42 protein-coding genes and 1 pseudogene are annotated in these 57,671 nt (G+C 57.3%); 29 read left to right on the top strand and 14 right to left on the bottom strand.

Annotated elements, in window-relative coordinates; translation table 11 throughout:
• Nucleotides 1-62 precede the first annotated feature (62 nt).
• The 3 genes from AK821_RS12300 to AK821_RS12290 form a co-directional block, all read right to left on the bottom strand.
• Nucleotides 63-1,484 (bottom strand): aminotransferase-like domain-containing protein, encoded by a 1,422-nt coding sequence (locus AK821_RS12300; RefSeq protein ID WP_064389889.1) that lies wholly within the window; start codon nucleotides 1,482-1,484, stop codon nucleotides 63-65.
• Nucleotides 1,485-1,533: 49 nt separating this feature from the next.
• Nucleotides 1,534-3,000 carry a hypothetical protein gene (locus AK821_RS12295; RefSeq protein WP_064389888.1) on the bottom strand — a complete coding sequence of 489 codons (1,467 nt, stop codon included), beginning with the start codon at nucleotides 2,998-3,000 and terminating at the stop codon, nucleotides 1,534-1,536.
• A 546-nt stretch (nucleotides 3,001-3,546) separates the two neighbouring features.
• Complete coding sequence (locus AK821_RS12290; protein WP_064389887.1) at nucleotides 3,547-4,569, bottom strand: zinc-dependent alcohol dehydrogenase family protein; 1,023 nt, start codon at nucleotides 4,567-4,569, stop codon at nucleotides 3,547-3,549.
• 269 nt (nucleotides 4,570-4,838) lie between these two features.
• Here AK821_RS12290 and AK821_RS12285 point away from each other — a divergent pair, with 269 nt between their 5' ends.
• The 7 genes and pseudogenes from AK821_RS12285 to AK821_RS12245 all read left to right on the top strand — a co-directional run bounded on the left by AK821_RS12285 (nucleotide 4,839) and on the right by AK821_RS12245 (nucleotide 16,097).
• Nucleotides 4,839-5,753, top strand: a complete 915-nt coding sequence (locus AK821_RS12285) for a LysR family transcriptional regulator (RefSeq protein WP_034154182.1) — start codon at nucleotides 4,839-4,841, stop codon at nucleotides 5,751-5,753.
• 370 nt (nucleotides 5,754-6,123) lie between these two features.
• Complete coding sequence (locus tag AK821_RS12280) at nucleotides 6,124-7,740, top strand: HamA C-terminal domain-containing protein (RefSeq protein WP_064389886.1); 1,617 nt, start codon at nucleotides 6,124-6,126, stop codon at nucleotides 7,738-7,740.
• Between the two features lies 1 nt (nucleotide 7,741).
• Nucleotides 7,742-9,886: a DEAD/DEAH box helicase gene (locus AK821_RS12275; protein WP_064389885.1), complete on the top strand. Its 2,145-nt coding sequence runs from the start codon at nucleotides 7,742-7,744 to the stop codon at nucleotides 9,884-9,886.
• Nucleotides 9,887-10,137: 251 nt separating this feature from the next.
• Nucleotides 10,138-12,339, top strand: a complete 2,202-nt coding sequence (locus tag AK821_RS12270; protein ID WP_064389884.1) for an AAA family ATPase — start codon at nucleotides 10,138-10,140, stop codon at nucleotides 12,337-12,339.
• Nucleotides 12,336-13,232 carry a hypothetical protein gene (locus AK821_RS12265; RefSeq protein ID WP_064389883.1) on the top strand — a complete coding sequence of 299 codons (897 nt, stop codon included), beginning with the start codon at nucleotides 12,336-12,338 and terminating at the stop codon, nucleotides 13,230-13,232. Before AK821_RS12270 ends, AK821_RS12265 begins: the two co-directional genes overlap by 4 nt.
• 437 nt (nucleotides 13,233-13,669) lie before the next feature.
• A pseudogene (locus AK821_RS12255) lies at nucleotides 13,670-14,832 on the top strand (IS3 family transposase).
• A gap of 791 nt (nucleotides 14,833-15,623) precedes the next feature.
• Nucleotides 15,624-16,097, top strand: a complete 474-nt coding sequence (locus tag AK821_RS12245) for a LysR substrate-binding domain-containing protein (protein WP_236708307.1) — start codon at nucleotides 15,624-15,626, stop codon at nucleotides 16,095-16,097.
• A gap of 22 nt (nucleotides 16,098-16,119) precedes the next feature.
• Here the strand turns inward: AK821_RS12245 and AK821_RS12240 are convergent, their stop codons facing one another.
• Nucleotides 16,120-17,448: a hypothetical protein gene (locus AK821_RS12240; RefSeq protein ID WP_064389880.1), complete on the bottom strand. Its 1,329-nt coding sequence runs from the start codon at nucleotides 17,446-17,448 to the stop codon at nucleotides 16,120-16,122.
• 2 nt (nucleotides 17,449-17,450) lie between these two features.
• Entirely contained in the window at nucleotides 17,451-18,857 is a 1,407-nt protein-coding gene (locus AK821_RS12235) for an McrB family protein (RefSeq protein ID WP_064389879.1), read from the bottom strand.
• Nucleotides 18,858-19,217: 360 nt separating this feature from the next.
• Between AK821_RS12235 and AK821_RS12230 the strand changes: the two genes are divergently transcribed.
• The 5 genes from AK821_RS12230 (at nucleotide 19,218) to AK821_RS12210 (ending at nucleotide 26,179) form a co-directional block, all read left to right on the top strand.
• A complete protein-coding gene (locus AK821_RS12230; protein WP_064389878.1) occupies nucleotides 19,218-19,565 on the top strand; it encodes a DUF4190 domain-containing protein in 348 nt (115 codons plus the stop codon).
• 15 nt (nucleotides 19,566-19,580) lie between these two features.
• Nucleotides 19,581-20,033 carry a DUF805 domain-containing protein gene (locus AK821_RS12225; RefSeq protein ID WP_064389877.1) on the top strand — a complete coding sequence of 151 codons (453 nt, stop codon included), beginning with the start codon at nucleotides 19,581-19,583 and terminating at the stop codon, nucleotides 20,031-20,033.
• A 267-nt stretch (nucleotides 20,034-20,300) separates the two neighbouring features.
• Complete coding sequence (gene mexE / locus AK821_RS12220) at nucleotides 20,301-21,554, top strand: multidrug efflux RND transporter periplasmic adaptor subunit MexE (RefSeq protein ID WP_064389876.1); 1,254 nt, start codon at nucleotides 20,301-20,303, stop codon at nucleotides 21,552-21,554.
• A gap of 15 nt (nucleotides 21,555-21,569) precedes the next feature.
• Complete coding sequence (locus AK821_RS12215) at nucleotides 21,570-24,761, top strand: efflux RND transporter permease subunit (RefSeq protein WP_064389875.1); 3,192 nt, start codon at nucleotides 21,570-21,572, stop codon at nucleotides 24,759-24,761.
• Nucleotides 24,758-26,179: an efflux transporter outer membrane subunit gene (locus tag AK821_RS12210; RefSeq protein WP_064389874.1), complete on the top strand. Its 1,422-nt coding sequence runs from the start codon at nucleotides 24,758-24,760 to the stop codon at nucleotides 26,177-26,179. Before AK821_RS12215 ends, AK821_RS12210 begins: the two co-directional genes overlap by 4 nt.
• A gap of 141 nt (nucleotides 26,180-26,320) precedes the next feature.
• Here the strand turns inward: AK821_RS12210 and AK821_RS12205 are convergent, their stop codons facing one another.
• The 3 genes from AK821_RS12205 to AK821_RS12195 are packed head-to-tail and all read right to left on the bottom strand — an operon-like array spanning nucleotide 26,321 to nucleotide 29,595.
• Nucleotides 26,321-27,265, bottom strand: coding sequence for an HlyD family efflux transporter periplasmic adaptor subunit (locus tag AK821_RS12205; protein ID WP_064389873.1), 945 nt, complete (start codon nucleotides 27,263-27,265; stop codon nucleotides 26,321-26,323).
• A 4-nt stretch (nucleotides 27,266-27,269) separates the two neighbouring features.
• Nucleotides 27,270-27,470 (bottom strand): DUF1656 domain-containing protein, encoded by a 201-nt coding sequence (locus AK821_RS12200; RefSeq protein ID WP_064389872.1) that lies wholly within the window; start codon nucleotides 27,468-27,470, stop codon nucleotides 27,270-27,272.
• Nucleotides 27,460-29,595: an FUSC family protein gene (locus AK821_RS12195; protein WP_064390697.1), complete on the bottom strand. Its 2,136-nt coding sequence runs from the start codon at nucleotides 29,593-29,595 to the stop codon at nucleotides 27,460-27,462. Before AK821_RS12195 ends, AK821_RS12200 begins: the two co-directional genes overlap by 11 nt.
• Before the next feature lie 172 nt (nucleotides 29,596-29,767).
• Here AK821_RS12195 and AK821_RS12190 point away from each other — a divergent pair, with 172 nt between their 5' ends.
• From AK821_RS12190 to AK821_RS12180, 3 genes are all read left to right on the top strand, one after another.
• Nucleotides 29,768-30,823: a tetratricopeptide repeat protein gene (locus tag AK821_RS12190; protein WP_064389871.1), complete on the top strand. Its 1,056-nt coding sequence runs from the start codon at nucleotides 29,768-29,770 to the stop codon at nucleotides 30,821-30,823.
• A gap of 134 nt (nucleotides 30,824-30,957) precedes the next feature.
• The gene (locus AK821_RS12185; RefSeq protein WP_064389870.1) at nucleotides 30,958-32,460 is read left to right on the top strand and encodes an ATPase domain-containing protein; all 1,503 of its coding nucleotides are present in this window, start codon (nucleotides 30,958-30,960) and stop codon (nucleotides 32,458-32,460) included.
• A complete protein-coding gene (locus AK821_RS12180; RefSeq protein ID WP_064389869.1) occupies nucleotides 32,457-34,127 on the top strand; it encodes an ATP-binding protein in 1,671 nt (556 codons plus the stop codon). Before AK821_RS12185 ends, AK821_RS12180 begins: the two co-directional genes overlap by 4 nt.
• A 103-nt stretch (nucleotides 34,128-34,230) precedes the next feature.
• On the opposite strand, the gene AK821_RS12175 is transcribed toward AK821_RS12180, so the two are convergent.
• Genes AK821_RS12175 through AK821_RS12155 form a run of 5 tightly spaced genes read right to left on the bottom strand, consistent with a single transcriptional unit; the run spans nucleotide 34,231 to nucleotide 40,775 of the window.
• The gene (locus AK821_RS12175) at nucleotides 34,231-34,608 is read right to left on the bottom strand and encodes a response regulator (RefSeq protein ID WP_064389868.1); all 378 of its coding nucleotides are present in this window, start codon (nucleotides 34,606-34,608) and stop codon (nucleotides 34,231-34,233) included.
• 44 nt (nucleotides 34,609-34,652) lie between these two features.
• Nucleotides 34,653-35,867 carry a hybrid sensor histidine kinase/response regulator gene (locus tag AK821_RS12170; RefSeq protein ID WP_064389867.1) on the bottom strand — a complete coding sequence of 405 codons (1,215 nt, stop codon included), beginning with the start codon at nucleotides 35,865-35,867 and terminating at the stop codon, nucleotides 34,653-34,655.
• Nucleotides 35,861-36,454, bottom strand: coding sequence for a chemotaxis protein CheB (locus tag AK821_RS12165; RefSeq protein WP_064389866.1), 594 nt, complete (start codon nucleotides 36,452-36,454; stop codon nucleotides 35,861-35,863). Before AK821_RS12165 ends, AK821_RS12170 begins: the two co-directional genes overlap by 7 nt.
• Nucleotides 36,451-37,284: a CheR family methyltransferase gene (locus tag AK821_RS12160; RefSeq protein ID WP_064389865.1), complete on the bottom strand. Its 834-nt coding sequence runs from the start codon at nucleotides 37,282-37,284 to the stop codon at nucleotides 36,451-36,453. The genes AK821_RS12165 and AK821_RS12160 overlap by 4 nt, the downstream gene beginning before the upstream one ends.
• Nucleotides 37,284-40,775 carry a response regulator gene (locus tag AK821_RS12155; RefSeq protein WP_064389864.1) on the bottom strand — a complete coding sequence of 1,164 codons (3,492 nt, stop codon included), beginning with the start codon at nucleotides 40,773-40,775 and terminating at the stop codon, nucleotides 37,284-37,286. Before AK821_RS12155 ends, AK821_RS12160 begins: the two co-directional genes overlap by 1 nt.
• Nucleotides 40,776-41,039: 264 nt before the next feature.
• On the opposite strand from AK821_RS12155, the gene AK821_RS12150 reads away from it, so the two are divergent.
• From AK821_RS12150 to AK821_RS12090, 13 genes are all read left to right on the top strand, one after another.
• Complete coding sequence (locus AK821_RS12150; RefSeq protein WP_064389863.1) at nucleotides 41,040-41,402, top strand: response regulator; 363 nt, start codon at nucleotides 41,040-41,042, stop codon at nucleotides 41,400-41,402.
• 143 nt (nucleotides 41,403-41,545) lie between these two features.
• Nucleotides 41,546-42,850 (top strand): glycosyltransferase, encoded by a 1,305-nt coding sequence (locus AK821_RS12145; protein ID WP_064389862.1) that lies wholly within the window; start codon nucleotides 41,546-41,548, stop codon nucleotides 42,848-42,850.
• 137 nt (nucleotides 42,851-42,987) lie between these two features.
• Nucleotides 42,988-43,854 carry a phospholipase gene (locus tag AK821_RS12140; protein WP_064389861.1) on the top strand — a complete coding sequence of 289 codons (867 nt, stop codon included), beginning with the start codon at nucleotides 42,988-42,990 and terminating at the stop codon, nucleotides 43,852-43,854.
• A 194-nt stretch (nucleotides 43,855-44,048) separates the two neighbouring features.
• A complete protein-coding gene (locus AK821_RS12135; protein WP_064389860.1) occupies nucleotides 44,049-44,927 on the top strand; it encodes a phospholipase in 879 nt (292 codons plus the stop codon).
• Between the two features lie 43 nt (nucleotides 44,928-44,970).
• Nucleotides 44,971-45,876 carry an AraC family transcriptional regulator gene (locus AK821_RS12130; RefSeq protein ID WP_064389859.1) on the top strand — a complete coding sequence of 302 codons (906 nt, stop codon included), beginning with the start codon at nucleotides 44,971-44,973 and terminating at the stop codon, nucleotides 45,874-45,876.
• Between the two features lie 343 nt (nucleotides 45,877-46,219).
• Complete coding sequence (locus AK821_RS12125) at nucleotides 46,220-47,530, top strand: ABC transporter substrate-binding protein (RefSeq protein ID WP_064389858.1); 1,311 nt, start codon at nucleotides 46,220-46,222, stop codon at nucleotides 47,528-47,530.
• A 154-nt stretch (nucleotides 47,531-47,684) separates the two neighbouring features.
• Complete coding sequence (locus tag AK821_RS12120; RefSeq protein WP_064390696.1) at nucleotides 47,685-48,611, top strand: carbohydrate ABC transporter permease; 927 nt, start codon at nucleotides 47,685-47,687, stop codon at nucleotides 48,609-48,611.
• Between the two features lie 8 nt (nucleotides 48,612-48,619).
• Complete coding sequence (locus AK821_RS12115; RefSeq protein ID WP_034154211.1) at nucleotides 48,620-49,450, top strand: carbohydrate ABC transporter permease; 831 nt, start codon at nucleotides 48,620-48,622, stop codon at nucleotides 49,448-49,450.
• 126 nt (nucleotides 49,451-49,576) lie between these two features.
• Complete coding sequence (locus AK821_RS12110) at nucleotides 49,577-50,680, top strand: ABC transporter ATP-binding protein (protein ID WP_064389857.1); 1,104 nt, start codon at nucleotides 49,577-49,579, stop codon at nucleotides 50,678-50,680.
• Nucleotides 50,681-50,695: 15 nt separating this feature from the next.
• On the top strand, nucleotides 50,696-52,168 hold the full coding sequence (locus AK821_RS12105; protein WP_064389856.1) for a mannitol dehydrogenase family protein: 1,473 nt from the start codon (nucleotides 50,696-50,698) through the stop codon (nucleotides 52,166-52,168).
• 320 nt (nucleotides 52,169-52,488) lie between these two features.
• Complete coding sequence (gene xylB, locus AK821_RS12100) at nucleotides 52,489-53,985, top strand: xylulokinase (RefSeq protein ID WP_064389855.1); 1,497 nt, start codon at nucleotides 52,489-52,491, stop codon at nucleotides 53,983-53,985.
• Nucleotides 53,986-53,998: 13 nt separating this feature from the next.
• Entirely contained in the window at nucleotides 53,999-54,937 is a 939-nt protein-coding gene (locus tag AK821_RS12095) for a carbohydrate kinase family protein (protein WP_064389854.1), read from the top strand.
• 44 nt (nucleotides 54,938-54,981) lie between these two features.
• Nucleotides 54,982-55,602, top strand: a complete 621-nt coding sequence (locus tag AK821_RS12090; protein ID WP_064389853.1) for a transglycosylase SLT domain-containing protein — start codon at nucleotides 54,982-54,984, stop codon at nucleotides 55,600-55,602.
• Between the two features lie 143 nt (nucleotides 55,603-55,745).
• Here AK821_RS12090 and AK821_RS12085 read toward each other — a convergent pair whose 3' ends face one another.
• Nucleotides 55,746-57,047 carry an OprD family porin gene (locus tag AK821_RS12085; protein ID WP_064389852.1) on the bottom strand — a complete coding sequence of 434 codons (1,302 nt, stop codon included), beginning with the start codon at nucleotides 57,045-57,047 and terminating at the stop codon, nucleotides 55,746-55,748.
• Nucleotides 57,048-57,421: 374 nt separating this feature from the next.
• Between AK821_RS12085 and AK821_RS12080 the strand changes: the two genes are divergently transcribed.
• On the top strand, nucleotides 57,422-57,671 hold a 250-nt coding region (locus AK821_RS12080; protein ID WP_329626412.1), incomplete at its 3' end, for a contractile injection system protein, VgrG/Pvc8 family.

Here is a 57,671-nt window from a genome sequence, read left to right as displayed (position 1 = left end):
GTTCAGGAAATACAGCGCAGTTTACTGGCAGTTTGACCGCAGTGCGATGGGATGTATCCGGATCAACTCAGATGTTTTTTAACGTCAGTCGCCGAGGCCAGTCGCAGTGCATCGGCGACCCGTCCTACCACATCTGGCAGATCGTGATCACTGTGACTGATCGGGCTCAAGCGCAGGTGATGTGGATAATGGCCGTTGAGGCTGAACAGTTCACCGGGGGCGATAACGATCTGCTGTCTGAGCAGGCGCTGGAACACTTCGTTCATGTCGACCCGACGTATCGAACGTAGCCATAGGGTTGCGCCACCTTGCGGTTCGACAATCTGCAGCGCATCGCCCAGACGCTCACGCAGCAAGTGGATCAATTGCGTTCGACGCTCCTTGAGCAAACGTCGCAGCACCTGCAAATGCTGGTCGATGCGGCCACTCGCAAACAATCGTGCGAGGGCTTTCTGGCGAGTCGCCGACAATCGAAACGAGCGCAGCAGGAAATGCCGTTGCAACTCGGTGCGCCACTGCCGTGACAAGACAAAACCGTAGGGCGCTTCGACCCCGATAAGTTTGTCGAAAGCACTAAACACCAGCAACCGATCAGGATCCAGCCAGTCGCGCAGGCGCTGGGCGCATGGCTCGTCGGCCAATTCGCTGCTGCAGTCGTTCTCCAGCACCCAGGTGCCATGGTTGGCGAGCAGTTGGGCAATCAACTGCCGATTGGCGTCCGGCCCGAGACTGCCGTGCGGCAAACTCAATGACGAAGACAGCAGGATCAACCCGACTCGTTCGGACTGAAGCAGCATCACCAGTTGCTGCGGATCAAGCTGACCGTCAGCCTGCAACGGCAATTCGATTACCCTCACCTGCGCGGCTTCCAACAGTCGCAGGATCACCCAGTCGCAGGGTGACTCCACTAGCACCGTCACGTCTCGCAACTGCAGTACGCAGATCAGAATTTCCAGTACCGAACGCAGGTCGGCGCCTATGTACACGTCATCCGCGTGCCAGCAGTTAACCGGGGAAACGGTATATCGCGCGGCCAGAACCGTGCGCAGCTCCAGTTCACCACAGGGCTGCGCCAATGATTGTGGCTGGCGAGGGTACTGGCGCAGCAACTCGCGTTCGAGCATCAACAGCGGACTGTCCAGAGACTGCAATGAAGCCGGCTCATCTGCACTCAGTACGCACATTCCTGGGAGGCGCGCATTGCCATACACCGCTTCAAGCACGTCGCTACCGTTGGCAGCTGGTGCCATCAGCGCGGACGCCTGGGCGTAATAGCCGGACTTGGCAACCGAATAGACCCGCCCTTCTTTCTCCAGCAACGAATAGGCGTACTGAATGGTCGAGATCGAGACATTCAAACGCTCCGCCAACTGCCTTAATGAAGGTAAACGCAGCGCACAGCCACTGACGGAGGCGTTGATCAACACGGTCAGATATCGATAAACCGCCTGATACGCGAAATCATTTTCCCGCCGGGATTTCATGGCTGCGGATCCGCGAGCCATTGCACTGCGACTCTCGCAGAAATCACGTTCAACCTTCCGCCGACCGCTCATTTGCGGCCGTTTGCGTGACAGCTGTCGCCGGTTTTTGCGAGCTCTGCTGCTCTGGCGACTCAGGAATCTGGATTGCGCTCATGGCGTACAAACGGGCAATCAATTTCACCGGTAGCCCGCTGACCTCGGTCATCCACTTCATCACTTGTTCCGGGGCATGCAAGCCTTGCATGGCACGGTGTAAATCCGGCAATGCCACGAGCATGCCCGGATGACATTTGCGCAGAAATATTTCCAGCCCCGCGCCACTGTCGATAAAGGGCGCAAACAGCAGACACGTCAGCTGGTTTTCACTGAGATTGAAGGTTTCCTGCAAGTGACTGGCAGCGTGTATTCGCCGCTGTTCAAGATCGAGCAGGTTGCCGTAGGTTGCCAGCAAATGCTCACAAACCGGCTCGGGCACCTGATTGCGGCGCAATGTTGCGAGGGTGTCTTGCAGATAGACGGCGACACCGCTCTCATAGGTCTGGTCTTCGATGACACTCGCGTGCAATCCATGCAGGTGCGCGGCCACCAATGGCTCAACGAACTCGTGATCACCTTGATGCAGCGTCAGGTCGTCGGCCTGAAATCCGAGGAAGTCACTGAGCAAAGGCCAGCGCTCTTCGAGCTTGCCGACAATCATGTCGTTGATGTCGATGAAGCTGGAGCGACGACACGCCTCGAACTGCCCTTCCGGACGCCACGGCAATTGCTCGCCCTCCGTGTAAAAATGCCGGTAGTAGTCGCTACCCAGCCCGTCAAGCATCGGAAATAACGCCTCGAAACCGCGATGATTCGCCGGTAATCCGCCAATCCCGGCTTTGAGTGCCGCCCGATTGAGTCCTTCCAGAAACAGTGTCTGCCGACGAGGAGGCTCAGCGCCGATCATCGCGTCGACACCGTTGTTCCAGCGAGCGATCTGGCTGTAGAACTCCGCTGTAGCCAGGTAGGCGTCATCCCATAATTCGAGGATTTCGTTCGAGGTTCGGCGATGCCCCGACATCAGCAGATTGACGCGATTAGCCTCGCGACTGGCTTCACTGACCACCGACTGGAAATCGAAGGGAGCAACCTGTCGCTGATCCACCATCAATAACTCGACCCGAGGATCGTCGTAGAGAAACAGCGCGCCGTAGCTGCGATGCATGTTCTGCAGTGCGCCATGGCTGTTGCCATTCAAGCGCAAAGAGGCAACGCGCAATTGAAAGGTCGCCGGCGCCCGACCTGCAAGGCTCAGTTGCGCGGCTCGCAGCAATGCCAACGTGTAGCAACTGTCCCGTGAGCCTGACTGGATCACCAGCACCTTGAAGGATCCGATGTGTTCCATGCCGCCGGCCGCCACCAGCAGGCGCTGGATCAACAGCTGCAAAGCCGTCCGCTCTGCACGGGAGAAGAAGCTCAATAACCGTTGCAGAACTTGCTGGTAGACGTAATTCATTGCCTGATCATGGATCGTAGTCATCGGTATTTACCCGGTATCAATAGTTTCATGCCGCGCGCACTGAAAGGTCAGTCGCACAACAATTCATCAATAAGTAATAGACGCTTGAATGCTAACACTTACGCGATCGTAGTTATTTGAAACACATGAGCAATCAAAGACTGGTCAGTGCACAATCAGCGCCATTAACACATTGTTATAGAAGGATATTTTTTGCATAAAAAATACCCTAGGAAACTTCCGACAACGTCCCACGACAATTGAGTACAAGAAAAAAAGACGCTGCCTCGGAAACGCCCTACAACAATTAAACAGAAATTATCGAAGCGCACAGAAGTAGCCGTTTGATATTGCACAGGACAAATAGAATGCACAGACATGGCTCATTCCTTGAGATGAAAGTAATCATTCAATTATCAGGGCTTATATGACGATTAGAAGATACAGATCGAAAGCAAAAACCAGTTCAGTTGCTGAACGGCCGCACAGGCGAAACCAGGCAGGCTTTCATTTGGGGAGGGATAAACACAGAAGAGTCCGTGGGGTCACGGACTCTGTTCAGCAGGGTCACGCAGGTTCGATTTGCAGTGCGACCCGCTCGCGGCATGGGCATTCGTCCATGTAGCGATGAGCTTCGACGAACTCGTTGAACGGGAACACCCGGGTCTTCAACGGCTCCAGCACTCGATCGGCTGTCAGCTGGTTGATGTCACGCAGGGCACGTTGCAGCGCGACATGATCCTGAGTGATGCCCAGTTCCGGCTTGCCGGTGAAGTTGCCGATGCAGTGGACGAAGAACTGAATGTTCTTCTGGAACGCTGCACACGCCGGGAATGGCGTCTGGTTACCACCTTGCAGGCCATACAGGACAAGACTGCCGCGCGGTGCCAGGACGTCGCCGAGCAGCGACATCTGCGGGCCACCCAGACCGTCGAACACCACGTCAACACCACGGTTGTCAGTGATCTTGTTGACGCGCATCAGCAGATCTTCTTCCTCGGTGACGATGACTTTCTCGGCGCCCAGGGACAGCAAATATTCACGTTCTTGCGCTGACTTCGTCGCGGCAATCACCCGTACACCCATGGCCTTGCCCAGTTGGACAAAGGACGGACCGGCGCAATGGCTGGCGTCAGTGACCAGAGCAAACTGCCCCGGCTTGACCCGTGCGAGATCGGCGTAGGCAAAGTAGGCAATCAGCAGCGGCGTGTAATGCACGCTGGCTTCGATCGGGCTGAGCACGTCCGGATAGCGGGTCAGCGCAGTGCGTGGCAATACGATCTGCTCGCCGTAGACAGGGTAGTCGTTCGGGCTTTCAGCCGGAAAACTGGCGACCTTGTCACCTACGGACAGGTCCTCGACATTGGCACCGACTGCGGTGACGACACCGGCCATCTCATGGCCAAGGCCCGAAGGCAGGCGAGCCTGAGACGAGGCCAGGTTCTGACGCCAGAGCGTGTCATACCAGCTGATGCCGATCGCTTCGACACGCACCTGCACTTCGCCAGGACCTGGCTGAGCGGCCGCATGCTCTTCGCATTTGAGCACCTCGGCGGGACCAAACTTGTGAAAACGGATCGTGCGGGACATCGCAAACCTCGTCAAAGTAACCTCTAATGCCATGAACTCTATCTGGGCTTTCGACCCAAGACTATCAGTGGCTATTAATAGTCGACATGCCTGTCATTGATTCCGCAGTATGGGCGGCATTGGCAAAACCCATGAAAAACTGCTGCCACCGTCTCAGTAAAGCTGAATTTTCCGGTGCAGAGTACCAGCCTTTCACCGTAATATTCATGCCGGCCATTGTTCTCATATGGCCGCTCTCGTCAAGCTTGATGACTCTGCCAGGACTCCAGATGAATCGTAATGACCTGCGTCGTGTCGACCTGAACCTGTTGATCGTATTCGAAACATTGATGCACGAACGCAGCGTGACCCGGGCGGCGGAAAAGCTGTTTCTCGGTCAACCTGCGATCAGTGCGGCGCTCTCGCGCCTGCGTAGCCTGTTCGATGACCCGCTATTTGTACGCACCGGGCGCAGCATGGAACCGTCTGCCCGCGCGGTGGAAATCTTCGCCCTGCTCTCGCCGGCCCTCGATTCGATTTCGACCGCCGTCAGCCGCGCGGCCGAATTCGACCCGGCGACCAGCACATCGGTATTTCGGATCGGTTTGTCCGATGACGTCGAATTCGCCCTGCTGCCGATGCTGCTCAAACGCCTGCGTGCTGAATCGCCGGGAATCGTATTGGTGATCCGTCGCGTCAATTACATATTGATGCCGGGCCTGCTGGCCTCCGGCGAGATATCCATTGGTGTCAGCTACACCACCGACCTGCCGGCCAACGCCAAGCGCAAGGTCTTGCGTCGCAGCGCGCCTAAACTGCTGCGCGCCGATACCGTGCCGGGGCCCCTGAGTCTTGATGACTATTGCGCGCGGCCACATGCGCTGGTCTCGTTTGCCGGCGACCTCAGTGGGTTTATTGATGAAGAGCTGGAGAAACTGGGTCGCAAACGGCATGTGGTGCTGGCCGTGCCGCAGTTCAACGGGTTAAGTACGCTTTTGGCGGGTACCGATATCGTTGCGACCGTGCCGGATTACACGGCGGATGCGCTGACAGCGGCTGGCGGTGTGCGAGCGGAGGATCCGCCGTTGCCGACGCGTACGTTTGAGCTGCACATGGCGTGGCGTGGGTCGCAGGATAATGATCCGGGGGAGAGATGGTTGCGGTCGCGGATTCAGATGTTTTTTGGGGATCCGGATAGTCTTTAGGCGTTGTCGGGCAGGCTGTTTAGCTGATCATTTCTGGCTTTTCTAGGCCATGGAGATCCATTTAATTCCAGTGGATGAGGCGCCCGGGGGCATATCTGAGGGCATGCTATGGATGGTTTGAAAAGGATGCCCCCAGCCTGAGGTCCAACAGCCCCCTTCTCGAAAAAGTCACCCTTTGCTGTTCCCAGCCGCCGTCGAGCGCTGTCCGATCACCTCAGTTAATGGCTGAACCTCCGTACGAGAACAAGTGGGGATAGTCGAGTGATCGCCAATAATGGTAGCGTGGAGCCATCAATGGATGTGTCCGTAAGCTTGCGCTTGCTCTTCACAAAGCCCGGCCGCCAACCTTCTTCATCGATACAAGGACGTCATGGTGAGTATTCCAAGCCCTTCAAATAAGGGTGGGCCAGCAGCTCGACAGGGTTTCAAATACCAGGATCACGTCGCCGTTGCGTTTATTTTGAAGATGCTGCGTGACAGTACCTATCTCCAGGTGGAATGCGAAACTGCTGATGACATCGTTGCGGTTTCTGAGAATGCTGGGGAGACTGTCAATGAGTACATTCAGGTCAAGACCACAGAAAATGATAAGAAGTGGAACCTGACTGAATGCATCACCTTGGAGAAGCAAAAAGCTGACTCCTCCCTGTTTCAGAAATCATTAAAATGCGATGTGCGGCCGGGCATAGCCTGCTTCAGAATCGTGTCCAAACGCGATATCGCAAAGGCTCTGGAGTATTTCGCCAAGGAGCTGAGCAGACGGGTTACTCCCGATCTAGCCACCCAGCGGGGGCTGACGCTGGCCAAGCAGCTAAAGACCGTATCTGCCAGAGGGCGTGACTTTTCCTATTGGGCAGACAACTTCGTCTGGCAGGTTTGCGGTGATGTTTCGTCGCTGGAGGCAACGAATCTGCGTGTTCTTGCAGAGGTTATCGATCTGTACGGAGAGACCCCTTCTCATCGCCAGCAAAAGGATATCTACGATGCCTTCCTGGCTTGGGCCGACGATGCTGCAACTGCTGATGTAAAAACCGTGCCCGAGAAGAAAATAATCAGTCGTATGGCGGCCCTCTCGCGACTGAAAGCTCTACTTGGTGCAGCTGCCCAGCACTCTGCCGCCTTTGCTAAACCCTACAAGACCAAGCCTGATCCGTTCTTGGTGGAGTTTCACACGACCACGGAGGACGGTTTGCTACGTACTCTTTCTGGCTTTGACGTTGATTACGATTTCGAGGAATGGCGATCCCAACAACTAGCGGAGCACTTGCTGCAGTGGCTGCCTGAATTCTGTTTACGTGCGAGCGAAATCGCCAATTTCCAGATACACCACACGCCAACGGCGTTGGCGCGATCAATCAACACGTTGACCCAAGCCGCCGTACCTCGAGATCGATTGATTGCAGAGTTGATATTGCATGCCATCCTGCGAAGTCGGGAACACAGCGAGCCAATCGCATGTAAGGTCTTTTACGCGGTCAACGGCAAGCTTTCCGAGTTCGGCAATGCGCACATCGTCCAGAAACCGGGTGAAGCAGACCAGCTATGGCTTGGTTTGTCGCGGATGATTTCCAACGGAACGATGGATCAGACACTGAAAGAAATTTGCGATGTGCTCGATGCCACCATCTCCAGAGCAGCGCTAACTGAGGAGCGAGAGATCATTATCACGCTCCGCGAGCCTCATCACCACCTACCCACGGCCGAAGCCTTCAACAAGGCCTTGCACCGCAATGCTCCTGCGCAGGAAATGCTAAGTGTGTTGTGCTTCCCGATCCTGCTCGCCTACGACAGCGACGCGTTGTCCGAGGGGTACCTGTCTGATTATCTGGCCAACCTCAAGACAGAGGTTACCCAGCACTACAATGCGCTGGCCAATACATTACCGTCAAAGATCAAACAAGTCCGGGTAGTGGTCTTCTTGGTGCCGATCGAGAGCATCCACCAGCTCGTTCAGAAATTTAATGTGCTCTGCAAGGCTGCTAGCTGATATGAAATACGATCTCATCAAACAGCAGCTAGAGGACCTTTACGATCTCAAAGGTGACAAATCCGGCCTGCTCATGGGGATGAGCTCTATCGTGAACAAGGGTCATCCCGAATGGGAGGGCCGTGACCTGGTCATTCGGGCGCTTGACAAGTTCGAGCTGTTCGATGAAGTCGAACAGTCGTTGCTGCTCAGCCTAGTTCGTACCGTTGGACTGTTCCCCTACATTACCCCACATGTGGAGAGCGTTTCGTTCCCCGACCGGTTGGCCTATGAGGTTCATCGAGTGGAAGGGATTGAGAAAGGCATGGTTTTTCATCGCCTGCAGGCACATGTTTTCCATTTGTTGATGCAAGGCAGAAACGTCGTACTAAGTGCCTCGACCAGCGTCGGTAAGAGCCTTGTGATTGATGCTGTCCTCGCACAGGGCAAGTTCCGAAAGGTTGTAGTGATCGTGCCTACGATAGCGCTCATTGATGAAACTCGTCGGCGGCTGGTCAGGCGCTTTCGTCAGCAGTGCAACATCATCACGCACCCTAGCCAAGCGGCAACAGATGCCCCTATCAATGTGTACTTGCTGACCCAGGAGAGGGTGCTTCAGCGTGATGACCTAGGTGATGTTGATTTCTTTGTCATTGACGAGTTCTACAAGCTCGACCTTGCCAGCGATTCTGACGAAAAGAATCGATCTATTGATCTCAGCCTTGCTTTTCACAAGCTTGCGAAGCTGAATGCTCAGTTTTATCTACTCGGCCCACACATTCAAAACATCCAAGGCCTGGATGGGTATGAGTACAATTTCATTCCCTCGAACTTCTCGACCGTGGCAGTCGACGTGACGCACTACAACCTGCGAACGCGCGGCGACACGCGAAAGGATAAGCTTCTTGCGCTGTGCTCGCAGATCACCTCCCCGACCCTGATCTACTGCCAGTCACCGGCAAGCGCAAATCGGGTCGCGCAATATTTAATCGATGAGGGGGACTTCTCTGCGCTTGATGGCACCCGTGAAATTTCAGAATGGATCGCGGATAACTACCATCCTGCCTGGAACGTAGCGAAGGCGATTTCGCTAGGCATCGGCATTCACCACGGTGGCGTACCAAGGGCCATCCAGCAATATTTTGTGAAGTTGTTCAACGAGCGAACCATTCGCTACATCATCTGCACGTCCACCATGATCGAGGGGGTGAACACGTCGGCAGAGAACGTCATCATCTATGACCGAAGAATCAACAACAGTCCCTTTGATTTTTTCACCTTCAAGAATATTTCCGGACGCGCCGGGCGAATGAATCAATACTTCATCGGTAAGGTTCATATGCTGGAAGAGCCACCAGAGGAGAAGAGCCTCATAGTCGAGTACCCAATCGGCTTGCAAGACGGGGCGTCCCCTATGGGACTGCTCATGAAACTCGAACCCGAATACCTCACCGACCAGTCGCGGCAGCGTCTTGAGGCTGCCTATGCGACTCCTCAGCTGTCCGTCGCGACGCTGATCGAAAACAGGCACATTCCAGTCGAACGTCAGGTCGAATTGGCCGACCGCATTCTGCGAGAGCTCGCGCTGGGTCGCGTATGGCTCACGTGGAAAGGTAACCCAGAGCAAAAGCAACTTGAGTATCTCTGTACTCTGATCTATGAGCACCTTCCTCATCGGCTGCCGGAGTATGGTATCCATTCAGGGCTGCAACTCGCTTGGCATATCAATGCCCTCAGAGCCCAGAAAGACTTCAAGGCCTATCTCCAGCAGGCGATTGATGAGGATGGCTCCGACCGGACTCCCAGCGAGTCGATAGGGCAACGGCTCAAGCTCATACGCAACGTCATTTCATACCGCCTTCCCCGAGACATCATGGCGCTGAGCAAGATCCAAGCGGACGTTTTGACCCGCAGGGGCATCGAGCCAGGGGACTTTGGCTTTTTCGCCGAACAGCTTGAAAACCTGTTCCATGATCCGCTGCTCACCGCGCTGGATGAGTACGGTGTGCCGACGCAGATCTCCTCGAAATTCAAAGGGGCGATCTTACCTTCAGAAAACCTTACCCAACTACTCGACAAGTTACGCGCATGGGCACCTAGAATCGAATCAGCGCCGTTGACACACTTCGAAAAAAGCATCGTAAGGTGGGCTGTAGACGAAATCTAACAGGGAGTATTGCGGCCACTCACCCGCACCCTGACGCCCTCTAGAGTCGTAGCGCGTGCTCTGAAGGATAAGAGATCTATTTCCCAAATTGCGTCGGCAAGCTCATATCACTTGGGCATGACAGATACCGTCACCTAACAACGACTTCACTTATTATCAACCGCTCTCAAGCGGGCACAAAATCACTTGCCAACCGACTCGTTAGGGTTAACCGCCAACCACGGTGCGCAAGGAAAGGAGACACCACACCCATGATGAGAGTCTTACGCAAACGCGCTTCACTCCCTAGGCCACTGACCGACGAGCAGGTACGCAGAGCCAAGGAACGACTGGCTGACCATTACCGCCTACCTCCTGAAGAGCGCGCGCGTCGACGCCCACCACTTGAGCCCGACATTTGGAAATCTGCACTTGTCCAAGAGGCGCTGTACAGGGTTTTCCTCAGCAAATGTGCATATTGTGAGACCGCCCTCCATGGGAAGAACCCCACAGAGATTGTGCATCACAGACCGTTAAGTAATGCATTACAAAACGATCGGCGTGAAAGCGAGAGCCATAGTTCTGACCATTACAGTTGGTTCGCTTATGAGTGGGAGAACTTATTTCATTCCTGTGTCGAATGTAACCGCAGCAAACGCAACATATTTCCCGTGGAAGGCCCTCGCGCCAGAATCCGCAGCACTTGGTCGGAAACAGAGACTTTTGAGCAGGCGCTGTTAATCAACCCCTGCAACACAGAACCCAATAAACACCTTCGCTTCGAGTTCAATGGAACGGCTATCGGCGTGGGCCCTGTAGGTCGAGGCACCATTGACACGCTTGCACTCAATCGAAGTGAACTGGTTTACGCCAGAGCAAAAAAACTTCAACGCTGCTTAGACCTGCTACAAATAGGAAGAGGCAGAGATTATCAAGGGGACTACGAAGAGTTCCGCACGGAACTGGAGGATAGTAGTGAATTCTCTGGCGTAGCCCGTATCTTTTTCTTTAATCTCATGTCTCGCTATGCCCAGTCAGCCAAGCTTGCCAAGCCAAAGTTAAAAAGCATCGAGGAGGATGCCATCGAGTTAGTTTATGGCGCTGACGATCAACAATGGCAAGAGCTTCTGGACTCGGCGACGTCCCAAACCCTGTACGCACATGACGAGCCACTCGAGCTAGTTTCCGAGTTGCGCACGCTGCCGCTGCGCCCCGAGCCACGAACCTCACTCCTGCGCCGCATTAGCATCCGCAATTTCAAGGGTATTCCCCAGCTAGACCTCGATATTCCTGCCACATCCCCAGATGAAGCGGGCGCGCCGTGTGCCACGTTGCTAGGGGAGAACTCCACCGGAAAAAGTACGACCCTCCAGGCTGTGGCGCTCAGCCTAATGGGCGATACCATGCGCACTCGGTTAGGAGTGTCTGCTGAAGACTTTCTTCCCCGTGAAGTGGAAGGATGGTATTTGAACGATACCGTTACCCCGGAGGTGGTTCTCGAGTTTGACACTGGCGAGCCGATTCGCTTCCACATCGACCCTTTGACCAAGCGCTTCGTCGGTGAAGAACAACCCGCGCTAGTGTTATTCGCCTTCGGTGCACGCCGGTTCTTCGGCAAAGAAACGACCCGTCGACAGCACATTTCGGCAGTAAAATCATTGTTCGACCCCTTTGCCAAACTGCCCCATCCAGGCCGTTGGTTACAGAGCCTTGATGACGCGAGCTTCGACGCCCTTGCACGTGCAATGCGAGAGGTCCTGATCTTGAAGCACGACGACAACATCGGCAGGGACGCCGAGGGTCGACTCTACGTTCATGCGCACGGCCGTGAAACGCCTCTGGAGCGACTCAGCGATGGCTACCGTTCACTGATGGCCATGGTGTTGGCAGTGATGCGCGGCATGCTTGAGGAATGGGGGGATCTGGAATACGCGCGCGGGCTCGTGTTGATTGATGAAATCGAAACCCACTTGCACCCACGCTGGAAGCTGCAGGTGATGTCCGCCCTGCGAAGGGCGATGCCCAATGTGCAGTTTATTGTGACTACCCATGACCCACTCTGTTTACGTGGCATGCGCGGCGATGAAGTCAAGGTGCTTGTGCGAAACGAAACGCAAACTATCGAAGTCCTGAACGACCTGCCGGACGTCCGAGGGCTTCGTGCAGAACAGTTATTGACCTCTGACTATTTTGGTTTGTCGAGCACCGCCGACCCTGATCTGGAACAGGTACTGGAACAAATCGCATTGCCTGCCCACGCTCGCTCTGCGCTGTCCCACCATGATCAGCGAACGCTTGGACATCTTCGTTGGCTCGGTGACACGCCTGCTGAACAGATCCTCAACGAAGCCCTGCGCCGCTTTATTGAGGAAATGAATGCGTCATCCGAGGTTGCTCGTGGTCAAGTCCGAGAGGAGGCCGTGCAAGGTGTACTGGCCAAGCTTAAGACCCTGCAACGGAGCCGCCGGCCATGAGGTGGGTAGATCGACGGGATGTTCCCGTCCCAGCATCCCTAGCCGGATCCACAAGCCTGGCCGCCCGCGAACGTGCTCGGGCGACCCAACACTTTAGGACTACTACCACCACTAAGTTCAAATTCAAGGCCTATCGACAGGATGATGTTGCCACGGCATTAAATACGTTGTTCTTTGGCAAATGTGCCTATTGCGAGTCCAGCATTCGGGCCGTTCAACCGACCGATATTGAGCACTTCCGCCCGAAAGGACGCGTTGCTGGCTGCCCTGAGCACCCAGGGTATTGGTGGCTCGCCGCGCGCTGGGAAAACTTACTTGCCAGTTGCATCGATTGTAATCGACGACGCTACCAGGACGCTCAGCAAACCGAACAAACCCCACTGGAAGATGAGGTCGAGGGACAGTTTTATTTAGGTAAAGGCGATTTGTTTCCCATATTGGGGCCACAGCGCGCCTTTGGTGCGAGTGATGATCACGAAGCCGAAGACCCCGCGCTCATTGATCCTACTCGACGCGACCCCAAGCAGCACTTGAAGTGGATGCTGGAGCAAGAGCTGAGCGTGGTCGGACCTCAAGCGCATGCCGGTCAGATTGACCCCTACGGCCACCACACCTACCGAGTCTTTGGCCTGAACCGGCAGGGCTTGGTGGAGCAACGCACCGCACGCTGGCGTGAGATCAAAGCGCAGATCGCCACTATCGAGAGCCAACTCGACCTGGCCATCACCATGCCTGAGCCACATGCCACAAACTTGCAGAACCTGGCATTTCAGCAGGTTGATGCGCTTTACGCCTATGCGGCGCCTGATCAGCAATATTCGGCCATGGTGGAAGACTTGTTGGCTGCCGAAGTTGAGCGATTACTAGCGAAATACCAACGTTTGGGGGCATAGCTTGCCGAGCTTGTGCAGCCAGGGGAGGTCTAGGCGATTTGTAGTGGTCAACTGATCCCGGACACCAAAAGCATCGTAGATGCTCCACCGCAACCGTCAACAAGGGCATCTTGCTCGCGCCATGGCATAACATGATTGTGTTCTACCGGACGGTTACTTTTTTCGCTTATAGGAGCTCTCCTCCGGCTTAGCGAAGGATACTCTCAAGCTGCGCAGTTGGCCTGGAGCTATCTGAGAATGAACAGGAAATAGCAATGATCAAATTCGTACATTTTGTAGACCGCAACGTGATCAGCCAAATCAAGGACCAGAAGCTTTCAGAGGAAGACGAGAGCCTTCTGGGGTCCCTTGATCGTAAGGACAGCCGTATTAGTGTAGTGGTCTAATGAAACCGGACACCCATTTAGGCGAGAATGCTCGCCAGATCGAAGTGTCAGATGACCAAACATCGCCGTTCCTTTTCTGCTGAATTCAAACGCGAGGCTGCCGCCCTCGTACTCAAGCAAAACTACAGCTACATCGAAGCCAGCCGTTCACTCGGCGTCGCCGAGTCGGCCCTGCGCCGCTGGGTTGATCAGGTTCAGCAGGAGCGCCAAGGCGTCACTCCACAGAGCAAAGCGCTGACCCCGGAACAGCAGAAAATCCAGGAGTTGGAAGCCCGGATTGCCCGTCTCGAACGTGAAAAATCGATATTAAAAAAGGCTACCGCGCTCTTGATGTCGGAAGATCACGAGCGTACGCGCTGATCAATCAGCTGAGCGTCCATGAGCCGGTTGTTTGGCTGTGCAAGGTGTTTGAAGTCACCCGCTCGTGCTACTACGCCCAGCGTCTTAGGCGCCGCACGCCGGATGTCGAACGGCTTCGGTCGCGCAGCCGGGTGAACGAGCTGCTCTCGCAAAGTCGCAGTGCTGCGGGCAGCCGCAGCATCCTGTCGTTGATGCGTGACGACGGTGAGCAGCTCGGTCGATTCAAAGTGCGCAGTCTGATGCGCGAGCTTGACCTCGTCAGTAAACAGCCCGGATCACATGCCTATAATCGAGCTACAGTTGAACGGTTGGATATCCCGAACATCTTGAATCGGGGGTTCGATGTTCCGGCACCCAACCAGGTGTGGTGCGGCGACATCACCTACATCTGGGTTCAGGGGAAATGGCATTACCTGGCGGTCGTGCTGGATCTTTGCACGCGTCGAGTGGTGGGCTGGGCATTGTCGGAAAAGCCGGACGCCGATCTGGTTATCAAGGCGCTGGAGATGGCTTACGAGCAACGAGGAAGGCCTCAGGGCCTGTTGTTTCACTCGGATCAAGGGTCAAAGTATGCGAGCCGTCTATTTCGCCAGCGGCTGTGGAGCTATCGCATGCGCCAGAGCATGAGTCGCCGGGGAAACTGCTGGGACAACGCGCCAATGGAGCGCGTGTTTCGCAGCTTGAAAACGGAATAGATACCGACCACGGGTTACAGAACGGCTCAAGAAGCCCTGCGCGATATCAGTCACTTCTTGATGCATCAGTACAACTGGGTTCGACCCCATCAATTCAACGGTGGGTTGGCGCCAGCTCGGGCCGAAGAAAAACTTAACGTCGTGTCCGGGATTAGTTGACCACTACACGCAACGCCGAAGCAGGATGAGGACTGTCACAAGAACATTAAATACTGACTTCAGGGCGTACACTGAAAGCTAGCCAAAGCCACACTGGTGTTTATCAGGAATCGCCATTCACGATCGCTAACACAGCCGATGCAAGTGGGGGCACAAATGGGGGCACAACTCTTTTTTTTCGACCTGAAATAACCGTCCTAGAGCCATGTCAAAATGTTCTTTGGGGATCCGGATAGTCTTTGAAACAAGGGTCGAGATCCTGTGGTTCGGTCCCGGGTAGCTGTCGCTTGATGCGCGTAGCTATCCTGTTTTTCAACGTTTTAGCGTCCGTCAGAAGGTATAGGCCTACAGAGTCACTTTGGTGTCTCACCTTCCAGCAGAAATTGATACAAGGAGCAAATATCCTGACTTCTCGATACCAGGTACTTCTCTTGCATACGACGGCGTATGACATGATCCGTATCTAGTGCTGCCCTTTTGTCACTGCCACTCAGTAGGTCAATGTAACTATCCACGTAGGGCTTCATCCCGACAACTCTCTCCACACCGTATACAAGATCACCTCCGACGGCCTGCTTACTGGCACTTTCTTGCAGTATCAACAACCGCCAAGGTGTTTCACTGGAAAACCCTTGGACAAACCTGTCGATATAACCCGCCTTCTCTAAAGTTGTGCAGTTTGTCACCCATCTGTCTCTTCGAATCCAGTACGACAGATCAGGATCACACCTACGCACTGCTGGAAAGTGGCCAAGTAATCGGCTGTATCGGCACGCGTTCAGAGCCGATGCGTGAGATACTTTGCAGAGTTGCTGGGCTCGATGCGTTATCAACTGGTGGCATCACCAGACTTTCAACAACGCTGGTTTGCCAAGGGCCTGAATCGCTCTGCTGCGCGCAAGGCACCAGTATTTGCCTATTCTCGCAAGGACACATTGCAGTCTGATTTCGTGCAGTCACGCTTCGGCCTGCACGCAGACGCTTATCCCACTCACTACTTGTCACTTCCAGAGGCACGCCTGAAAGCTATCCGCCGAGGGCTGGGTTATGGAATGGTGCCGTATATGCAGGTCAGCGATTCGCTGAAAAGTCGGGATCTGGTGGATGTGGCCCCGGGGCATTTCACCGATATCGAGCTTTATTGGCATGCCTGGGAACTGCAATCGCCACGCATGGAAGCACTTTCCGAGCGTGCGGTCCATGCCGCGCGGCGTACCTTGAGCAGCAAGGGCCCGGTAAAGCGCTCCACCATGCCGAAGAAGTAGCTGGCGCCCGGCGGTGATGGGATCAGGACCGTGTCGAGCACTGGTATTGATCAGCGTATGCCTTGATCAGCTCGGTGGTCGCCAGCGTACGCACACGCAGCGGCGGGTCCCAGGCCGGTTCGCCGCGAAACTCGAACCATGACTCTCGCTCGCCCGGCAACCACATCTCCAGCCAGACTTCGTGCTCGCTCAACCCCTCTCTGGCCAGATGGTTATGCAGTAGCAGCCCGTAGGCCTCCAGATTCAGAAAGTCCCGCTCTTCCTTGGCGAGCTCAGCATTCTTGCTCCACTTGGGCCGTTTTAAAGTAGCCTGCTCGTAGTATTTGAAATCCACCACCGTCCAGACTTCACCCTCCTGCTTGACCAGATCGGGGCGCCGTTTGATGTGGTTGCGAGCGAAAATCCTGTAGCGCTGCTTTTGCCAGCGGGCTAGCGTCGTGGCATCGGCTATTCCAAGTGGCAGATGCTGATCATCGCAAGTCTGGAAAGCTTCGAGCCTGCCTTCACCTTCGTTCAACCCATGACACAAACAGACTGATTCCCAGACTGCCCAGAATTTTCCAACGCCCCATATCAGCCCGGTGTCCTGGTTGCTTTGTGTACCTGCATGCAGGTATCGCTCCAGCGCATCGTGCAACTGATAATAGTGAGCGTCGCGAGGTGCCGCGCAGCGGTCGATACTTTGCAGCAAGTGGCGCAGATGGCTCAGGCTGCGCTGGCGTGACAGCGCATCACCGCAATAGAGCGAGTCTTCGGCGCTGAGGTAACGGTGGCGGAAATCTTGCGCCAGCGCTTCGCCTTCAACAACGAAACTGCCCCAGGCACATCGGGGATCGACTTTGAGAAAACCCCGATAAAAATCCAGCGCCAGAAAGCAGTAAAGGCCGAGGATATCCGCCTTGCCAAACTGACCGAACCGACGGTCTTGCTGGATCGACTCAAAGTAAGCCGCGCCTCGTTGATCAAACAGCGCACGATGCAGATGTCGATCAAAACGGCGATATGGGTTATCGACACTGCGACCGCGCCGCTCACACATTGAAAGCAGGCTGCGTGGGTCGGCACGATCGAACAACTCGTCCAGCGCCAGCGCGTCGTGGAACGCCATTCCGTCGTCAGCCCGCTCATTGCCCTTGTCATCGGCTTCGACACCATCATGGGCTGTCAGCACCTCATGCTCGCGCTGGGTTCGGCGAAACACTACGAAACAACGGTAAAGCAGCGACAACGCCTCAGCGCTGTTCACTTCGCTCATGCCATGGGGCACCTTCAACAGATAGCGCCCATCCTTTTCGCGAAACAGTCCCACCTCGCCGTCGCTTTCGACTCGTTCAATGTCGTCGAGCAGCATCGTCAGGCCTCGTCGGATGCAGGCAATGCATCATCTTCCAGATCCAGGGCAGCCTCAACGAACGCGGCGCTTAGTAGTTCGTGGATATCAGGGGGTGGGCACAAGCATTTAATGAACTCGTCGACCCGCGTGGCAAACTGCCCGAAGGTGCGCAGCTCACGCTGTTCGATTGCGAGCAGCGTACACAACGGGGACCGGTCACGATCAAAGACGTTGTCCCACAAATAGAGGAACAACTTGCCCACGATATCGGCGCGCTCAATGCGGTGAACTTCAGAGTGCAGTTTGAACCTGGCAAGCTGCTCTAAATAGTCTTCGATAATCAGACCTTTGGTGTCCGACTTGAACTTCTTTGGAGAGGTCTTTGAACAGTAGTACTGATTTGCATGGCCGGAACTGGAACGGATTTTTGTGAACTTGAGTTCAGCTTTTGGATCATGGCCACCCTCCTTCAGCAAGCGCTTGCGATTGGCTTCGGACATTTTGTCAGCCAGCGTCTTCAAGTCATCGTCGAACGCTCTGCTTTGCCGAACACCGCTGGCGGGGTCGCCAATCATGCCGGTCGCGGCAATGAGCTTGTTCAGTTCTTTTGGGTAGACATCGGCCAGAGTTCTATCCGGCTCGCGCCTGCCTTTGATAAACCAAGGCCCCACCAGCTTGTCATCGAGCCTTGGGGCTGTGCAGCGGTCTCGAATGAACTGGTTCAGCGCGGTGACGAATGTCTCCCAAGTCAAATGATGTGCTGACGGCATGAGAGCCTTTTTCTGGCTGGCAGGCACGTCATTGCTGAACTCTTCAGCACAGAATTCAAAATGCCAGCGACGCTTGAACGCCGAGTCCATGAAATACACGGATTCGTCGCTGGTGTTCATCGTGCCGATCATGATCAGGTTCGGCGGCAAGCATAACTGACGCTGCTTCAGCGTATCCGCCAGTCGCTTGTTCAAATCGGGAAAAGGACTGTTGTGGCCGAGCAGTGCAAGCTCGGCCTCAAGCGCATCGATCACCAGATCGGAAACACTGATCGCATAGCTCGACCAGCCCTCATCATCACGATCAAGCAACTGGAACACATCGCCAAAAATTTCTGCGCAATTACCGCGGTTGATCTCATCGACAAGCAGCAATACGTTCTGCGATGCCTGACCGTTACTTGCCTGAGGCAGATGACTATAGGCAAGCGCCAACGCACGCAGGAAAGGCCCGGCGTGGACGCGATACTCGATCTGATTTTCCCGAGTTCTGGGCATCAATCGCGCAACGAATTCGCCGTAGCTGTAATCCGGATGAAAGGCGACTGGAACGATCTGCGCATCGTCCACGCCCAGAGCCTCGGCCTTTGTCGTCCGGGCCCGATGGCTTTTACTGGTGCCGGGCGGTCCGAACAGGATCAACTGATGCTCAACCATGAGTGCTCTTTCTCCTTGAGCGAATGAAACAGGAAATGGGTCGCGAAAAATAACATCATAGAGCCACTATTCAAATGCAATCATTTCATCTGCGGTCATGACCTTTGCACGCACCGCTACGCAGATTTGTCACCAAACAGATTTATAGCCCCCTAGCGAAATGTGCATGTCAGGCGCTTGCTCGGGACTTATAGGTCTTGAGGCTCTCAAAGGAGTGTTGAACCACCCACCACAGCTTCTACAAGGGCAAAAATGCCATTAGTGGCACAGTGCCTAATGACAAATTTGGTAATAAAGATTAACTTAGCGCCGCCTCGGCCTACGGAAGGTCGGGGATTTCGCACTCAGTTAAGGAAAACGATGGCAATGGTCTATTGTCGTGCTTGCGCCAAGGAGCTTCACGAAACGGCGCTCTCTTGCCCCCAGTGCGGGGCCAGCCAACAGGCCTTCGTGCCGCAAACGCAAGCCGAAGTACCTTGGCTAGCCATCGTTTCGATGATCCTCGGAATTATCTGCGCACTCACGCTCTTTGATGATTCCGAATGGGACGCTGAAACGATCCTCGGTGTTGGTTTTATCAGCATCGCCGGTCTCGCCTGCGGCATCATTTGCATCAACCAAAAACACTCAGGAAGAAACCTTGCGATCGCCGGCATCATTTTGTCTGGCCTTACCGCGTTGGTTTTGCTGTTTCTATCGATTGAATAATTTTAGGGAAAAAATATGAGCATGGTTTTCTGCCGCGGTTGCGCCAAGGAAATAAGCACTTTGGCCGTGGCTTGCCCACAGTGCGGGGCGCCTCAGGCAACCCAACAGTCCTATGCACAAGGCCCCGCCATTTCGACGGGCAATCCTTACCTTGAAGCATTGAAGAATTACGCGGTATTCAACGGTCGTGCTACGCGCCGTGAATACTGGTTGTTCTTCCTGATCAGCATGGGTGTTGCGTTCGTTATGGGATTCATTGACGGTTTTTTCAAAACCGGCGGGGTTCTGCAAGGTCTTTATAATCTGGCGCTGCTAGTGCCGAGCATTGCCGTTGGTGTACGTCGTATGCACGACACCGATCGTAGCGGCTGGTGGTTGCTGCTGCCAATCGTCAACCTGGTGTTCCTGGCGCAAGACAGCCAGCCGGGCCCGAACCGTTTCGGTCCGAACCGCAAAGGCATCAACTGATACACATCGGCATCTAGCTGATCGAGACGGCCTTCATGGCCGTCTCTTTGTTTCTGGCCTGCGGATTTGCACCGTGATTTGCTACGCAACGCATCATGAAACTTTCATCACGGATATTGATAGCCCCCTAACGAAAGACGCATACTAGAGGGCTCGTTCGGGTCTTATATCATTCCGAATGATAGTTACCTTTGCTTCATTCGATTCGTGCCATCACACCCCGCCGATCATCATCCGCCCATCTTCAATACATTGGCGGATGCATCCATGGAACAGTCACTCAAACATTTGCGCTTCCCGTTGGCCTTGTTGGCCGTACTGGTGATGAGCGCCTGCGGCAAGACTCCGGAGACTGCCGCCACCGCGCCTGCTGCCAAAGTCAGCGTGGCCAAGGTAATCGAGCAACCGGTCAACGAGTGGGACGAATTCACCGGGCGCCTTGAGGCGCCGGAAACCGTTGAAATCCGTCCACGGGTCTCCGGCCAGATCGATCAAGTCGCTTTCACTGAAGGCGCGCTGGTCAAGAAAGGCGACCTGCTGTTCCAGATCGACCCGCGTCCGTTCCAGGCTGAGGTGCGCCGCCTCGAAGCCCTCGTAGCCCAATCCCGCGCCAACGCCACCCGCAGTGAAAACGAAGCCGGTCGCGGTGAACGCCTGCGTGCCAGCAACGCGATTTCTGCAGAACTCGCCGACTCGCGTACCAGTGCGGCTCAAGAAGCCCGAGCTGCTGTCGGTGCCCTGCAGGCGCAGCTGGATCTGGCCAAACTGAACCTCAGCTTCACCCGCGTGACCGCACCGATCAGTGGCCGTGTCAGCCGTGCCGAAATCACCGCCGGTAACCTGGTGACCGCAGACACTACGCCGCTGACCAGCGTGGTTTCCACCGATCGCGTTTACGCCTACTTCGACGCTGACGAGCGCGTCTTCCTCAAATACACCCAACTGGCCCGTAACGGTCAGCGTGGCGCCACGACTCCGGTGTACATGGGCCTGTCCAACGAGGACGGCAATCCGCACCTGGGTCAGATGAACTTCGTCGACAACCAGGTCAACCCGAAAACCGGCACCATCCGTGGTCGCGCGGTGTTCGACAACAGCGACGGCACCTACACCCCGGGCCTGTACGCACGACTGAAACTGGTCGGCAGCGGCACTTACAACGCCATGCTGATCAACGACGAAGCGGTCGGTACCGACCTCGGCAAAAAGGTCGTGCTGGTGATGGATGCGGACAACAAAACCGCGTACCGCGCCGTCGAACTGGGTCCGAAAATCGAAGGCCTGCGCATCGTCCGTACAGGCCTGAACAAGGACGACACGATCATCGTCAAGGGTCTGCAACGGGTTCGCCCTGGCTCGCCGGTCACCCCTGAAGTGGTACCGATGGCCAGCGAACAGACCATCGCGGCACTCGCTCAACAACGTCAAGCGCTGGAAGCCAGCAACCTGCCCAAAGTCGCCCCTGCCAAGGGTGCGTCCGGTGCGGTTGTGAAGCTGGCCGCCACGACCCCACGCGGTTAAGGGACGACAACTCCGATGAATTTTTCCCAATTCTTCATTTCACGGCCGATCTTCGCAGCGGTGCTGTCGCTGCTGATCCTGATCGCCGGTGCGATCTCGCTGTTCCAGTTGCCGATCAGTGAATATCCCGAAGTCGTGCCACCGACCGTGGTGGTACGTGCGAACTTCCCGGGTGCCAACCCTAAAGTCATCGGTGAAACCGTGGCCGCTCCGCTGGAGCAAGCGATTACCGGCGTCGAGAACATGCTGTACATGTCCTCGCAGTCGACCGCCGACGGCAAGATCACCCTGACCATCACCTTCGCCCTGGGCACAGACCTGGACAACGCGCAGGTGCAGGTGCAAAACCGGGTGACCCGTACCGAGCCGAAACTTCCCGAGGAAGTGACGCGCATCGGTATCACCGTCGACAAGGCATCGCCCGACCTGACCATGGTTGTGCACTTGACCTCGCCGGACAAACGCTACGACATGCTCTACCTGTCGAACTACGCGATCCTCAACATCAAGGATGAGCTGGCGCGTCTGAACGGCGTCGGTGACGTGCAACTGTTCGGTATGGGCGACTATTCGCTGCGTGTCTGGCTCGACCCGAACAAAACTGCTTCGCGTAACCTGACCGCGACCGATGTGGTCACCGCGATTCGTGAGCAGAACCGTCAGGTTGCAGCCGGTCAATTGGGCGCGCCTCCAGCCCCGAATGCCCAGAGCTTTCAGCTATCGGTGAACACTCAAGGCCGTCTGGTCTCAGAGGAAGAGTTCGAGAACATCATCATTCGTGCAGGCGACGACGGTGAAATCACTCGCCTCAAAGACATCGCTCGCGTCGAACTGGGTTCCAGCCAATACGCGCTGCGTTCGTTGCTGGATAATCAGCCGGCCGTAGCCATCCCGATCTTTCAGCGTCCAGGCTCCAATGCCATCGACATCTCGAACGACGTTCGGGCGAAAATGGACGAGTTGAAGAAAGGCTTCCCGCAAGGCATGGACTACAGCATCGTCTATGACCCGACGATCTTCGTGCGCGGTTCGATTGAGGCGGTGGTTCACACCCTCTTTGAAGCACTGATCCTCGTGGTACTGGTAGTGATCCTGTTCCTGCAAACCTGGCGCGCCTCGATCATTCCGTTGGTGGCGGTGCCGGTATCGTTGATCGGTACGTTTGCGGTGATGCATTTGTTTGGCTTCTCGCTTAACGCGCTGTCCTTGTTCGGCCTGGTACTGGCCATCGGTATCGTGGTCGACGACGCCATCGTGGTGGTGGAGAACGTTGAACGGAACATCGAACTCGGATTGAACCCGGTGGAAGCCACCAAGCGCGCCATGCGTGAAGTGACCGGTCCGATCGTTGCCACGGCACTGGTGCTGTGTGCGGTGTTCATTCCGGCGGCATTCATCTCCGGTCTCACCGGGCAGTTCTACAAGCAGTTCGCACTGACCATCGCGATCTCGACGGTGATCTCGGCATTCAACTCGCTGACCTTGTCGCCAGCGTTGGCCGCAGTCTTGCTGAAAAGCCACGACGCGCCGAAAGACCGCTTTTCCAAAGCACTCGACAAGATCTTCGGTGGCTGGTTGTTCCGTCCGTTCAACCGCTTCTTTGACCGTGCCAGCCATGGCTACGTCGGCACTGTGGGTCGGGTTATCCGCAGCAGCGGCATCGCCCTCCTCCTGTACGCAGGCCTGATGGTGTTGACCTTCTTCGGTTTCTCCAGCACCCCGACCGGTTTCGTGCCGGGCCAGGACAAGCAATACCTGGTGGCCTTCGCGCAATTGCCGGACGCTTCGAGCCTGGATCGCACCGAAGATGTGATCAAGCGCATGTCTGATCTGGCGCTGAAACAGCCAGGCGTGGAAAGCGCCGTAGCGTTCCCGGGGCTGTCGATCAACGGTTTCACCAACAGCCCGAATGCCGGCATCGTGTTCGTGACCCTGAAACCGTTCGACGAGCGTAAAGACCCGAGCATGTCCGCCGGTGCAATCGCCGGGGCCTTGAACGGCCAGTTCGCCAACATTCAAGAAGCGTACATGGCGATTTTCCCGCCACCGCCGGTACAAGGTCTGGGCACCATTGGTGGTTTCCGCCTGCAAATCGAAGACCGGGGCAACCTGGGCTACGACGAGCTGTACAAAGAAACCATGAACATCATCAACAAGAGCCACAGCGTGCCGGAACTGGCTGGCCTGTTCACCAGTTACACCGTGAACGTGCCGCAGGTCGATGCCGCGATCGACCGTGAAAAAGCCAAGACACACGGCGTGGCCGTCAGCGACATCTTCGACACCCTGCAGATCTACCTGGGTTCGCTGTATGCCAACGACTTCAACCGTTTTGGCCGCACCTATCAGGTCAACGTTCAGGCCGAACAGCAGTTCCGCCTCGAATCCGATCAGATCGGTCAGCTGAAAGTCCGTAACAACAAAGGCGAAATGATCCCGTTGGCGACCTTTATCAAGGTCAGCGACACCTCGGGCCCGGATCGCGTGATGCACTACAACGGCTTCATCACCGCTGAAATCAACGGTGCCGCAGCCCCGGGTTATAGCTCTGGCCAGGCCGAAAAAGCCATCGAAAAACTGCTCAAGGAAGAACTTCCGAACGGCATGACCTATGAATGGACCGACCTGACCTACCAGCAGATTCTGTCCGGCAACACTGCGCTGTTCGTGTTCCCGCTCTGCGTACTGCTGGCGTTCCTGGTACTCGCGGCTCAATACGAAAGCTGGAGCCTGCCACTGGCGGTGATCCTGATCGTACCGATGACCCTGCTCTCGGCCATTACCGGCGTGATCATCTCGGGCGGTGACAACAATATCTTCACCCAGATCGGTTTGATCGTACTGGTGGGACTTGCCTGTAAGAACGCGATTCTGATCGTCGAGTTTGCCAAGGACAAACAGGAAGAAGGTCTCGGCCCGCTCGCTGCAGTACTGGAAGCCTGCCGTCTGCGTCTGCGGCCGATCCTGATGACCTCCTTCGCGTTCATCATGGGTGTGGTGCCACTGGTGTTCTCCAGCGGTGCCGGTGCCGAGATGCGTCACGCCATGGGTGTGGCGGTGTTCTCCGGGATGCTCGGGGTGACCTTCTTCGGCCTGTTGTTGACGCCCGTGTTCTACGTACTGATCCGTAATTTCGTCGAACGCGGTGAGCAGCGCAAAGCAGCCAAGGCGCTCAATCTTCAAAAGCCACTGGAGGCGCAACAATGAGTCTGAAAGTCTTCCTGCCGAGCCTGCTGGTGCTGGCCCTCAGTGCCTGCGCCGTCGGCCCCGACTACAAGACCCCAACCACGGAGGCGGCCAATATCACGGCCGCTACCGATGGCGCCGCCGGGCAAAAGAACTTCGACCGTACGAAATTCGAAGGCATCTGGTGGCAGCAATTCGACGATCCGACCCTCAACCAGTTGGTGACGCAATCGCTGCAAGGCAACCGTGAACTGCGCGTGGCATTCGCCCGCTGGAAAGCCGCCCGGGCGATCCGCGACGACGCCAGCAATGACGCAATGCCAACCATCACCAGCCGCGCCAGCAGTGACTTGGCCAAGGGCCAAATCCCTGGCCAGACCACCAACCGGGTCAATAGTGAACGCTATGACCTCGGTCTGGACATGGCCTGGGAACTCGACCTGTTCGGGCGCATCCAGCGTAATCTGGAAGCCAGCGACGCCGACCAGCAAGCCGCTGAAGCCGATCTGTATCAATTGCAAGTCACCATGATTGCCGAACTGGTGGACGCTTACGGCCAACTGCGTGGTGCGCAATTGCGGGAAAAGATCGCCGTGGCCAACCTGAACAACCAGCAGGAGTCGCGTAAGATCACCATCAGCCTGCGTGACGCCGGTGTTGGCGATCAACTCGATGTCGAGCGTGCCGATGCACGCCTGGCTTCGGTCGAAGCCAGCGTGCCGCAATTGCAGGCGGAGCAGGTTCGGCAGAAGAACCGCATCGCTACCCTGCTGGGCGAGCGCCCGGACAAGCTGACCGTCGACCTGAGTCCAAAAGACTTGCCAGCGATAGCCAAGGCCTTGCCGATCGGTGACCCGGGTGAACTGCTGCAACGTCGCCCGGACATTCTCAGTGCGGAACGCAACCTGGCTTCGGCCACGGCGCGCATCGGCGTGGCGAAAGCCGACCTGTTTCCTCGGGTCAGCCTTAGTGGCTTCCTCGGCTGGACGGCCGGGCGTGGTTCACAGATCGGTTCCTCGGCGGCCAACGCCTGGGCACTCGGTCCGAGCATCACGTGGGCGGCGTTCGACCTTGGCAGCGTGCGCGCCCGTTTGCGCGGCGCCGATGCTGAAGCCGAAGGCGCGCTGGCGACCTACGAGCAGCAAGTGCTGCTGGCCCTCGAGGAGTCGGAAAACGCTTTCAGTGATTACGGCAAACGTCAGCAACGCCTGATCTCGCTGATTCGTCAGAGTGAATCGAGCCGCAAGGCCGCTGATCTGGCTGAAATCCGCTATCGCGAAGGCACCACGGACTTCCTTGTGCTGCTCGATGCGCAGCGTGAGCGTCTGAACGCTGAAGACACTCAAGCCCAGGCTGAAGTCGATCTGTATCGCGGCATCGTCGCGATCTACAAGGCTCTAGGTGGCGGCTGGCAGCCGGAGACCGTCGCCAGCAAGTAATCGATTGTTAAAGAGCTCCTTTGGTTGGCCGCAACCAACCAGATTCTTTGCCCCGCGTATCATTCGGTCGCGGGGCTTTTTTGTGCCTGCCTAATACTCGAACCTTCTCCCTGTAGGAGGGGGTGTCAGGGCGCAGCATTGTCAGGGGTGTTCGACGGTAACCGTGGCGGTGGTGCCGGCGCGCAGGCGATTCTTGCCGGCATAGTCGGCGTCGATCGCGATCCGCACCGGCACCCGTTGCGCCAGTTTCACCCAGGTATAGCTAGGGTTGATGTTGGCCAACAATCGGCTGCCCGGCGCGTTTTCCCGGTCGGCAATGGCGAAGGCAATGCTTTGCACCGTGCCAGCAAACGTTTCACCGCTCATCAACTGGATTCGTACCCGATCACCCTCTTCGATCCGCGGCAACTTGGTTTCTTCGAAATACCCACTGACATAGAACGATTCGCTGTCGACCAGCGCCAACAGCGCGCCGCCCGCTACCGCGTAATCGCCCTCTCGGGTCAACAGATTGGTGATGTAGCCGCTGACCGGAGACTCGACGCGGGTGCGCTGCAAATCGAGTTCGGCCTGAGTCTGCGCAGCAATAGCCAACTGCACATTGGCCTCAGCCAGGCCGAGATTGGCCTGGTTGCGCAACAGATCGGCCTGGGCCACGGCCACGTCAGTGCTGGATTTCTCCCATTCTTCGCCCGAGATGGCGAAACCCTGCTTCAGCGTACGCCGCCGGCGCTCTTCACTCTGGCGCTGTTTGAGCAAGGCTTCACTGGAGATGATCGCTGCTTGCGACTGCCCCAATGTAGCCTTTGCCACTTCCACCGAACGCTGCGCATGCTCCACTGCCAGGGTGTAGCGCGCAGGATCGATCTCCATCAACAACTGGCCTTTGTCGACGTGCTGGTTGTCCTGCACCGCCAATCTGACAATGCGCCCCGAGACGTCTGCCGACAACGTCACCACGTCCGCCCTCACCCGCGCATCCCGGGTCCATGGTGCGCGGGTGTAATGCTCCCAGGCAAACCAGCCGAGCACGATGGCCAGAATCACCACTGCCACTGTCGTCAACCGCGCGAGTAACAATTTCAAGATGTCAGGCTCCCATCAACAGAATCAGCGTGGCACAAACGCAGGCATACAAGGCGCCTTCGAACAGGGCTTCATGCCAGACCCGCCGCAGTACGCCCATGCGCCGCAAGAGCCAGTCGAGCAGCATGAAAATCGGCATGGCCAGCAACAGCGCCTGGGCAATGGGCGGCAAGTAAACGCCGCCAATTTCGAAATCAATGGGCAATGGCTGGCGCTCCTTCCTCGATGTTTCGTTGCAAATGTTCACCATGACGCTGCAGAAAAGCCTCGACGATCAGCAATGCCACGCGCATGCGAAACACCGACCATAAATGCGCGTGACTGGCGACGTGCAACGCGTCCAGTTGCTCACCAAGGGTGTGCAGCGTGCCCAGCAACGGCGTCAGTTGCGCGTCCGCACGTCCGGCGACAAACCGCGCGGTCTGGCGCAATGCCGAAGACAATTGCTGACTGAAGGTTTGCGTGAGCAAAGTATTGTTCTGTGCCTGTTGCCGCAGTTGGTGCGTGGCCACCCCCAGTGCGACACAGGCCAGACTGATTTCATACAACTGCTGCATCGCCCGGTCATTTGCAGCAGGCAGCAGCCCAAGCATGCTCGTCAGTCGATCGGTCATCCGGCTCTCGAAGGCAAACTGTTGTTCGTCGGTGGCCGGCGCCTTGCTCAACTGATACACCTGCTCCCGCGCCTCGTTGTACAAGCGGCGAATGCGCAGCACCGGGCGAAACGGGAAAATCCACGCGTAAACGATCAAGGCAAGCATTGCCGCACAGACATAGGCACCGGCAAATTCAAACCATTGAATCGCAGTGTTCTGCCCGGTACCGATGTTCTGCGGGCCGATCATCAGGAAACTCGAGAGCCCCAGCCCCATGCCGATCCCCGCTGTTGCAGGGCTCGCGAGTCCCACTGCGATGACATACAACAATGGCGCCAGTAACAAGGCCAGGGGTTCGAAATCACTGACTGCCGGGACCAGCGCGAACTGGTAGAGCGCCGACACCAAAAGCGCCAGCCCCAGCCCGCGTGCATAACTCTGTGCGGCCATCAGCGGTCGCGGAAACGTTGCCATCAGCGAGCACAGGATCCCCACCAGAATCATCCCGCCCCGAGCGCCGTCCCATGCGGTTTCGATCCAGATCAGCCCGGCCACCAGCAGCGCTATAAAGGCACGGACGGCGTTCATCGAGGCCAGGGTGAAATCCAGATGCAGCGGGCTGGCCTGGCCGCGATACATGCAACTGGCCTCGCGTCCCTCCTGGATGGCCTCGCTCAATTCGAGGATCTGCTCCAGTTGCCGCAAAAGACGCGCCTGTTCCCAGCGCAGAGCCCACGCCAGGGAGCGCAGGGTCGCGCTCATCTCTTCAGTCAATTGTTCGGACTTGTAGGCAAGCTGTTCGAATTGCTGCTGCAACGTGACGAACTGGTGTCGTGCTTCGGCCGGTAACGCGCGGCCCTGCTGCGCCAACTGGTCGAGAAGTGCCAGTTCCTCTGCACGCAGGCGCTGGACGTCGAGTGGCAAATCCCCTTCCCAACGCTCGGTCAACAATTGCCGTTGATGACTCAGCGCCGTCAATCTTGAGGTCAGCAGCATCAATTGATTACCTAATAGCAGCACCAGATTGTTGGCACTGCGCAAACGCGGCGCGTCGAAATACAGATGCCGGCGTAATCCCTCCAATGCGCTGATTTCACCGAGCAATTGCATTTGCCGGCGCTGGAAATCGGCTTCGCTTTCTTCGGTGCGGATGACCGCAGCCGCGTGGCTGGCGACCAGTTTGATCACCTGATCGACCTTGGCGAAGTAGCCGCTGGCGACCGCTTCCGGCCGGGCCGTGAGCAGGCTCACCAAGCAGACACACGCCACGGCGAGCAAGGTTTCGGTAACCCGGGTAACGGCCAGCAGAAACGTGCCGTCCTGATCCGGGATCGCCAGCAACGCTACCACCACTGCGGTGTAACCGCTGAGAACGAACGCCTGGGAACTGGTGTAGCGCAGCAACGTGCCACCCGCCGTACACACTGCCAGCCATAACGCCAACGTTGTAATGAAGGGTAATGGTGCCTGCGGGAAGATCGCCATGAGCAATACCGCTACGGCGGCCCCGAGCGTGGTACCGATCACCTGGCCAAAACTGCGTGCCAGGGCCATTCCCGCCAAAGGCTGGCTGACGATGACCACGGCCATGATCGACCACTTGGGCTGGTCGAGGTCGAACAGAAACGCCAGATACAACGTCAGCAGCCCTGCCGCAATGGTGCGCAGAGCAAACAGCAACACGGCTCGACCGGGATGGATCACAGCATTGAAATAATTGAGCAGGGCTTGCATGGGCACACTCATCGAAGCGACTCCTGCAAGCGTAGACACTGCATCGAGAGCCTGACGGTTAACTGAGTCGACGCGACTTGTAGGGCGATTCGCATGCACGGGGTTTGACTCGCAGCCCGAGCTGACCGAAGCTTGCCGCTCTGCTCAAGTATCCACGTTTCCGGAACCCCGCATGCCTCAGTCCCGCCGCTATCTGCTCATCGGCCTTGGCCTCGCACTGGTCATCTTCGTCGGCTGGTTGTCCCTGCGCAGCACTGCACCGGTGGTGCCCGACGCGATCAAACATGGCTATAGCGAAGCATTGGCGGCCGCCCGTGCCGGCCAGCCGGGCGCGGCACGTCAGCTGTATCAGCAATTGGGGCGCCCGGACCTGTCGGTCAAACGCCGCCTCTGGCTGCATGCCGAACTGCCCAATTACCCGAGCCCGCAAGCGTTGAAACTGGCAGACGCAGACCTGCAGAATGAAGCACCCGAAGTGCGTTTGGCAGCGATCAGAAGTCTGATTGGACTGGTGCCGGGCGGGCAACGCAGCCTGTTGCTCGGGCCATTGCTCGATGATGAGGACCAAAGCGTGCGTTTTGCCGCGATCAACGCCCTGCTCGGCTTGTCACCGGATGAGCTCGGCTTATACTTTGCGCCGTTGCAACAGGCCATCGACGGTTGGGAGCAAGCATTGAAGGAACAGTCGCCGAGCGCTGCCATTTATCTGCAACTGGCGCGCCTCCATATACATAACGCCGAACTCAAGCAGGCGCAGGAAGCACTGGACAATACCTTGCGTGTCGAGCCTGGCAATTTGCCGGCGCTGGTCATGCAGATTGATGTACTCGACCGTCAGGGCCAGAGCGATGCCGCCCGACAGTTACTTGCGCAACAACTCAAGGCCCAGCCTGACTCGGCGTATCTGCAACATGCCCTGGGGCTTTGGCTGCTGCACCATAACCAGCGTGAATACGCCTTGCTCGGCTTGTCCAAAGCAGTCGAACTCGAGCCCGACAACAAGGACTATCGTTACGACCTCGCCACCACCCTGCACAGCGCGCAGGAGCTGGAAGCGGCGCAGAAGCAACTGCAGGAAATCGTCCAGCGCCACCCGGCCGACCGCAAGGCGCGGGTATTACTGATCAATTACTGGAAGGAAAGCGGACAGCTGCAAAATGTTCAGGTTCTGCTGGCGCAACTCGAACAACTGAACCCGGATGACCCGGCGTTACAGCAAGGTCTCTGACCGACAAGCAACTGTTCTCTCGGCACATTCCGAAAGAAAGTGCGGAACTGCCATCATGGCAGCGGGTCAAGTAATTCAGGCCGCACGTTTTTTTGTCAGCGACCTCGATTCCCGTAGTCATGAGAGGGCATTTTTTGTCTACATCCAACGAGTTTATCAGTGCAAAAGCTGCCACCGGCATCAATGGTCTGGACGATATCCTGGCCGGTGGATTGTCTCGCGGGCATGTTTTTTTGCTTGAGGGTGAACCCGGTACAGGCAAAACCACTGCCGCTTTGCACTTCCTGAGGGCGGGCTCCGTTGCGGGCGAACGCACTCTGTACATCACGCTGTCGGAAACCGAGCGTGAATTGCGCCAAGGCGCCGCATCGCATGGCTGGGAGCTGGACGAAAATATCGTGATCTTCGAGCTGACGCCGCCGGAAAGCCTGCTCAATGCCGAGCACCAGCAAAGCTTGCTCTACTCTTCCGATCTGGAGTTGGGCGAGGCGACCAAGCAGATTTTCGAGGCCGTCGAGCGTGTCAAGCCAACCCGCGTAGTGCTCGACAGCCTCTCGGAGATTCGCTTGCTGGCACAAAGTTCTTTGCGCTATCGCCGACAGATTCTGGCGATCAAGCATTATTTCGTGCGCTACAACGCCACGGTTCTGCTGCTTGACGACCTCACCACCGAATCACTCGACAAGACCGTGCACAGCGTCGCTCACGGGGTCATCCGCCTCGAAGAGCTGACGCCCAACTACGGCGCCGAGCGACGGCGCGTGCGAGTGGTGAAGTACCGTGGCCAGAAGTATCGCGGCGGCTTCCATGATTTCACCATCATGGGCGACGGCTTGCATGTGTTCCCGCGATTGGTGGCGGCAGAACATCGCGGCGACTACCCACGCCTGCAATTGACCAGCGGCATCAAGGAATTGGATGCTCTGCTCGGTGGCGGCATCGAAACCGGCTCAAGCACACTGATTCTCGGTCCCGCCGGTACCGGTAAATCACTTATCTCGATGGTGTTTGCCGCTGCCGCCGTACAACGCGGCGAAAAAGCTGCACTGTTTATTTTCGATGAAGAACTGGGCTTGCTGTTCGAGCGCATGAAGAACATCGGCATTGATCTCAAGGCCCTGCAAGACACCGGTAATCTGCTGATCGATCAGGTCGATGCGGCCGAGTTGTCGCCAGGCGAGTTTTCCCATCGGGTGCGACGTTGCGTCGATGAGGGCCAGATTAAAACCGTGGTCATCGACAGTATCAATGGTTATCAGGCAGCGATGCCGGAAGAAAACGCCTTGGTGCTGCACATGCACGAGTTGCTGCTGTACCTTAACCGCAAAGGTGCTGCGACATTCATGACTGTCGCCCAGCATGGTCTGGTCGGCGACATGCAGGCACCGGTCGACATCACATATCTGGCCGACACGGTGATTCTGTTGCGTTATTTCGAAGCACTGGGCAAGGTGCGCCGGGCCATTTCCATCATCAAGAAACGCACCGGCAGCCATGAATCGACGATTCGTGAATACCGCATTTCGGCGCAAGGCATGACCATCGGCGAACCACTTGAGGCCTTTCAGGGTGTGTTGCGCGGCGTACCGACCTACCTCGGCGCAAGCAACCCGCTGCTTCAGGAAGAAACCTTGTGACGGTGTCGGTGCCGCTGGCCGAACGGGCGCTGATTCTGGCCCCCGTGGGTCGCGACAGTCAGATTGCCCTGATGATCCTCAACGAGGCAGGTTATGGCGGCCTGGTCACGCCCGGGCTGGGCACGCTCTGTACCGAACTGGAACTCGGCGCAGGCTTGCTGTTGATCGCTGCCGAAGCCTTGCGCGGCCCGGAACTCGAAGCGCTGTTCCTGCATCTGGAGCTGCAGCCGGCGTGGTCGGATCTGCCGATCGTGCTGCTCACTCATCACGGCGGACAAGAGCAAGGCCCCTCCTCGAAACTGAGCAATCTGCTCGGCAACGTCACCTTTCTTGAACGCCCGTTTCATCCAGCGACACTGATCAGTCTGGTGTCCGCCGCCCTGCGTGGCCGACGACGACAATACGAAGCCCGCGACCGACTGATCGATTTGAGTGAAAGCGAGCGACGTCTGCAATCGACGCTGGAAACCCTTGAACACCAAGTCGAAGAACGCACCGCGCAATTGCGGCATAACGAAGAAGCATTGCGTCAGTCGCAGAAAATGGAAGCGGTCGGCCAGCTCACGGGGGGCATCGCACACGACTTCAACAACATGCTCACCGGGATTATCGGCAGCCTGGAGTTGTTGCGCCGGCGCTTGGCGCGCGGGCGTACGGACGATCTCGACAGCCTGATCGACCTCGGCGTGACCTCAGCCAACCGCGCCGCCAGCCTGACCCATCGACTACTGGCGTTTTCCCGTCGGCAGTCACTCGACTCCAAAGCGGTGCAAATGAATACCCTGGTGCTGTCGATGGGGGAACTGCTGCAGCGCAGTCTCAACGAAAGCATTCATCTGGAGATGCGCCTGCACGACAAATTGTGGGTCGCCGAAGCGGATCCCAATCAACTGGAAAGCGCCCTGCTCAACCTGGTGATCAACGCCCGCGACGCGATGCCCGAGGGTGGAAAACTGGTGGTGGAAACCAGCAATCAGGTGCTGGATAGCGAATTCACCGAGGCCTGCAGCAACCTTGAACCGGGCGATTACGTGATGCTCAGCGTCACCGACAACGGCAGCGGTATGCCGCAAAGTGTGATAAACCGCGCATTCGATCCCTTTTTCACCACCAAACCGATTGGTCAGGGCACCGGGCTGGGCCTGTCGATGATCTACGGTTTCAGCAAGCAGTCGCGCGGGCATGTGTCCATCGACAGCGAAATCGATCAAGGCACCACAGTCAAACTCTACTTGCCGCGCTTTCGCGGCGAAGAAGACGAGCAACCGGTTACCGACAGCGGGCAGACTCCTCATGCAATGGATGGCGAAACCGTATTGATTGTCGAAGACGATCCGGCCGTGCGCGTACTGGTCAGCGGCGTGCTCAGTGAGCTGGGCTATGCGTTTGTCGAAGCCAGTGATGCCGACGGCGCTGTGCCGATCCTCAACTCGGCGCAACGGATCGACCTGCTGATCAGCGACGTTGGTCTGCCGGGCATGAACGGCCGGCAACTGGCCGAAGTAGGTCGGCAGTACCGGCCTGGCCTGAAGGTGTTATTCATCACCGGGTACGCCGAGCATGCGGCAGTACGCGGCGGTTTTCTCGACTCTGGAATGCAGATGATCACCAAGCCCTTCACCTTCGATCTGCTGACCGCGAAGGTCCGCGAAATGATCAAAAGCTGATAATGCTGAAACTGTAGGAGCTGCCGCAGGCTGCGATCTTTTGATCTTGTTTTTAACGATCAACATCAAAAGATCGCAGCCTGCGGCAGCTCCTACACAGATATCAGGCCAGCAGTTCCTGGATTTTTTCCTGCAGTACATCCAGATCGAAGGGCTTTTCGAGGATCGGCGCCTTGCGCGTGATCGGGCTGCCGGTCTCGCGGATTTCCTGCGGATAACCGCTGATGAAAATCACCTTGAGGTCAGGTCGCAACTTGACCGCCGGTTCGGCGATCTGCACGCCAGAGATGCCGCCGGGCAAACGGAAGTCGGTGATCAACACATCCAGATGCGGCTTGCTTGCAAGGATTTCGAAAGCCTGCTCGCCGCTGTCCGCCTGCAACACACGATAGCCCTGCCCTGACAAATAATCGGTCAGGACCATCAAGATAACCGGTTCGTCCTCGACGACGAGTACTACATCTTGCGCATCTACGCTCATGGGAAGCCTTTGTTCGGTCAATAGCTGCTGATACGACCGTGCGGTCACTCAGAGGTTGCGTCGGATTTGCCGTTTTCCTGGATCGGCAGACAAACGCGAAACAGGGCGCCTTCGTTGATTTCACTCTCGACGACGATGGAGCCGCCATGGGCGGCGACGATCTGCTCGGAAATGAACAGACCCAGCCCGAGCCCGGCCACTACCGTCTTGGCGGAAACCCGTTCGAACTGTTGGAAAATACGCTTCTGATTCTCTTGGCTGATGCCGATGCCACAGTCCTGCACCTCGACCCGCGCCTCATCGCCTTCGCGGTAAACCCGTACCTGGATCGGGCTGCGACCGCCGTAGCGCAGAGCGTTGGTCAGCAGGTTGGACACCACCTGCTCGATGCGGAACTCGTCCCAATGGCCTTCCACCGGTGCTGGCGCGGTGAACGACACGTCGGTTTCCGCAGCTTCGATCTGTGCCGCGAAGTTTTGCAGCAGGTTGCTGACCAATTGCACCAGATCGAAACGACTCGGCCGGATCGACAGTTTGCCAGTGCGAATGCGCGACACATCGAGCATGTCTTCGATCAGGCGAATCAGGCTTTTGATCTGCCGCTCATCACGGTCGACCATGGCGTGCATCTTGTCGAGGGTGAATGCCGCTGCGTTGTCCCGAGCCAGGTGCATCTTGCGCAACTGGGTTTCGAGAATCAGACCGTTGAGCGGCGTACGCACTTCATGGGCAACGATCGACATGAAGTCATCGCGCATACGCACCGCCTGCTCCAGTTCCAGTTGGGTGCTTTGCAGTTGTTGCAACAACGCTTCCTGCTCGCGGCGGGCCTGCTCCAGCGCTTCGACCTGCTGCTTCATCGCCTTGCTCTGGCGGTACAGGTCGACGAAAACGTTGACCTTGCTCTTCACCGCATGGATATCCAGCGGTTTGTGCAGAAAGTCCACCGCCCCACTTTCGTAGCCCTTGAACGCGTAGTTCAGTTCACGACCGGCGGCGCTGACGAAAATGATCGGGATGTTCTTGGTTTTCTCGGTGCCGCGCATCAACTCGGCGAGTTCGAAGCCGTTCATGCCCGGCATCTGCACGTCGAGGATAGCCATGGCGAACTCGTGCTGCAGCAGCAACGACAGGGCTTCATCCGCCGACAAGGCTTTGTAGACGGTACGGTCTTCACGCTTGATCAGCGCTTCGAGTGCCAGCAGGTTCTCCGGCAGATCGTCGACGATCAGCAGTTTGGCTTGGATATTACTCAGCATGCGATTCGTTCCAGCTCGACAAGCAGACGGCCGATGCCGTGAATGGGTAGGACATGATCCGGCTGCTGAACCTTCAATGCAGCCAGGGGCATGGTGGCGACTTGCGCCTCTTCGGGATCCTGGACGATGGTCAAGCCACCGCAGCGCTTGACCTCGGCCAGCCCGCGCGCGCCATCGTGATTGGCGCCGGTCAGGAGGACAGCGGCCAGTGATGCACCGTAAGCGTCGGCGGCCGATTCAAACAGGTAATCAATCGAAGGCCGGGAATAATGCACGCGGTCCTCAAGACTCAGCGAAAGGCTGCGATCCTGCTCCACCGAGAGGTGATAACCCGGCGTGGCGAAATACACATTGCCGGCAACGATGTCCTGCTTGTCGGCAGCTTCGTGCACCGGCAGCTCCACGCGCCGGGCGAAGACCTCGGCCAATTGGCTGCGGCGCTCTTCAGGCAGATGCAGAACAACGATGATCGGTAATGCATAGCCTCGGCGCAGCGGCACGAGCAGACTCAACAGCGCCTCAACGCCACCGGCGGAAGCACCGACCACAATCGCCTCGACGCGAGGTAAATCCACGGCCTCGTTCATGTTTTGCGGTAGATCCGTTCTTGTTTCACCAGCGCTTCGAACTGGTTTGCGTAGCTGGAAAAATCCAGCGTCTCTTTGCTGCCCAGCACCAGAAAGCCGCGATGGCAAAGCGATTCATGGAACAGCCCGAACGCGCGATCCTGTAGCTTCTTGTTGAAGTAAATCAGCACGTTGCGGCAGGAAATCAATTGTGTTTCGGAGAACACGCTGTCGGTCGCCAGACTGTGGTCGGCGAAGGTCACGTTTTCGCACAGGCTCTTGTCGAAAATCGCGTAACCGTACGCTGCCGTGTAGTAGTCGGCAAACGAGCGCTGACCACCGGCCTGCTGATAGTTGGCCGTATACGCGCGAACATTCTCCATCGAGAAGATCCCCTGCTTGGCCTTGTCCAGCGAGCGCGGATTGATGTCCGTGGCATAGATGATCGTGCGATCGAGCAGGCCTTCTTCGCGCAGCAGAATCGCCATCGAATAGACCTCCTCGCCCGTGCTGCACCCGGCGATCCAGATCTTGATCGACGGATAAGTGCGCAGCAACGGCACCACTTCCCTGCGGATCGCGAGGAAGTGCGACGGGTCGCGAAACATCTCGCTGACCGGAATCGTCAGCAATTGCAGCAACTGCATGAACGCTGTCGGATCGTGCAGAACCTTTTCCTGCAGGGCCGAAATGGTCGCACATTCGAACTGGCCGAGTGCGTGCTGCACCCGGCGCTTGATCGAAGCACCGGAATAATCGCGAAAATCGTAGCTGTACTTGAGGTAAATCGCCTCGATCAACAAGCGCAGCTCGATTTCACTGTTTCGTTCAGCTGGCGTACTGCGTTCCACTAAATGCGTTCCATCTTCGGTAACCACACGCGAATCAGCGAGAACAGGCGATCCAGATCGATGGGCTTGGCCAGGTAATCGTTGGCGCCCGCTTGCAGGCAGCGCTCCTGATCATCCTTCATGGCCTTGGCCGTCACCGCGATGATTGGCAGCTTGCGCCAGCGCGGATCCTTGCGGATTTCAACGGTGGCTTCGAAGCCATCCATTTCCGGCATCATCACGTCCATCAACACCAGATCGATGTCCTCGACTTCGTTAAGTCTCTCAATCGCCTCACGACCGTTCCGGCCGATCACCACGACTGCGCCTTTGGTCTCCAGCGCGCTGGTGAGGGCGAAAATGTTGCGCACATCGTCGTCCACCAACAGCACTTTGCGACCCTCGAAGACCTTGTCGCGGCTGCGCGCGGTCTTGAGCATCTTCTGCCGTTCATGGGACAACTGCGATTCGACTTTGTGCAAAAAGAGTGTGACCTCATCCAGCAAACGCTCTGGCGAGCGCGCGCCCTTGATGATAATCGAGCGCGAATACTTGCGTAGATCGGCCTCTTCGTCGCGGGTCAGGTTGCGTCCGGTGTAAACGATGACCGGCGGGAACGAGCAGATGTCCTCGGTGGACATGCGCTTGAGCAGATCATTACCAAGCATGTCAGGCAGCTTCAGGTCGATGATCATGCAGTCGTAGATCGTCGTGCGCAGTTTTTCCAGAGCCTCCTGGGCGAGGCCGACGGCGGTAATTTCGATGTCTTCGTCGCCGATCAGGCGCGCGATGCTTTCGCGCTGCAAGTCGTCGTCTTCCACCAGCAACACGCGTTTGACCTTTTGGGTCAGTTTGGCTTCAAGACGAGCGAACACGTCTTTGAGCTCCTCGCGAGTCGTAGGTTTGACCGCGTAACCGATTGCCCCCATGTGCATGGCCGCTTCGACCCGATCTTCAACCGAAATGACGTGCACCGGAATGTGGCGGGTTTCGGCATGCTCTTTGAGCCGTTGCAACACGGTGAGGCCGGAATGGTCCGGCAGGCGCATGTCGAGCAGGATCGCGTCCGGAACGAATTCACGGGCGAGGTCGTACCCTTCGTCTGCGCCATGGGCGACCAGGCATTGATAGCCGAGTTCGTGCGCCAGATCGTAAAGGATGTGCGCAAAGTTCGGCTCATCTTCCACCACGAGGATGCAACGCGTGGCGAACGGTGCCTTGTCGCGATCATCGGCGAAACGCGGGATGTGCACCGGCGCCAGTGGAGAAACCATCGCCGCTGGTACAACGGCCGCAGCCTGTGGCGGCGGAGTAAACGTCAACGGCGCAGTCGAGACCTCGCCGGACTCGTTGTACTGCTGAGGCATCAGCAACGTGAACACACTGCCCTGCCCCGGTGTGCTGGTGACGCTGATCGTGCCACCCAGCAGCGTCGCCAGATCACGCGAAATCGACAGGCCCAGGCCGGTACCGCCGTATTTGCGATTGGTCGTGCCATCGGCCTGACGGAACGCTTCGAAGATGCTTTCCTGTTGATCGGCGGCGATACCAATCCCGGAGTCGCGCACGACGAAAGCCACGCAGTCATTCGGCTGGCCACTGATGGTCAGGCTGACAGTACCTTGCTCAGTGAACTTCACAGCGTTGGACAACAGGTTTTTGATCACCTGCTCAAGGCGTTGGCGGTCAGTGAACAGTGTTGCCGGTGTTCCCGGCAGCAAATCGACACTGAAGGTCAGGCGCTTGTCTGCCGCCATCGGTTCGAACACACCACGCAAACCTTCGGCCAGACGCGCGACGCTGGTGTTCTCCGCGATCACTTCAAGCTTGCCTGCCTCGACCTTGGAGATATCCAGAATATCGTTGATCAGATTGAGCAGATCGTTACCGGCGGAGTAGATCGACTCGGCAAACTTGACCTGTTCGGCGCTGAGATTGTCTTGCGGGTTTTCCGCCAGCAGCTTGGCCAGAATCAACGAACTGTTCAGCGGCGTGCGCAGTTCGTGGGACATATTGGCGAGGAATTCGGATTTGTACTTGCTCGAACGCTGCAACTCTTCGGCGCGCTCTTCAAGTTGCACCTGAACCTGATTGAGTTCGGTGTTCTTCAGGTCCATGGCATCGCGCTGTTCGGCCAGGGTTTGCGCCTGCTCCGCGAGTTGTTCGTTGGTCTGTTCCAGCTCGACTTGCTGGGTTTCCAGATGCGCCTGGGACTCCTTGAGAATCCGCGACTGTTCTTCCAGTTCTTCGTTGGCGGTTTTCAGTTCTTCCTGCTGCACCTGCAACTCTTCGTTGAGCTGCTGGGTTTCGGCAAGCACCTCTTGCAAACGCTGGCGGTAACGGGCGGCTTCGATCGACGTACCGATATTACCGGCAATCAGTTCCAGCAACTCGATATCGCGATCGGTGAGCGGGCGCAGGAAACCCAGTTCGATCACACCGTTGACCCGGTCGTCATCGCTGGTTGGAACGACCAGCACACTGTGCGGCAGACCTTCGCCGAGGCCGGAGCTGACTTTGAAGTAATCGGCCGGGACCGAATCGAGGCGAATCAGACGCGCCTGCTGCGCGACCTGGCCAACGATACCTTCGCCGCTGTAAATCGACTGATCCTGTTCTTCCTGCTCGCGGGAGAACCCGTAAGTGGCCACTCGTTTCAGGCCACCGTGTTCTTCGCGGACGTATAACGCCGCCACAGCGGTACCGAGGTACTGCGCGCAGAATTGCAGAATGTTGCGCCCCAACAAATTCAGCGTCAGTTGCCCCAGCACTTGTTCGGCCAGTTGCGTCTGACCGTTGCGCAGCCACGCCTGCTGCTCCAGGCGATAGGCGCTGGCTTCTTGTGCGGCGAGCGTCGCGCCGTAGCTTTGCGACAGGTTGACCAGATCACGCCGCCCGATATAGGCGAGCAAGCCACTGATACCGGCAATGAACAGCAGGTACAGGCTGATGCTCCAGATCGTCGTGCGACGTACTTCCTCGTTACGCGTAGTGCGCAGGACTTGCTCGGTTTCGATGACATCTTCGAACTGTTTGCGGATTTCATCCGTCAGGCGCTTGCCCCGCCCGGCCTTCACGGCGGCCTTGTAATCCCCGCTGGAGCGCTGCAGGTCGATCATCGACTGCGCATAGTTCGCCCACTCGGTCTGCAAGGCCTTGAGACGGCGCAGACGATCGGTTTGCACGGGGTTGTCGGCGGTCAGCTCAAGCAAGGTATTGAGCGCGACGGTTATGCGCGGCTTGGCGGTCTCGTACGGATCGAGAAAGTGTTCGTCACCGCTGAGCAGAAAGCCGCGCATGCCGGTTTCCAGGTCGACCGTGAGTTTCACTGCTTCATTGGCGTTATTGATCACCCGGTCGGTGTGCTCGACCCACTGGATCACCGACAGCAAATAGGTAATCAGCGACACAAAGAACACAGCACTGAGTATGCCTACGCCGAGGGGCAGACTGATGTTGCGACTCAGGAGTTTACGAAACCGCTGTTCATCAACTGAGGACGAAGAGGACATGGGGCAGCCTTGTCGATCGGGTGAAAAGCAGGGAGTTTGCCCCAAAATGGCAGCATGGATCCATTTTTCCTACAGATTTAGCAGGATTTTCCCACTTTCCCCTGCACGCCGGTATGTGCCAACAGTTATCCTTGCCCGCCTCAACTGCAGCTAAGCTTTTTTGTGTCAGTTCGGGAACTTGTGGCCATGCGCTACTTACTCATGCAAGAGCCCGGCACATTCGACCGGCCGAAACCCAGCGTTAATTTCTTGAGAGCCTTCAATATGTCCACCCCGCCGTTCACCATCCTTGTCGTAGAAGACGACGACATCGTGCGCATGCTCATCGTCGATGTGCTTGAGGAGCTGGAGTTCAAGGTGCTGGAGGCTGATGGTAGCGAGCAGGCATTGGAATGGTTGCGCAATCAGGGAGAAAAAATCCACCTGATGATGACCGATGTCGGCCTGCCCGGCATGGATGGCCGTGAACTGGCCACCAAGGCGCGAACGCTGCACCCAGCCCTGCCCATCCTGTTCGCCAGCGGCTATGCCGAAACCATTGATGTACCTGCGGACATGCACGTCATTGGCAAACCGTTTTCCATCGATCAACTGCGCGACAAGGTGAACGGCATTTTGCCTCACTGATCTTTGCCAAAACATCCGCTTCGCGGCAGCAACTGCTCCAGGTCATTACCCATTGAGCGAGTCCGGATCGACTGATCGATCTTCGGCTTGTGGTCTAATTGCGCGCCCGTTTTGCCCTGCCCGTTTTCAAGGAACATCTGCTCATGAACACATCCCCCGCCACCAAAGTCCTGGTCATCGGCTACGTCTGGCCCGAACCACGCTCTTCGGCAGCCAGTGGGCATGTCATGCAAATTCTCGAAACGTTCCTTGAGCAAGGCTGGGAAATCACCTTCAGCAGCCCGGCAGGCCCCGGTGAACACAAGGCTGACCTGAGTGCTTTGGGCATTCGTGAAGTACCGATCCAACTCAACAACAGCAGCTTCGATGCTTTCCTCAGCCAATTAGCGCCAGACATCGTGCTGTTCGATCAATTCATGATGGAAGAACAGTTCGGCTGGCGGGTCGAGAAACACTGCCCGCAAGCCCTGCGCGTGCTGGAAACCTCCGACCTGCAAAGCCTGCGACACGCAAGGCAGCAGCGCCTCAAGGAGCGCTTGAGGGAAGATCCCGACAATCAGGATTTCACCTCGTTGTTCGTACCGGCGTTGCGCGAAGAGTTCGAGTTGATGGCCGACAGCGACCTGGCCAAGCGGGAAATCGGCGCGCTGTATCGTTGCGACCTCAACCTGATGATTTCGCAAGTCGAGATCCAATTGCTGGTCGAGGAATTTGGCCTGCCGGTCGCGCTGCTGCACTGGTGTCCACTGATGATCGACTTGCCGACAGCCGAACCGCGCACTTTCGCCGAGCGCGCGCACTTCCTCAGCATCGGCAATTTCCGTCACGCGCCCAATTGGGATGCGGTGCTCTGGATGAAAACCACGATCTGGCCGTTGATCCGCGCGCAACTGCCGCAAGCGCAGTTGCACATCTATGGCGCCTACACCCCGCCCAAGGCCACGGCCCTGCACAATGCGGCGCAAGGTTTCCACGTGATGAACTGGGCCGAAGATGCCTTGCAAGTCATGTCAGCTGCGCGGGTGTGCCTGGCGCCACTGCGGTTTGGTGCCGGCATCAAGGGCAAGATTGTCGATGCCATGCTGTGCGCAACACCGTCCGTGACCACACCGATCGGTGCGGAAGCCATGCACGGCAGCATGCCGTGGCCCGGCGCAATCACCTGCACCGCAGAGGATTTCGCCAACCATGCCGTGCAACTTTACCGCGACGAACAGCGCTGGGAAGCAGCCCGCCTGGCAGGTCAGTCGATGTTGAACGAGCGTTATCGGAAGTCGGTACATGGCCCGTTACTCATCGACAAGTTGAAGGACTGTTTGCGAAACATGGCACAGTCAAGAAAGTCAAACTTCACCGGCAGCATGTTGCGCCACCACCATCACAAAAGCACTCAATACATGGCGCAATGGATTGAAGCTAAAAACCGCCATCAAGCAGATAACAACTGACAGCAAGACACTTAACAATACATATATCCAGCATCAACTAATTCATTGATCAAAGCCCTCGAATTAAATTAAAAACAAGTGACTTGCCCAGACAGCAAGCAAGTCACTTGATTAATTATTACTACAGGGACGCCATCATGAACAGCGCAACAACCAGCAACTACGCATTCACTAACTGGATGAGTGCCAATACCGCCATTGATGTTTTACCGCTCTATAAGTTGAGCTTGCCTGGCACTCACAACGCCGGTTGCGACTGGAAGGCCTCATACGCCCTGATCCCGGGCGCACACTGGGTGGCTTGCCAGCACAAGTCCTTTTATGACCAACTGCTCAATGGCGCCAGAGCCCTGGATTTACGGCTCACTTACCAGAACAGCGGCATGGAACTTAACAAATTTCGTTTCCAGCATAACGGCTTTCTGTCTTCACGCTCGCTTGTTCACCTGATAACCGACATAGAGCGCTTTCTCTCAGAGTATCCCGACGAATTCATTGTCCTCGACTTTCATGAAATGAAAGATGGCGACCGGCCCTTTGACTTTGCATGGTTCAACCACATGCTGATTAAACTGCTGGGTAACAGGATCATCCCTGCCAGCAATAGCGGCCTGAATCTGCAACAACTGAAAAGCATAAGCCGCACGCAGCGAATCCTGATTCATGCGCCACAGCATCATGAACTTGACCATAAATACTTTAACCCGAAGCTCCACCATCAATGGATCGGAACGCAAACTCCGAGTGCCAGCGACCTGCAAAAATTCATCGCCACAACAATGTCCTCTCCGCCTTTTCGATACGCACCATGGTCGCTGTCAGCGACCAGTTATGCGGCGCTGGGTGGCCCGGTCGACATTCATACCGAACTGGATCGCTGGTTTGACCCCGCCAATAGTGACTGGCTCCAGAACTGCAATGTCGTCAACGTCGATTTCTTCGAAGAAACCCGACTGGTTGCGTTCTGCATCAGCACGAATCTGAGTAAAGCGCGACGCGGGTAACTGATACTGTCGAGTGCCATTCATTGGCTATTTTTTAGCGGATATTTCCGCGACTGGTAATGTTCTTCGGTGTTTGTATGCTGTATTCGAGCTTTCCCGACAATCGGTGAAACTGGACGATGTCACCCTCGGCATCGGATATTTCAACAATCGCCCAAGGATGGGGCGATGTATGACGACAAGGAGTTGTCACGATGAGCAGCGCCACCGCAACACTCGACAAGCAGACCTGGATGAGCCAAGTACTGGATATCGATCAGCTCAAGCTGACCGATATCGTCTGGCCCGGCACCCACAACAGCGGCATGGATAAAAAAGCGCCCAACTACGAGGTCGTGCTCGGTCACTGGACGACGTGCCAGAACGATTCATTCGCCTGGCAACTGGACAACGGCGCCCGCGCATTCGATATTCGCCTCGGGTGCACTGCCGGGCCGCAGCGCCCGCTGTATTACTTTCACCACAACGGTTTTCAGTCACACCGCGTGCTCGATGAGTTGGTCGAGGCGGTTGCGGCTTTCCTCGATCGTAATCCCGACGAATTCATTGTTCTGGACTTTCATCAACTGGGTGATGGCAACAAGTCTTTTGATCGGCAGCGCCTGAGTGACTTTATGCTCAATCGCCTCGGTTCACGACTGATTCCCCATATGGATTCAATTACTACGATAGGTGAACTCAAACGCAGCAGTAGCAAGCGCCGCATCGTCATGGCAGCGCCCTACTCACCCGAGCAGGACAGAAACTATTTCTGGCCGCAGATCCCGCACAAGTGGAACAAGAAAGTTTTTACCGACACGACGGCACTCGGCCTTCATATCGAAAAGTCTCTTGAGGGTACGCCCCATGAAACATTCATCTGGTCACTGCCAGCCACCTGCTACTCGTTACTAGGCGGGCCGAGCGACATCAAGAAACAACTCAATGACTGGTTTCACTCAAGCCGCGGCTGGGTCACCCGTTGCAGCATCATCAGCACCGACTTTTTCGATGAATCCGAGATTGTCCGCAACTGCTGGGTCGCCAACAGCATGAAAGCAGTTTACGGACGCACGTTGTATCAATCGGGCTGAAAGGGGCATGATCGCCAGGCGATAACAATAAAAGCGTCCTGACATGAGCCGAACAGCCCGCGTAACCGATCCCTCTTACGAGTTGATGGATGACCATAACGGGTTGTCCATCATCTACCGCCAGCACGGCTTCCCATGCCCGCTGGTGCGCTGGCATTTCCATAAGGAATACGAGTTGCATCTGATCGTGGCGAGCTCGGGCAAAGTGTTCATCGGCGACTACATAGGCAACTTCTACCCGGAAACGCTGTTTCTTACCGGCCCCAATCTGCCGCACAACTGGATCAGCCAGGTCGCCGAAGATGAAGTCGTCGAGAAACGCGACATGCTGGTCAATTTCACCGACGAGCTGTTCGAGAGTGGCCATCAGGTGTTCGCCGAGCTGAAATCCCTGGCGCCATTGCTCGAGCGCGCGCAATACGGTATCGAGTTTCGCTGCAAACGCACCATTCGCCAGGCGATGACGCTGATGCAGCGTATTGCCGACTCCACAGGCATCACCCGGCTGGGGCATTTTTTCATCCTGATGGAGCTGCTCGCAGCCAGCGATGACTTTCAGCTTTTGTCCGGCGCAACCACTGCGCAACTCGCCGACGAGCACAACATCGACCGGACCAACCGCGCGGTCGATTACATATTCAGCCATTACGCCCGCGATATAGCACTGGAGGAAGTCGCTGAACATCTCGCAATGACGCCGACTTATTTCAGCCGCGTATTCAAGCAGGCGACGGGGCGCAACTTCATCGAGTTCGTCAATCGCCTGCGTATCAGTAAATCCTGCGAGCTGCTGGCCGATGGCGACAAACCGGTGACCGAGGTGTGTTTCGAATCGGGCTTCAACAACATTTCCAATTTCAACCGGCGCTTCCTGCAGCTCAAAGGCATGACGCCATCGCATTACCGTCGGCTCGCAGTGCAGCGACTGACCGAACAAAACCACACCTGACAACCCGGTCCCCTGTAGAAGTGAGCCTGCTCGCGATAGCGGAGTGTCAGCCAACATATCTGCAAACTCTCACACCGCTATCGCGAGCAGGCTCACTTCTACAGGGGGCTGCGTCGGCATCAGAAACCTGTACGCATTCGATAGCGTCTGACCGCTGAAAACCCCTTCCCTGCGTTTACCCTGCCAAACACCAGTGCAAAAAAGTATCGATAAAAGTGCTAGGGATGATTTGTCAGCCCTGTGATTGAAGGCTGTAATCAGTGCACATTCTTCCTGTCGTCGGAAGACACAAAAACAATAACTGTCCTTCTGCTACCCACCGGGCGCAGAAAAGGAGTGCACGATGCAACCCACTGCAAAAGCTCTGCTTGCCCTCACCTGCATGACCCTCAGCAGCGTCAGCCTTGGCGCCCAGACTCTGACCATTGCCACCGTCAACAACAGCGACATGATCCGCATGCAAAAGCTCTCGAAAACTTTCGAGACCGAGCATCCGGACATCAAGCTCAATTGGGTGGTACTGGAAGAAAACGTTCTGCGCCAACGCCTGACCACCGACATCGCCACCCAGGGCGGGCAGTTCGACGTGTTGACCATCGGCATGTACGAAGCGGCACTGTGGGGCGCCAAAGGCTGGCTCGAACCAATGAAGGATCTGCCGGCCAGTTATGCCCTCGACGATGTGTTCCCATCGGTGCGCGAAGGCCTTTCGGTCAAGGGCTCGCTGTATGCCCTGCCGTTCTACGCGGAAAGCTCGATCACCTATTACCGCACCGACCTGTTCAAGGATGCGGGCCTGACCATGCCCGAGCGTCCGACCTGGGAACAGATTGCCGGTTTCGCCGAAAAGCTTACGAAAAAGGATAAAGAACAGTACGGCATCTGCCTGCGCGGCAAGGCCGGCTGGGGCGAAAACATGGCGCTGATCACCACGGTCGCCAACGCCTACGGCGCGCGCTGGTTCGATGAAAAATGGCAGCCGGAATTCAATGGCCCCGAGTGGAAGAACGCACTGAACTTCTACGTCGACACCATGAAGAAATCTGGCCCGCCGGGTGCTTCGAGCAACGGTTTCAACGAAAACCTCGCCTTGTTCAACAGCGGCAAATGCGCGATGTGGGTCGATGCCAGCGTCGCCGGTTCGTTCGTCACCGACAAGACCCAGAGCAAGGTTGCTGATCACGTCGGCTTCACCTTCGCCCCGCATCAGGTCACCGACAAAGGTTCGGCATGGCTGTACTCGTGGGCGCTGGCGATTCCGACCAGCTCCAAAGCCAAGGATGCCGCCAAAGAGTTCAGCGCCTGGGCGACCTCCAAAGAGTACGGCGAGCTGGTGGCGAAGACTGACGGTATCGCCAACGTACCACCGGGCACCCGCGCCTCAACCTACAGCGACGCCTACATGAGCGCAGCACCGTTCGCCAAGGTCACGCTGGAATCGCTGAAGGCTGCCGATCCGGGCAAACCGACGCTCAAACCGGTGCCGTACATTGGCATTCAACTGGTGACCATTCCTGAATTCCAGGCCGTGGGCACCCAGGTCGGCAAGCTGTTTTCGGCAGCGCTGATCGGCCAGACCACGGTGGATCAAGCCCTCGCCGCCGCTCAGCAATCCACTGAACGCGAGATGAAGCGCGCCGGGTATCCCAAGTAACCCGCAAAGCTCGCTCCTGCCTTTTGTAGGAGTGAGCCTGCTCGCGATGGCGGTTTTCAATCTGAAACAGACGGTGACTGACACACCGCCATCGCGAGCAGGCTCACTCCTCCATTAGATCTCCATAGGTCTGTATGACTCGGTTGTGATCACCATGAATACTTCAACTGCCAAAGCCCACCTCGACCTGTCGCAACCTGCGCGCAAGGTCCGCGTACGCAACCCCGGCTGGTTTCTGGTCAGCCCTTCGGTGGCCCTGTTGCTGCTGTGGATGATCGTGCCGCTGGGCATGACCATCTACTTTTCGCTGATCCGCTACAACCTGCTGTATCCCGGGGAAAACGAATTCGTCGGGCTGGAAAACTTCAGCTACTTTCTGACCGACTCGGGTTTTCTGCCCGGCGCCACCAACACATTGTTACTGGTCGGCAGCGTACTGCTGATCAGCGTGGTCCTCGGCGTGTTGATCAGTGCATTGCTTGAAGCCAGCGAATTTCTCGGGCGCGGCATCGTGCGGGTCATGCTGATCTCGCCGTTCTTCATCATGCCCACGGTCGGTGCGCTGATCTGGAAGAACCTGATTTTCCATCCGGTCTCCGGGATCCTCGCCTACATCTGGAAGTTGTTCGGCGCGCAACCGGTGGACTGGCTCGCCCACTACCCGCTGCTGTCGATCATCATCATTGTCTCGTGGCAGTGGCTGCCCTTCGCGATCCTGATTCTGATGACAGCGATGCAGTCCCTCGACCAGGAACAGAAAGAAGCGGCGCGCCTCGACGGTGCCGGGCCGATCGCGATCTTCTGGCACCTGACCCTGCCGCATCTGGCACGGCCGATTGCCGTGGTGGTGATGATCGAAACGATCTTCCTGCTGTCGGTGTTCGCCGAGATTTTCACCACCACCAACGGTGGCCCCGGCTACGCCTCGACCAACCTCGCCTACCTGATCTACAACCAGGCGCTGGTGCAGTTCGACGTCGGCATGGCCTCGGCGGGCGGTCTGATTGCCGTGGTCATCGCCAACATCGCCGCGATCATTCTGGTGCGGATGATCGGCAAAAACCTGACTGACAAAGCCTGAGGCCTGCCATGACTCTCCAACAATCCCGCCGGCTGCAAAGCCTGCTGCTCGGCACCCTGGCCTGGGCCATCGCGATCGTGATTTTCTTCCCGATCTTCTGGATGGTGATGACCAGTTTCAAAACCGAAATCGACGCGTTCGCCACGCCGCCGCAGTTCATCTTCACGCCGACGCTGGAGAACTACCTGCACATCAATGAGCGCAGCGATTACTTCAGCTTCGCCTGGAACTCGGTGGTGATTTCCTTCAGCGCCACGGCCCTGTGCCTATTGATCGCAGTGCCGGCGGCGTACTCGATGGCGTTCTACGAAACCCAGCGCACCAAAGGCACGCTGCTGTGGATGCTCTCCACAAAAATGCTGCCACCGGTGGGCGTGCTGATGCCGATCTACCTGCTGGCCAAAAGTTTCGGCCTGCTCGACACGCGCATCGCGCTGATCGTGATCTACACGCTGATCAACCTGCCGATCGTGGTCTGGATGGTTTACACCTACTTCAAGGACATCCCCAAAGACATCCTCGAAGCCGCCCGCCTCGACGGCGCGACGTTGTGGCAGGAAATGGTCCGCGTGCTGTTGCCGATCGCCAAGGGTGGCCTCGCCTCGACTGTGCTGCTGTCGCTGATCCTGTGCTGGAACGAGGCGTTCTGGTCGCTGAACCTGACCTCGTCGAAAGCCGCGCCACTGACCGCTCTGATCGCCTCGTATTCGAGCCCGGAAGGTTTGTTTTGGGCCAAGTTGTCGGCAGTCTCGACCCTGGCGTGTGCGCCGATTCTGATCTTCGGCTGGATCAGCCAGAAACAACTGGTGCGCGGCCTGTCGTTCGGCGCCGTGAAATGAAGATTGAAAAGCAAAAGATCGCAGCCTTCGGCAGCTCCTACATAAAGCATGCCGTCCCCCTGTAGGAGCTGCCGCAGGCTGCGATCTTTTGATCTTAAAAAAACAACATTGCGGAGGCCCATCCTCATGGCCAACCTGAAAATCAAGAATCTGCAAAAAGGCTTCGAAGGTTTCTCCATCATCAAAGGCATCGACCTTGAGGTGAACGACAAGGAGTTCGTGGTCTTCGTCGGCCCGTCCGGTTGTGGCAAATCCACCCTGTTGCGGCTGATCGCCGGCCTCGAAGAAGTCAGCGGCGGCACCATCGAACTCGATGGCCGCGACATCACCGAAGTCAGCCCGGCCAAGCGCGATCTGGCGATGGTGTTCCAGACCTACGCGCTGTATCCGCACATGACCGTGAAAAAGAACATGTCGTTCGCCCTCGATCTGGCCGGCGTACCGAAAGCCGAAGTCGAGAAGAAAGTCGGCGAGGCCGCGCGCATTCTCGAACTCGGCCCGATGCTTGAGCGCAAGCCAAAGCAGCTCTCCGGTGGTCAGCGTCAGCGCGTCGCGATTGGCCGCGCCATTGTGCGCAATCCGAAAATCTTCCTGTTCGACGAACCGCTGTCCAACCTCGACGCTGCGCTTCGCGTGCAGATGCGTCTGGAACTGCTGCGCCTGCATAAAGACCTGCAAGCGACGATGATCTACGTGACCCACGATCAAGTTGAAGCGATGACCATGGCCGACAAGGTCGTGGTGCTCAATGGCGGCAAGATCGAGCAAGTCGGCTCGCCACTGGACCTGTATCACAACCCCGCGAACCTGTTCGTCGCCGGTTTTCTCGGCACACCGAAAATGGGTTTCCTCAAGGGCAAGATCGCCCGCCTCGACGCCCAGAGCTGTGAGGTTTCGCTGGACGCCGGAACGCGCATCACCTTGCCGTTCAACACCGTCAACCTCAGCGTCGGCAGCGCCGTGACCCTGGGCATCCGCCCGGAACACCTGGAACTGGCGCAAGCGGGCGACTGCACGTTGCAAGTCACCGCCGACGTCAGCGAGCGCCTCGGCAGCGACACTTTCTGCCACGTCGCCACGAATGCCGGCGAAGCCCTGACCATGCGCGTGCGCGGGGACCTGGCCAGCCGTTACGGCGAGCAACTGAGCCTGCACCTCGATCCGACGCACTGCCATTTATTCGATGCCGAAGGTGTCGCGCTGACCCGTCCGCTGCGCGCTGCGGCCTGATTTCGAGAACTCCCGATGAAACTCAACCAACAGAACCTCCATCGTCTGGCCGCCGAAGTGCAACTGCCGGCCTACAGCCTCAGCGACACCCGTCAGGGCATCGCCCACATCGGCGTCGGCGGTTTCCACCGCGCGCATCAGGCGTATTACACCGACGCGCTGATGAATACCGGCGAAGCGCTGGACTGGGCGATTTGCGGCGTCGGCCTGCGCACCGAAGACCGCCGCGCCCGCGACGATCTCAAAGAGCAGGATTACCTGTTCACCCTGTTCGAACTCGGTGACAGCGACGACACCGAGGTGCGCGTGATCGGCGCGATTCGTGACATGTTGCTCGCCGAAGACAGCGCTCAGGCGTTGATCGACAAACTCGCCGCCCCACAGATCCGCATCGTCTCGCTGACCATCACCGAAGGCGGTTATTGCATCGACGACAGCAACGGCGAGTTCATGGCGCACCTGCCGCAAATTCAACATGATCTGGCCAATCCGCAGGCACCGAAAACCGTGTTCGGCTTTTTGTGTGCAGCCCTGGAAAAACGCCGGGCGGCGGGCATCCCGGCATTTACCGTGATGTCTTGCGATAACCTGCCGCACAACGGCGCCGTGACGCGCAAGGCGCTGCTGGCGTTTGCCTCTCTGCGCAATAGCGATCTGTGCAGCTGGATTGACGCCAACGTCAGTTTCCCCAACGCCATGGTCGATCGCATCACGCCGATGACCAGCACTGCGCATCGCCTGCAACTGGCCGACAAACATGGGGTCGACGATGCCTGGCCGGTGGTCTGCGAACCATTTGTGCAGTGGGTGCTGGAGGACAAATTCGTCAACGGTCGGCCGGCTTGGGAAAAGGTCGGCGTGCAGTTCACCGACGATGTTTCGCCGTACGAAGATATGAAAATCAAACTGCTCAACGGCAGCCATCTGGCGCTGACCTATCTGGGCTTTTTGAAAGGCTATCGGTTTGTTCACGAGACCATGAACGACCCGCTGTTCGTGCGTTACATGCGCGCCTATATGGATCTGGACGTGACCCCGCAACTGGCGCCGGTGCCCGGCATTGATCTGACGGATTACAAAAACACGCTGGTGGCGCGTTTCTCCAATCAGGCGATTGCCGATCAGCTGGAGCGGGTGTGCTCGGACGGCTCCTCGAAGTTTCCCAAGTTCACCATCCCGACGATCAATCGCTTGATTGCTGATGGGCAGGAGACTAAACGTGCGGCGTTGGTGGTGGCGGCGTGGGCGTTGTATTTGAAAGGCGTGGATGAGAATGGTGATACCTATTCGATCCCGGATCCGCGCGCGGCGTTTTGTCAGGTGTTGGTGGCAGACGATGCTTTAATGACTCAGCGGTTGTTGGCGGTCGAAGAGATTTTTGGCACGGCGATACCACGTTCGGCGGAGTTTGTGGCGGCGTTTGAGTGGTGCTGCAACAGTTTGCGCGAGGACGGTGTGACGCGGACTTTGCAGCGGATTCTGGATTGAAAAGCCCCTCACCCTAGCCCTCCCGAAACGTCGGACCGCCCAGAGGGAGAGGGAACTGACCGAGGGGTTTGTACAAGTTACATCGACCTGAACGTCCGGAGTCGAACTCAGGATTTGAACAGCCCCTGATTGAGAGATCCGCAGTCGAACTCAAATTTTGAACAGCCCCGGTTGAGAGAACCGGAGTCGAACTCAGCTTTTGAACAGCCCCCCGATCGGCTCCCTTTCCCCCTCGCCCCCTTGGGGGCGGTCCGACGTTTCGGGAGGGCTGGGGTGAGGGGGTAAGCTCTTGATCTTCACCACACCCGAGTGGTCCACACATGACAACACAACAACTGTTCCTAGGCATCGACTGCGGCACCCAAGGCACCAAAGCCATCATCCTCGACGCCGCCAGCGGCCAGGTGCTAGGTCAAGGCGCCGCCGCACACACGATGATCAGCGGCGCGAATGGCCGCCGCGAGCAAGACACCCAGCAATGGCTCGAAGCCTTCGCCCTCGCCACCCGCCAGGCGTTGCTGGCGGCAAATGTCGACGGCCAGTCGATCCTCGGCATCGGCGTCTCCGGCCAGCAACACGGTCTGGTCCTGCTCGATGATCAAGGTGAAGTCCTGCGCCCGGCCAAGCTCTGGTGCGACACCGAAACCAGCGCCGAAAATGACCGTCTGCTCACTCATCTGGGCGGCGAAAAAGGCTCGCTGGAACGCCTCGGCGTGGTCATCGCCCCGGGCTACACCGTGTCGAAACTGCTCTGGACCAAAGAACAGCATCCCGTGGTGTTCTCACGCATCGCGCGCATTCTGCTGCCCCACGACTACCTCAACTTCTGGCTCACCGGCCGCGCCTGCAGCGAATACGGCGACGCCTCCGGCACTGGCTATTTTAATGTGCGCACCCGCCAATGGGACTTGCAACTGCTGCGCGACATCGACGCCAGCGGACGCCTGCAAGCGGCATTGCCGGAGCTGATTGACGCGCATCAAGCCGTCGGCGCGATCCTCCCGGCGATTGCCGCACACCTTGGCATCAACCCCAACGCACAGGTATCGAGTGGTGGCGGCGACAACATGATGGGCGCCATCGGCACCGGCAATATTCAGCCCGGCGCGATCACCATGAGCCTGGGCTCTTCCGGCACGGTGTACGCCTATTCCGACGCACCGAAAGTCAGCCCGGACGCTTCGGTTGCGACCTTCTGCTCGTCCAGCGGCGGCTGGTTGCCGCTGATCTGCACCATGAACCTGACCAACGCCACCGGCGCGATTCGCGAATTGTTCGACCTTGATCTGCAGCAGTTCAACGACCTCGTCGCCCAGGCGCCCATCGGCGCCGACGGCGTGAGCATGCTGCCGTTTCTCAACGGCGAACGCGTACCCGCGCTGCCTCATGCCACCGGCAGCCTGCACGGCTTGACGCTGGACAACCTGACCCAGGCCAATCTGTGCCGCGCCGCCGTCGAGGGCACAACCTTTGGTCTACGTTACGGACTGGATTTGCTCCGCCACAATGGTTTACAAAGCCGCAGCATTTGCCTGATCGGTGGCGGTTCGAAAAGCGCGGTATGGCGACAGATCGTCGCCGACATCATGAATACTCCGGTGATCTGCACCGAACAAAGCGAAGCCGCCGCCCTCGGCGCGGCGATTCAAGCGGCGTGGTGCAAATCCTGGTCCAATGGCCACGAAGACAGCCTCGCCGAGCTGTGCCAACGCTGCGTGAAACTCGATTCCAGCAGTGAAACCCTGCCGATTGCCGCCAACGTCGCGGCGTTCCAGCAGGCCTATGAACGCTATCAACAGCATGTCGCAACCCTATAAAGAGCAAACAATTATGTATTTGGTGTGTGGCGAAGCCCTGTTTGATTTCTTCAGTGAAGACGACGCCAGCGGTCTGGCCTCGAAAGTGAATTTCAAGGCGATTGCCGGCGGCTCGCCGTTCAACGTCGCCGTGGGTTTGCGCCGTCTGGGCGTGGACTCGGCCTTGTTTGGCGGACTGTCCACCGACTACCTCGGCCGCCGCTTGCAGCAAGTGCTGCAGGATGAAGGTGTGTGCCCGGACTATCTGGTGGACTTCGCCGCGCCGACTACGCTGGCAATGGTCGCCGTCGGTGCCAATGGCTCGCCGCACTACAGCTTTCGTGGCGAAGGCTGTGCCGATCGGCAACTGAGTCTTGCGCATCTGCCAGTGCTGGGTCCTGAGGTGCGCGGCTTGCACATTGGTTCGTTCTCGCTGGTGGTGCAGCCTATTGGCGATACGCTGCTGGCCTTGGTGCAGCGTGAAAGTGGCAAGCGCGTGATCACCCTCGACCCGAACGTGCGCCTCAATCCCGAGCCAAACATCGACCTGTGGCGCGAGCGCATCGCGACGCTGGTGCCACTGGCCGATCTGATCAAGGTCAGCGACGAAGACCTGAGCCTGCTCTACCCCGAACAGGACCCGCAGCGCGTGATCGAAGGCTGGCTCGAACAGCGCTGCCAGATCGTCTTCCTCACCCGTGGCGGCGACGGCGCCAGCGTGTTCAGCCGCCACCACGGCAGCTGGTCTGTGCCGGCGGCCTCGGTGAAAATCGCCGACACCGTTGGCGCTGGCGATACTTTCCAGGCCGCGCTGATTACCTGGCTGACCGAGCATGGCCTGGATTCGGTCGAAGGCGTTCAGCAACTCGCCCGCGAGCAGATCGACGCCATGCTCAAGTTCGCCGTGCAAGCCGCTGCGCTGACCTGTAGCAAGACTGGTCCGGATCTGCCCTATCGTCACCAATTGAGCTAGGCCGTAGACTGTCGGCCTTTTTGCGCACGACGGGATAACGGCTTTTGAAATACGGGCAGACGCTGGGACTACTGACACTGGCAACGCTACTGACCGGGTGCGGCACCTCGCCGCCCCGCTCGCCAGAAGATATCTGCGAGATTTTCCGCGAGAAAAGCGACTGGTACGACGCGGCGCAAGTCACGCAAAAACGCTGGGGCGTGCCGATTCAGGTGCCCTTCGCGATCATGTATCAGGAATCCGGCTACCGCTACGACGCCAAGACTCCGCGCAAATACTTGCTCTGGGTGATCCCGTGGGGCCGTGTGTCCACCGCATCGGGCTATGCGCAAGCCAAGGATGAAGTCTGGGCCGACTATCAGAAAAGCACCGGTCGCAGCGGCGCCGATCGCGAAGACTTCGACGACGCCATCGACTTTGTCGGTTGGTACATGGACAAGACCTATTCGATCAACGGCGTCTACAAGTACGACGCCTATAACCAGTACCTCAACTACCACGAAGGCTGGGGCGGCTTCCGCAACAAGACTTACGCCAGCAAAGCGTGGCTGATGCCGACGGCGCGCAAAGTGCAGAACCGCTCGGATGTGTATGCGCGGCAATATGCCGGGTGCAAAGAGGATTTGAATCGCGGGTTCTGGAGCCGGTTCTGGCATTGGTTATAGCAGCAATTTCAAGGGCCTCATCGCGAGCAGGCTCACTCCTACAGGGGATCTTCAGCGGACGCGGATATCGCGTTCAACATTGATCCATTGTAGGAGTGAGCCTGCTCGCGATAGCGCCCGATCAAGCACTACACATCCAGGACCTACAACACCGAAAAGTTGTAACTCACAATCACCCGAGTCTCATCCACATCCCGGGCAAACTTCTCGTAATTGGTGCGATACGTAGCATTCCTCAAACGCACACTCACATCCTTGAACGTGCCCGTCTGAATCACATACTTCAACTCGCTGTCGCGTTCCCACTCCTTCCCTTCCTGATCACTGCCCAGCACCTTGATGTGGTCACCGTTCACATAACGGGTCAGGAAACTAAGACCATTGATGCCGATGGCCTTGAAGTCATAGTCATAACGCAACTGCCAGGAACGTTCCTGCGCGGCGGCGAAGTCGTTGACCTGCACATAGTTGACCAGATACGGATTGCTGCCATCGAGGTACGGCATCGAGTTGTCGCCGTTCATGCGCTGCCAACCGGCGCTGAACGTGTGGCCGCTGTGCGCATAGGACAGCATGCCGCTCAAGGCACGGTTATCGATGGAACCGGCTTTCGCATCGCCACTGTCGGCGCTCTTCAGCAAGCGCAAGTCGGCCTTCAACACACCGCCACCCATTGGCTGATTGGCTACCAGACCGACGAAATGCTGACGATAGATGTCTTCCAGTTCGGCGTAGTGATATTGGCCGGTCAGGCGATCATTGATCTTGTAGTCAAAACCATACATGTCGAAATGATCGGCGGTGGTATTGCACGCGTAGCGCTTGTTCTTGCAGTGCACGCGAATGTCTTGCGAATCGGTGGAGTCGCGTGCGGTGTACTTGTCCAGGCGCGCGGCCATGAAGTTCAGGTCTTTTACCTCTTTAGAAGTGAGCATCGCGCCATTGAACATGGTCGGCAGCAAACGACCGTCGTTGTATTTCAGCAATGGCAGATCCGGCAACAGCGCGCCGTACTTCAGCACTGTGTCCGAGACCTTGACCTTGGCGGTCAGGCCCATTTTCGCGTACTGACCTTTCGAACCGCGCGGGTTCTCGCCGCTCGATGGCAGCAAGCCGCTGTTGCTGCGATCCGGGCTGGAATCGAGCTGAAAACCCAGCATGCCCAGTGCATCAATGCCAAAGCCGACCGTGCCTTCGGTGTAGCCCGATTGCAGGTTGAGAATAAAGCCCTGTGCAGACTCTTCACGCTTGGAAGCGCCCTGATCGCTTGAGGTGTGCCCATCACGGAAATCGCGGTTGAAATACACCGTGCGCGATTCGATTTTCGCCGTAGTGTCTTCAAGGAATCCGCTGGCCTGAACCTGTGCGGTAAAACCTGCGCACAGCACAAAGGCTCCGAAGCCAAACGACTGGCGCGGGGTGATGAGGGAAAATGGGGGACGCATGAAAAACTCCAACACTGCAGCGTTTGCGCAAGCGCGCAACAAACGAAAAATAGCTCCCGTCCCAGCTCATTAATAAGCCGGGAGGAAGAGAACCACGCGGGGATGAACGGCAATGATGGCAGATGGCTTTGACGTGCTACAGGCGACTTTAGTCTGAATCTGACTGGCGATTCTTCAATCTTCGTTTGTAGGAATGATCGTCACAGGCTGGCTTCAGACTTTATCAAATGCCCGGTTTTATTGGGTGAAACGCGCCATCTAGGGGTTTTCCCTATACCACCTGTTGCCCGCGCATACGGCTTTTGCGCCTTGAACGAGGCGGCTTAATCCTGCAACATCCGCCCCCTGCTTATTCAACGGACGGAATTCAAGGCATGCTGGACGCCAACGCAACACACATTACCCTCACGCTCGAAGGCGCCAACGCCGATCTGCAAGTCCTCAGCTTCACCGGTCGCGAAGCCCTCAATGAACCGTTCCGTTTCGACCTCGAACTCGTCAGCGCCCGCCCCGACCTGAAGCTCGAAGAACTCCTGCACAAACCCGGCGTGCTGACCTTCGGCGCCACCGGCGAAGGCACGATCCACGGCCTGGTCTATCGCATCGAGCAAGGCGACTCCGGCA

The sequence above is a fragment of the Pseudomonas sp. RIT-PI-r genome (assembly GCF_001297015.1).
GTDB lineage: Bacteria > Pseudomonadota > Gammaproteobacteria > Pseudomonadales > Pseudomonadaceae > Aquipseudomonas.
Note: the sequence above shows the minus strand (reverse complement) of the source record. Positions and strands in the feature narration are given on the sequence as shown.

Coding starts and splice junctions, on each gene's coding strand:
- AK821_RS12300 (WP_064389889.1), bottom strand. CDS start 1,484: ATGAAATCCCGGCGGGAAAATGATTTCGCGTATCAGGCGGTTTATCGA.
- AK821_RS12295 (WP_064389888.1), bottom strand. CDS start 3,000: ATGACTACGATCCATGATCAGGCAATGAATTACGTCTACCAGCAAGTT.
- AK821_RS12290 (WP_064389887.1), bottom strand. CDS start 4,569: ATGTCCCGCACGATCCGTTTTCACAAGTTTGGTCCCGCCGAGGTGCTC.
- AK821_RS12285 (WP_034154182.1), top strand. CDS start 4,839: ATGAATCGTAATGACCTGCGTCGTGTCGACCTGAACCTGTTGATCGTA.
- AK821_RS12280 (WP_064389886.1), top strand. CDS start 6,124: ATGGTGAGTATTCCAAGCCCTTCAAATAAGGGTGGGCCAGCAGCTCGA.
- AK821_RS12275 (WP_064389885.1), top strand. CDS start 7,742: ATGAAATACGATCTCATCAAACAGCAGCTAGAGGACCTTTACGATCTC.
- AK821_RS12270 (WP_064389884.1), top strand. CDS start 10,138: ATGATGAGAGTCTTACGCAAACGCGCTTCACTCCCTAGGCCACTGACC.
- AK821_RS12265 (WP_064389883.1), top strand. CDS start 12,336: ATGAGGTGGGTAGATCGACGGGATGTTCCCGTCCCAGCATCCCTAGCC.
- AK821_RS12240 (WP_064389880.1), bottom strand. CDS start 17,448: ATGCTGCTCGACGACATTGAACGAGTCGAAAGCGACGGCGAGGTGGGA.
- AK821_RS12235 (WP_064389879.1), bottom strand. CDS start 18,857: ATGGTTGAGCATCAGTTGATCCTGTTCGGACCGCCCGGCACCAGTAAA.
- AK821_RS12230 (WP_064389878.1), top strand. CDS start 19,218: ATGGCAATGGTCTATTGTCGTGCTTGCGCCAAGGAGCTTCACGAAACG.
- AK821_RS12225 (WP_064389877.1), top strand. CDS start 19,581: ATGAGCATGGTTTTCTGCCGCGGTTGCGCCAAGGAAATAAGCACTTTG.
- mexE (WP_064389876.1), top strand. CDS start 20,301: ATGGAACAGTCACTCAAACATTTGCGCTTCCCGTTGGCCTTGTTGGCC.
- AK821_RS12215 (WP_064389875.1), top strand. CDS start 21,570: ATGAATTTTTCCCAATTCTTCATTTCACGGCCGATCTTCGCAGCGGTG.
- AK821_RS12210 (WP_064389874.1), top strand. CDS start 24,758: ATGAGTCTGAAAGTCTTCCTGCCGAGCCTGCTGGTGCTGGCCCTCAGT.
- AK821_RS12195 (WP_064390697.1), bottom strand. CDS start 29,595: ATGCAAGCCCTGCTCAATTATTTCAATGCTGTGATCCATCCCGGTCGA.
- AK821_RS12190 (WP_064389871.1), top strand. CDS start 29,768: ATGCCTCAGTCCCGCCGCTATCTGCTCATCGGCCTTGGCCTCGCACTG.
- AK821_RS12175 (WP_064389868.1), bottom strand. CDS start 34,608: ATGAGCGTAGATGCGCAAGATGTAGTACTCGTCGTCGAGGACGAACCG.
- AK821_RS12170 (WP_064389867.1), bottom strand. CDS start 35,867: ATGCTGAGTAATATCCAAGCCAAACTGCTGATCGTCGACGATCTGCCG.
- AK821_RS12165 (WP_064389866.1), bottom strand. CDS start 36,454: ATGAACGAGGCCGTGGATTTACCTCGCGTCGAGGCGATTGTGGTCGGT.
- AK821_RS12155 (WP_064389864.1), bottom strand. CDS start 40,775: ATGTCCTCTTCGTCCTCAGTTGATGAACAGCGGTTTCGTAAACTCCTG.
- AK821_RS12150 (WP_064389863.1), top strand. CDS start 41,040: ATGTCCACCCCGCCGTTCACCATCCTTGTCGTAGAAGACGACGACATC.
- AK821_RS12145 (WP_064389862.1), top strand. CDS start 41,546: ATGAACACATCCCCCGCCACCAAAGTCCTGGTCATCGGCTACGTCTGG.
- AK821_RS12140 (WP_064389861.1), top strand. CDS start 42,988: ATGAACAGCGCAACAACCAGCAACTACGCATTCACTAACTGGATGAGT.
- AK821_RS12135 (WP_064389860.1), top strand. CDS start 44,049: ATGAGCAGCGCCACCGCAACACTCGACAAGCAGACCTGGATGAGCCAA.
- AK821_RS12130 (WP_064389859.1), top strand. CDS start 44,971: ATGAGCCGAACAGCCCGCGTAACCGATCCCTCTTACGAGTTGATGGAT.
- AK821_RS12125 (WP_064389858.1), top strand. CDS start 46,220: ATGCAACCCACTGCAAAAGCTCTGCTTGCCCTCACCTGCATGACCCTC.
- AK821_RS12120 (WP_064390696.1), top strand. CDS start 47,685: ATGAATACTTCAACTGCCAAAGCCCACCTCGACCTGTCGCAACCTGCG.
- AK821_RS12115 (WP_034154211.1), top strand. CDS start 48,620: ATGACTCTCCAACAATCCCGCCGGCTGCAAAGCCTGCTGCTCGGCACC.
- AK821_RS12110 (WP_064389857.1), top strand. CDS start 49,577: ATGGCCAACCTGAAAATCAAGAATCTGCAAAAAGGCTTCGAAGGTTTC.
- AK821_RS12105 (WP_064389856.1), top strand. CDS start 50,696: ATGAAACTCAACCAACAGAACCTCCATCGTCTGGCCGCCGAAGTGCAA.
- xylB (WP_064389855.1), top strand. CDS start 52,489: ATGACAACACAACAACTGTTCCTAGGCATCGACTGCGGCACCCAAGGC.
- AK821_RS12095 (WP_064389854.1), top strand. CDS start 53,999: ATGTATTTGGTGTGTGGCGAAGCCCTGTTTGATTTCTTCAGTGAAGAC.
- AK821_RS12085 (WP_064389852.1), bottom strand. CDS start 57,047: ATGCGTCCCCCATTTTCCCTCATCACCCCGCGCCAGTCGTTTGGCTTC.